This window comes from [Clostridium] symbiosum ATCC 14940, from assembly GCF_000466485.1.
Lineage (GTDB): Bacteria > Bacillota > Clostridia > Lachnospirales > Lachnospiraceae > Otoolea > Otoolea symbiosa.
The window spans coordinates 1-47,387 of record NZ_KE992872.1 but is presented as its reverse complement, the minus strand read 5'-3'; the positions used below and the strand labels follow the sequence as shown (position 1 = coordinate 47,387).

34 protein-coding genes and 1 pseudogene are annotated in these 47,387 nt (G+C 47.5%); 20 read left to right on the top strand and 15 right to left on the bottom strand.

Translation table 11 applies throughout. The features are described from left to right. The 5 genes from CLOSYM_RS07935 to CLOSYM_RS07915 form a co-directional block, all read right to left on the bottom strand. The coding region (locus CLOSYM_RS07935; RefSeq protein ID WP_044902250.1) for a type I CRISPR-associated protein Cas7 at positions 1-435 on the bottom strand (435 nt) is incomplete at its 3' end. Beyond that, on the bottom strand, positions 401-778 hold the full coding sequence (locus tag CLOSYM_RS07930; protein ID WP_021641716.1) for a helix-turn-helix domain-containing protein: 378 nt from the start codon (positions 776-778) through the stop codon (positions 401-403). The genes CLOSYM_RS07930 and CLOSYM_RS07935, both read right to left, overlap by 35 nt. Positions 779-791: 13 nt before the next feature. Continuing rightward, complete coding sequence (locus CLOSYM_RS07925) at positions 792-1,046, bottom strand: hypothetical protein (protein WP_021641715.1); 255 nt, start codon at positions 1,044-1,046, stop codon at positions 792-794. A gap of 191 nt (positions 1,047-1,237) precedes the next feature. Next, positions 1,238-1,456, bottom strand: coding sequence for a hypothetical protein (locus tag CLOSYM_RS07920; RefSeq protein WP_147296738.1), 219 nt, complete (start codon positions 1,454-1,456; stop codon positions 1,238-1,240). 46 nt (positions 1,457-1,502) lie between these two features. Further along, a complete protein-coding gene (locus tag CLOSYM_RS07915) occupies positions 1,503-1,919 on the bottom strand; it encodes a hypothetical protein (protein ID WP_021641713.1) in 417 nt (138 codons plus the stop codon). 419 nt (positions 1,920-2,338) lie between these two features. Between CLOSYM_RS07915 and CLOSYM_RS07910 the strand changes: the two genes are divergently transcribed. The 7 genes from CLOSYM_RS07910 (at position 2,339) to CLOSYM_RS07885 (ending at position 6,643) form a co-directional block, all read left to right on the top strand. Further along, complete coding sequence (locus CLOSYM_RS07910; protein ID WP_021641712.1) at positions 2,339-2,563, top strand: helix-turn-helix domain-containing protein; 225 nt, start codon at positions 2,339-2,341, stop codon at positions 2,561-2,563. Positions 2,564-2,713: 150 nt separating this feature from the next. Then, entirely contained in the window at positions 2,714-2,845 is a 132-nt protein-coding gene (locus CLOSYM_RS23630) for a hypothetical protein (protein ID WP_021641711.1), read from the top strand. A 116-nt stretch (positions 2,846-2,961) separates the two neighbouring features. After that, entirely contained in the window at positions 2,962-3,357 is a 396-nt protein-coding gene (locus tag CLOSYM_RS07905; RefSeq protein ID WP_021641710.1) for a hypothetical protein, read from the top strand. 402 nt (positions 3,358-3,759) lie between these two features. After that, positions 3,760-4,137 carry a GntR family transcriptional regulator gene (locus tag CLOSYM_RS07900; protein WP_021641709.1) on the top strand — a complete coding sequence of 126 codons (378 nt, stop codon included), beginning with the start codon at positions 3,760-3,762 and terminating at the stop codon, positions 4,135-4,137. A 1-nt stretch (position 4,138) separates the two neighbouring features. Further along, the gene (locus CLOSYM_RS07895; protein ID WP_021641708.1) at positions 4,139-5,005 is read left to right on the top strand and encodes an ABC transporter ATP-binding protein; all 867 of its coding nucleotides are present in this window, start codon (positions 4,139-4,141) and stop codon (positions 5,003-5,005) included. Continuing rightward, positions 5,002-5,652 (top strand): ABC-2 transporter permease, encoded by a 651-nt coding sequence (locus CLOSYM_RS07890; protein ID WP_003499116.1) that lies wholly within the window; start codon positions 5,002-5,004, stop codon positions 5,650-5,652. Before CLOSYM_RS07895 ends, CLOSYM_RS07890 begins: the two co-directional genes overlap by 4 nt. Positions 5,653-5,734: 82 nt before the next feature. Further along, positions 5,735-6,643 (top strand): MBL fold metallo-hydrolase, encoded by a 909-nt coding sequence (locus CLOSYM_RS07885; protein WP_024738385.1) that lies wholly within the window; start codon positions 5,735-5,737, stop codon positions 6,641-6,643. On the opposite strand, the gene ilvN is transcribed toward CLOSYM_RS07885, so the two are convergent. The 4 genes from ilvN to CLOSYM_RS07865 form a co-directional block, all read right to left on the bottom strand. Continuing rightward, positions 6,640-7,134, bottom strand: coding sequence for an acetolactate synthase small subunit (ilvN, locus tag CLOSYM_RS07880; protein WP_021641706.1), 495 nt, complete (start codon positions 7,132-7,134; stop codon positions 6,640-6,642). The genes CLOSYM_RS07885 and ilvN overlap by 4 nt on opposite strands. Continuing rightward, a complete protein-coding gene (ilvB, locus tag CLOSYM_RS07875) occupies positions 7,135-8,859 on the bottom strand; it encodes a biosynthetic-type acetolactate synthase large subunit (protein WP_021641705.1) in 1,725 nt (574 codons plus the stop codon). It lies immediately after the preceding gene. Between the two features lie 160 nt (positions 8,860-9,019). Beyond that, positions 9,020-9,601, bottom strand: a complete 582-nt coding sequence (locus tag CLOSYM_RS07870) for a TetR/AcrR family transcriptional regulator (protein WP_021641704.1) — start codon at positions 9,599-9,601, stop codon at positions 9,020-9,022. A gap of 289 nt (positions 9,602-9,890) precedes the next feature. After that, on the bottom strand, positions 9,891-10,226 hold the full coding sequence (locus CLOSYM_RS07865) for a cyclic-di-AMP receptor (protein WP_009295999.1): 336 nt from the start codon (positions 10,224-10,226) through the stop codon (positions 9,891-9,893). Positions 10,227-10,675: 449 nt separating this feature from the next. Between CLOSYM_RS07865 and CLOSYM_RS07860 the strand changes: the two genes are divergently transcribed. Continuing rightward, positions 10,676-12,061, top strand: coding sequence for a sodium-dependent transporter (locus CLOSYM_RS07860; RefSeq protein WP_009296001.1), 1,386 nt, complete (start codon positions 10,676-10,678; stop codon positions 12,059-12,061). A 49-nt stretch (positions 12,062-12,110) separates the two neighbouring features. Further along, on the top strand, positions 12,111-12,758 hold the full coding sequence (locus CLOSYM_RS07855; protein ID WP_003499101.1) for an HAD family hydrolase: 648 nt from the start codon (positions 12,111-12,113) through the stop codon (positions 12,756-12,758). Here the strand turns inward: CLOSYM_RS07855 and CLOSYM_RS07850 are convergent. The 3 genes from CLOSYM_RS07850 to CLOSYM_RS07840 all read right to left on the bottom strand — a co-directional run bounded on the left by CLOSYM_RS07850 (position 12,751) and on the right by CLOSYM_RS07840 (position 15,530). Then, complete coding sequence (locus tag CLOSYM_RS07850; RefSeq protein WP_003509058.1) at positions 12,751-13,329, bottom strand: ATP-binding cassette domain-containing protein; 579 nt, start codon at positions 13,327-13,329, stop codon at positions 12,751-12,753. The two genes, CLOSYM_RS07855 and CLOSYM_RS07850, sit on opposite strands and share 8 nt — an antisense overlap. 13 nt (positions 13,330-13,342) lie before the next feature. Continuing rightward, positions 13,343-14,170: an ABC transporter permease gene (locus tag CLOSYM_RS07845; protein ID WP_021641700.1), complete on the bottom strand. Its 828-nt coding sequence runs from the start codon at positions 14,168-14,170 to the stop codon at positions 13,343-13,345. Between the two features lie 247 nt (positions 14,171-14,417). Further along, positions 14,418-15,530, bottom strand: a complete 1,113-nt coding sequence (locus CLOSYM_RS07840; RefSeq protein ID WP_021641698.1) for an ABC transporter substrate-binding protein — start codon at positions 15,528-15,530, stop codon at positions 14,418-14,420. A 423-nt stretch (positions 15,531-15,953) separates the two neighbouring features. Between CLOSYM_RS07840 and CLOSYM_RS07830 the strand changes: the two genes are divergently transcribed. From CLOSYM_RS07830 to CLOSYM_RS07805, 6 genes and pseudogenes are all read left to right on the top strand, one after another. Next, entirely contained in the window at positions 15,954-16,226 is a 273-nt protein-coding gene (locus CLOSYM_RS07830; protein ID WP_227072648.1) for a hypothetical protein, read from the top strand. 453 nt (positions 16,227-16,679) lie between these two features. Continuing rightward, the gene (locus CLOSYM_RS07825) at positions 16,680-16,925 is read left to right on the top strand and encodes a (2Fe-2S) ferredoxin domain-containing protein (protein WP_003499090.1); all 246 of its coding nucleotides are present in this window, start codon (positions 16,680-16,682) and stop codon (positions 16,923-16,925) included. A 220-nt stretch (positions 16,926-17,145) separates the two neighbouring features. Beyond that, entirely contained in the window at positions 17,146-18,861 is a 1,716-nt protein-coding gene (locus CLOSYM_RS07820; RefSeq protein WP_003509067.1) for a [Fe-Fe] hydrogenase large subunit C-terminal domain-containing protein, read from the top strand. After that, positions 18,861-20,039, top strand: a complete 1,179-nt coding sequence (locus CLOSYM_RS07815; protein WP_003499087.1) for a SpoIIE family protein phosphatase — start codon at positions 18,861-18,863, stop codon at positions 20,037-20,039. Before CLOSYM_RS07820 ends, CLOSYM_RS07815 begins: the two co-directional genes overlap by 1 nt. 86 nt (positions 20,040-20,125) lie before the next feature. Next, complete coding sequence (locus tag CLOSYM_RS07810; RefSeq protein ID WP_003499085.1) at positions 20,126-21,580, top strand: 4Fe-4S dicluster domain-containing protein; 1,455 nt, start codon at positions 20,126-20,128, stop codon at positions 21,578-21,580. Positions 21,581-21,885: 305 nt separating this feature from the next. Then, a pseudogene (locus CLOSYM_RS07805) lies at positions 21,886-22,593 on the top strand (MATE family efflux transporter); the annotation flags it as partial. On the opposite strand, the gene CLOSYM_RS07800 reads toward CLOSYM_RS07805, so the two are convergent. From CLOSYM_RS07800 to CLOSYM_RS07790, 3 genes are read right to left on the bottom strand one after another with little or no spacing between them, the layout of a single operon-like run. Beyond that, positions 22,556-23,194 (bottom strand): ABC-2 transporter permease, encoded by a 639-nt coding sequence (locus tag CLOSYM_RS07800; RefSeq protein ID WP_021641692.1) that lies wholly within the window; start codon positions 23,192-23,194, stop codon positions 22,556-22,558. The pseudogene CLOSYM_RS07805 and the gene CLOSYM_RS07800 sit on opposite strands and share 38 nt — an antisense overlap. After that, positions 23,195-24,049 carry an ABC transporter ATP-binding protein gene (locus tag CLOSYM_RS07795; protein WP_021641691.1) on the bottom strand — a complete coding sequence of 285 codons (855 nt, stop codon included), beginning with the start codon at positions 24,047-24,049 and terminating at the stop codon, positions 23,195-23,197. 2 nt (positions 24,050-24,051) lie between these two features. After that, complete coding sequence (locus CLOSYM_RS07790; RefSeq protein WP_003499078.1) at positions 24,052-24,426, bottom strand: GntR family transcriptional regulator; 375 nt, start codon at positions 24,424-24,426, stop codon at positions 24,052-24,054. Between the two features lie 773 nt (positions 24,427-25,199). Here CLOSYM_RS07790 and CLOSYM_RS07785 point away from each other — a divergent pair. The 5 genes from CLOSYM_RS07785 to CLOSYM_RS07765 all read left to right on the top strand — a co-directional run bounded on the left by CLOSYM_RS07785 (position 25,200) and on the right by CLOSYM_RS07765 (position 47,330). Next, positions 25,200-27,215: a DUF6273 domain-containing protein gene (locus CLOSYM_RS07785; protein WP_021641689.1), complete on the top strand. Its 2,016-nt coding sequence runs from the start codon at positions 25,200-25,202 to the stop codon at positions 27,213-27,215. A gap of 124 nt (positions 27,216-27,339) precedes the next feature. Continuing rightward, positions 27,340-31,125: a hypothetical protein gene (locus tag CLOSYM_RS07780; RefSeq protein WP_021641688.1), complete on the top strand. Its 3,786-nt coding sequence runs from the start codon at positions 27,340-27,342 to the stop codon at positions 31,123-31,125. Positions 31,126-31,489: 364 nt separating this feature from the next. Next, positions 31,490-31,906 carry a hypothetical protein gene (locus tag CLOSYM_RS07775; RefSeq protein WP_003499069.1) on the top strand — a complete coding sequence of 139 codons (417 nt, stop codon included), beginning with the start codon at positions 31,490-31,492 and terminating at the stop codon, positions 31,904-31,906. Positions 31,907-32,829: 923 nt separating this feature from the next. Further along, entirely contained in the window at positions 32,830-46,434 is a 13,605-nt protein-coding gene (locus CLOSYM_RS07770) for a SpaA isopeptide-forming pilin-related protein (RefSeq protein ID WP_021641684.1), read from the top strand. Next, complete coding sequence (locus CLOSYM_RS07765; protein ID WP_021641683.1) at positions 46,431-47,330, top strand: cell wall-binding repeat protein; 900 nt, start codon at positions 46,431-46,433, stop codon at positions 47,328-47,330. The genes CLOSYM_RS07770 and CLOSYM_RS07765 overlap by 4 nt, the downstream gene beginning before the upstream one ends. Positions 47,331-47,387: the final 57 nt, after the last annotated feature.

Genomic DNA, 47,387 nt, shown 5'->3' with positions numbered 1-47,387 from the left:
TGAAACAGGTCCCCGGACACATTCGGATATACCTGCTTCTTCTTCGGCTTCTTTTGACGCTTTGGAAGATTTGAAAGCAAACACCTGTCCAAATGCCCGGACATCAATCCATTTTTCACAGGCAATTTTACGGTAAGAAATCCTGTCTTTTGATTTCGCAGCCAGAACCATGCCTGGCTCCGCCTTTACCTTTCCGTGAAGGCTTTTCTGTTCATCCAGCAGTTCTTCTTGCTTAACAACAAAAACATCATATCCATTTTCTGAAAGGCGATCTCGTATTTTTCGTTTCAAGCAGACATCGGTAATGATTCCATTTCCGTTAAAATCTTGTCGCGGGACGTTTCCATTAATCGGATCGCCATTCGGGTTACATCTTTCTGCAACAATAATGCCGCAGAAATCAATCCTGTTCTTCAATACGGCCGAGGTATCCATCGTCCCCCTCCTTTTCCCGGACAAAAATCGTAAACCGGATGAAATCCATAATATAAGGTTTTGTGTTCCGAAAATTCGATGACTTAGCTTCCCAATTTTCTATCGTCCTAAGCGAAATATGGTACATAGCTGACATTTTTGCCATGCTGACATTAAGTCTTTTGCGCAAGCCTGGAAAATCCAGGCCTGCAAGTTCGAAAATCAGGGACAAATCCTTTGTGATTTCATCGGAATCGGCAGCTTTGTTCATCCATTCCTGCCAGCCGAGGTTCATTATAAACTCTTCCGGCTCATTGTGCTTGATAGCTTCATCGCATAGTCTAATAAACGTGGTATATAACATCTCTTTTCCTCCTTTATGCCCATAACAGTGTTTCACCCTTGTAATGGCGAACATCTCCATCTTCACGAACCATGCGAAGCGGGGAATCATCAATCTCGCCATCTTCCCAAACACTTACATGTGCTTCCATAACATCCGGGTCCTCAAATGCTTTTTCCGCTGCGTCATATGCTTCGCTGTAAGACTCGTACCAGTCAGCCCTATCGGCTGTATTCCACTCGCTATCACTGTTTACTAATTCGATATTAACTGCATACTCCTTTTTCATCTTCGTATCTCCTTTTTATTAGAAATTGTTTACCTCTTGTTTATGTATTTATTATACCACCCAATGGGTTGTATGTCAAGAGAAATACCAATTAAATTTAAAAATAAAGTTACTCGGCTATATTAACAAATCACAGGGCGTCGCCACAGGATATTTATTCTCCCCTTATGACGCCGCCCTTTTTATTTTGACTATGCTTTATGATTGTACGCCGCCCTGAATTTATCCAGAACAAGCTGCAAATCTGTATACCGGATTGATGATTTTCTGTAAGGCGTTTCGCTTAATTTCTCGCTAAACGGAAGAAGATTGTAAAGTGGACTAAGCCCGTCGGTATCCATGTTATCACAAAATTCAATAAGAGCCTGGAATCTTTTGACATAGGCCATTGATTCGTCAAAGCCACTCATTATTTTTCTCTCTTTCTCCCGGCCTGATCCCGGACCGGGGCGGTTATTATTTGTATACATGGTAAACTAACTTTATCACTGCCTCTTTGCTGCTATACTTTTTTTGCCAGCGCGTGACACATTGCTGGTTGACAAATCGCCACATATTGTCAAACGTATGAAAGCTGATCTGATAGCGCTCCCCCCCTATCTTAAAGTTAAAATAGACAATAAAGACATGTGCGCCACTGTACAATGTCCGATCCGCTTTTACGTGATATCTAAATCCACTCTGCGGGTTGCGCTGTATTGCTCTGATCGCATTGATGATGCAGTGATCCTTTGCGTGATACCCTTTCTTATAATGCACTTTTGATAAAGGAACAAAGGAGGAAATGCGGTTTAATACCTCTTTGTCCTTCTTGCCTCCGTCCGAAGCAAGTTGAGCAAATATAATCTGTTTCGCAATGTATCTATCCAGCATAATCTCCCTCCTTTATCCTGCTATGACGTTGCAACCGTGCCTCTTTTAGCGCGCCAAGCCAGCAACTCTCGGGGCGGTCTTTCACCCGCCTGCTATGCAGGTTTTTGTGCCTGCGCCTTTCGCTCTCACGCATACTCCCGGAATGTGAGAACACTCGTTATTCACGAAAACGATACCGGCGAACTCTCGGGACGCGCTCGCTAACCCGCCCCCGTAATGCCGATAGGGTCAGCATGGTTCTCCCGGCGTTACCCGGCCGGGGCGGGTTAAATTTGTTGTTATCCTTGGCTTCTGATTGAAGTATACATTATTTTTTATATACTGTCAACACTTTTTTGTAAAATAATTTATATAATATCAATTATATAATTGACAAATTATAAAAAAGAATTTATTATATAAAAAAGGAGGAATATCATATGCATACAGACGTTAGAGAATATATTAATCTTTGCAGAGTGAAAAGAGGAAATATCACAGAGGCAGAACTTGCCCGCAGAACCGGGCAAACCCCGCAGAACATGAATAACAAATATAAAAGGAATACATTTAAAATATCAGAACTTGAAAAGGTTGCGGAGGCTCTTGGAGCAGAATTAAAGATATCTTTTATTGATAAAGAAACTGGAGAACCTATAATATAAAAATTATATAAAATACACTAATACATTTATATTTTATAAAAAAGAATATAAATAAATATTGACATTATATAAAAAATAGTGTATACTAAAGATAGTTAAGGAAGGCAAGTCCTTAACGAGTTACCGGGCAAGAGGAGAGAGGAGGTAAAAATGGAAGAAATGACAAGACTTGAACTTTTGACATTACTGTACTCGATACAAGCATTGATGGAAACAGGAAACGTAGATAAAGCAAAAGAGATTATTGAAAAGGTAATCAAAGAAGCTGAAAGACAGCAATAAAAAAGCCTACAGAATAAGCTTTAAGGAAAACAGAGGAGGGCGGGCTTGCCACCGCTCCCCCATCTATAAAGATAATATCAAATTAGACCCTACAAATCAAGGAGGAAGAAAAGAATATGATTAAAAAATATGCAGTATCGATAGATGAAAATTATGACAGCGATTCAACGGCTTGGTTCAACACGTACGAAGAGGCAGAAGCGTTTGCGGTACTGGAAGCAGAAAAAGCAAAAGCCACTGTATTTATAGCAGAATTTATAGACGGATGTAAAAATAACAATTACGAAGACGATGAGATAGAATGGAAGGGATACGGATATGATACTAATGGTAAATTGAAAGAACTAAAAAATTATATTTGTCTTGTATCAAATACGCGTACCAGAGAAACGTATTATAGTGAATGTGTTTATTCTTCTGTTGAAGAATTAAAAGCATATTATAATGATCCTGAAATTTTACCTAATCTTAAGCTCCTTAGGGCTTGGGAAGCAAACGAGGTTGAATTATAATAAAGAGAATAAAATGAAATGGCAGCCAAAATCGGCTGCCATTCTGTTCGCGCGCTTGTCTTTTCGTGTTGCATTTCCGTGTTGCATGGTGGTGTAAAATGCAACACGGAAGGGTATTTTATAACATAATGATGTAAAATGATATGCGCTGCATGTCCCGTGATTACAATGTTCCTTGCAGTTACAGGGTTTTGGGGTATTTGATTTAACGGGTTCAAGTCCTGTCACCCGCACTGAATTATAATTCTCAGTGCAGAGTTTAAGCGGCGGTATCGTGAATGATACCGCCGCTTTTAATTTATCTGCCCCTTTTAACATCGTCTATTTCTGATTGACTGTAGGCTGAAATGCTGATATAATGTACTTGTACATTAAGTACAATTGAAATGAGGGCAGTGGCTTATGGAAATTATTATCAGTAATAATGCCAACAAGCCGATCTATGAGCAGATTACTTCACAGATAAAGGCGATGATAATGAGCGGGGAACTGGCGGCCGGTGATGCGATTCCGTCAATGCGCGCATTGGCAAAAGCAATCCATGTCAGCGTCATTACGGTTCAAAAAGCCTATGAAGATTTGCAAAGGGACGGTTTTATCGAGACAACGGTTGGCAGAGGAAGTTTTGTATCGGCACAGAACAAGGAATTTTATCAGGAGGAGCAGCAGCGTATAGCAGAGGAACATTTACAGGCGGCAGCAGAAATCGGACGGACGAGCAATATTTCCCTTGAAAAACTGACGGAGCTGTTGGCAATGTTTTACCGGGAGGACGAATAGCATGGAGAATATATTAGAGCTGCAGCAGGTATCCAAGACTTATCCAAAGTCGGATTTTGTTCTGGATAATGTAACTTTTTCATTGCCATACGGGGCTGTTTTAGGATTTGTCGGGGAGAATGGAGCAGGCAAGACAACTACGATTAGCTGCATTCTCAATACAATTAAAAAGGACAGCGGGACAGTGAAAATATTCGGCCGGGAAATGCTGGACTCAGATACAGATATGAGAGAGCAAATCGGCGTCGTCTATGACGGCGATAATTTTCCTTCTTACTGGAATGCAAGACAATTATCCAAGGTGATGGAGGGACTTTATACGCAGTGGGATCATTCTTTGTTTCAGAGGTATTTAGAAGTCTTTCATTTACCGGACGGACAGAAAATCAAACATTATTCCAGGGGAATGACGATGAAGTTAGCTGTTGCCGTGGCTTTGTCGCACCATCCCCAATTACTGATTCTGGATGAGGCCACCAGCGGTTTAGACCCCATTATGCGTGAGGAAATGCTGGATGTATTTTTAGAGTTTGTGCAGGATGAAAGCCATTCGATTCTTCTGTCTTCCCATATCACCAGTGATTTGGAAAAGATTGCGGATTATATCACATTTATTCATAACGGAAGGCTGATCATGACCGCGTCTAAAAATGAACTGGCATATGATTTTGCTGTTATGCGCTGCAAAGAAAGCCAATTTCTCACATTGGACCCAGGCGATTTTCTTGCTTACAGGAAAAGGGATTTTCAGATTGATGTGCTTGTAGAAAACGGAAGAAAAGCACAGCAAAAATATAAAGATATTGTGATGGACCATGTCTCTGTTGATGAAATTATGCTTTTGCTGGTAAAGGGGGAACGGGTATGAGGGGGCTTCTTATAAATAATTATTATGCGGTTCGTGCCAATGCAAAAGTCTTTTCAGGCTTTATGCTCCTTTTGGGACTTTTTGCGGCTGCCGTAATCAGCCAATCGCTTCTCATCGGCTACATATTTCTCGCTGTGATTGGATTTTCAGTCAATATGAGTTCCAGCCTGCGCAAGGAGTTTATCTCAAAGTGGGGAAAATATAAATTGACGGCGCCAGTCAGGCGGGCGGATATTGTGAAGAGCCATTTTATCAGTCAGTTAATCTGGCTGTTTGTCGGAATGGCTTTTGCAGGCGCGGTGGTGGGGCTTTCATGGCTGTTACATGGTTTTCCCTTTGACCGAAATACGGATATTCTTCTTCTGTTTGCCGCAGGAGTTGGAATCAGTCTCCTGATGGTAGCAATCTTTTTCCCGCTTTTTTATTTGACAGGGGAAGAGCGGAGCGAAGTGGTATTGGGCATCAGCCTGCTTGCGGCAATCCTGATTTTTATGGGGCTTGTCAGCCTGATCAATCTGTATTTCGGCCCGGAACCGGCGGTATGGCAGGTGATTACAAGTGCGCTCATTTTACTTTTATGTTCGGCGGCAGCTTTTGCAGTATCCTATCCGCTGGCCGTCGTCATATTCAGGGAGAAAGAATATTGATGGAATACCGGACCGGATGAATAGACGGCGGACATAATAAGAATCTATGCTGGCAGTGAAAACAAAAAGGAGGAAAAGGAGCATGTACGAACTGATTCAGGCAGGAGAAAAGACATATTATATTAATTGCCCGGCGAAAATGGGGCTTTACAGACTGAATGACAGCGAGGTCTGTCTGATAGACAGCGGCAATGACAAGGATGCGGGGAAAAAGGTTCTGAAAATACTGGAGGCCGGCGGATGGAAGCTTAAGATGGTGATTAACACCCATTCCCATGCCGACCACATCGGCGGAAACAGCCTTCTGGCGCAGAGGACAGGCTGTTCCGTCTATACGGCCGGTCCTGATCTGGCATTTACACAGTATCCGGTTCTGGAACCGTCTTTTTTATATGGCGGTTATCCGTTTAAGGAGCTTCGCAACAAATTTCTGATGGCCCAGCCGAGCGGGGCGCTTCCCCTGACCCCGGAGGTACTTCCTGAGGGGCTGGAGATGATGGCTGTAAACGGCCACTCCTTTTCCATGTCGGCTATTAAGACGGACGACGGCGTGTGGTTTCTGGCAGACTGTCTGACCGGAGAAAATATCCTTGAAAAGTATCATGTATCATTTTTGTATGATGTCCAGGAGTATTTAAACAGCCTTGAAAAGCTTAAAACACTGGAAGGGAGGCTGTATATCCCGGCCCATGCGGAGCCGGTTGAGGATATTAGGCCCCTGGCTGAAGCGAACAGGAAAAAGATTCTGGAAATTGCCGGCATTATAAAGGAGATTTGCACAAAGCCCCGCGGCTTTGAGGAGATCCTGAAAGCGGTGTTCGAACACTACGGGCTTGTAATGGATTATAACCAGTATGTGCTGGTGGGAAGTACGGTACGTTCCTATCTCTCCTGGCTGCATGACAGGGGAGAGGCGGCTGCGGAAATAGCGGACAACCGGCTTGTGTGGTGCAGCGTTAATGACGGGACGAGTGATGGCGGAGCAATTTAAGTGCGGACCGACTCCACTGCGACGCTTCCGCCTCTCACAATTTCCATTCTGTTTGTAAAGCGATGTTCCAGAAGATGAGCCAGCTCATCATTTTCTTCCTCTGTCCTGACACTTTCTAACAGGACGGAGGAAGGGGAGTATCCGGCAATTTTAACCTGATATACGCCGGCAATCCTGAATAGCTCAGTCATATCCGCTTCGGTACAGTTTTGGATCTTGATAAACATGATTTCTTTTCTGTGGATGGCGGCATCGGTAAAATCTACCACCTTAATCACTTCAACACACCGGGCCAGTTGTTTTTTTACCTGCTCAAAGGTCATGTCATCGCCTGTCAGGCTGATCGTCATGCGGGATACGGTCCTATCCTCCGTTCTTCCGACCGTGAGGCTGTCCAGATTATAGGATTTGCCGGAAAACAGGCCGGAGATTCGTGCCAGGACACCGATATCATTTTCTACAAACAGGCTGATCCATCGTTTTTTCATCATTTATCCCTTCCTTTCTAATATCATATCGCTGAGCCGGTTTCCCGGAGGCACGATCGGCAGGACGTTTTCTTCCCGGCCAATAATAAATTCAATGACGGTAGGACCTTTTTTGTTCCGTTTTGCGCTGAGCAGGGCTTTGTCGATCTCCTCCTCGGCAGTTACCCGGATCCCGGCGGCGCCGTAGCTTCCGGCCAGCTTTATAAAATCCGGGATATAGTCAGGACAGTTCTCACCCGGGGAATTGCAGGGGAGGGGACAGCTTTTGCGGCGTTGGATACAGGTGGAGGAGTAATGCCGGTCAAAGAACATTTCCTGCCACTGTCTTACATTTCCAAGATAGCCGTTATTGAAAATACAGATAATGACAGGCAGTTCGTATGCCACGGCTGTAGCCATTTCCTGGACGTTCATCTGGAAGCCTCCGTCACCTGATATGACGATAACATCCATATCCGGATTTCCGGCCTTTGCGCCGATTGCGGCGGGAAAACCGTAGCCCATGGTTCCAAGCCCTCCCGACGTCAGCATCTTCCTGCCCTCCCCAAGCTCCAGAAATTGTGTGGCCCACAACTGGTTTTGTCCTACATCGGTGGCAATAATTGCGCGGTCAAAAATGCGGTTGATGGATTGGATGATGCGCTGAGGTGTCAATCCGGGCCGTTCTGCTGCGAGAGGGTGTTCGCGTTTCCAGCCGTCTATCGTCCTGAGCCATTCTTTAGTACACAGCGGGCAGGCTTTTTCAAGAAGGGCGAGGATTGCCTCTTTTGCATCTGAGACAATCGGGACATCCACGGCAATATTCCTGGAAATGGAGGCAGAATCGATATCAATATGGACAATGGAGGCATTCTTTGCAAAATCTCCGATTTTTCCTGTGATCCGGTCGTTAAATCTTGTTCCGATGGAAAACAGGAGGTCACAGCTGCTGACGGCAAAGTTGGCGGCATAACATCCATGAATTCCGAGATTTCCAACGTAGAGGGGATGGGAGGAAGGGAGGGCGCCTTTACCCATGATCGTCGTGACTACCGGAATATTCGTCATCTCTGCCAGTCTTGTCATCTCTCGTTCCGCACCTGAAATGAGGACGCCTCCTCCCACTAAAAAGACGGGCTTCTCTGACTGGTTTAACAGTCCGACCGCCTTTTTTATCTGGCCCATATGGACGGAAACGTTCGGTTTACAGCCCCTGAGTTCGATCGGCACCGGATAGATGCCGCTGCCGTTTTCCTGTTGGATATCCTTGGGAAGATCCACGACCACCACACCTGGTTTACCTGTATGAGCGATGTAGAAAGCTTTTTTGATAATACTTCCCAGTTCTTCCCTCCGCCTGACAGTGACCGCGTATTTACAGATGCTCCTTGTGATGCCTACAATATCAACTTCCTGGAATGCGTCGTTTCCGATGAGGCCCACGGGCACCTGACCGGTGAAGCATACCAGTGGGACACTGTCATAATTCGCTGTTGCAATTCCGGTGACAAGATTTGTGGCGCCCGGGCCGCTCGTCACCAGGCACACCCCGGTCTTTTTTGTGGAACGGGCATATCCGTCGGCCGCATGAACCAAGCCCTGTTCATGGCGCGGGAGAATGACATGGATACTCTTTTCTCCATACAGTGCGTCAAATAAGTCGATAGCCTGTCCTCCCGGATAAGCGAAAATGGTGTCAACGTGTTCCGCTTTTAATGCTTTAACAAATAATTCGGCTCCTGATATCATGATAGCTACCTCCTTCAAACGTCTTTATATTTGGAATGCATGTACTTGCTTGTATTAACGGGTTAGATTATGGCACTGCCGGACGGCAGTGCCTGTTCTGTCAATGGCCCCTGAAAAGCCTGCCGGTTCTGTATTTTTTCACCGGACAGGTACAAAATGTTTATTTTATCTGCGGTATTCCGCCGACAAAGGTTTCCACACTTTTTCTGACAAAATCCCTGCGCTCCGCTTTGGTCAGATTCTCTCCGAAGGAGGCCTTCAGAAATGTAAAGCCGAAAGTTGCGGAGAAGATTGTCATTGCAAGACATTCAAAATCCTGTCGGGGAAGTTTGCCGCGATGTTCCATCTCCTCGAGATAGCCGGTCAGGGAGGAGAGAAAGGCCTGGGGGATTTTCATAATCAGCGGAGCCGTTTCCTCGTATAACTGGGGCGCTCTCAGCCCTATGGACAGGTTGACGAAATCGGGGGTGATTTTCTCCATGTAGGTGTTCATGAACATTTCCAAATCCGGCTGTAATTCCCACACTACATTGGTAAATACCTCCGGTGTCAGATTCCCGAGCCATTTTTCCTGCTCCATTCCGCTGAGGGCAATCTCTTTTTTGCTCTTGAACTTTCTGAAAAGAGTACATTCATTGACTCCGGCGGCCCTGGCAATATCTTTTGTGGTAGTTGCGACATATCCTTTATCTCTGATTAATCCCATTGTCGCATCTATGATTTTTTGGCTTGTAGCATCCATCTATTCACCTCGTGCAAGTGTTCACTTTCATATGATTTTACAGGCTGGGTTTCAAAAAGTCAATCTTTTTATATTTTCCGGGTGCAAAAAAGTTGCAGTTCAGCCTTCGTCCGAACTGCAACAAACGATCCTGCACGATCCGCGCACAGGTCACCGTCATCAATTATGCACAGAAACGGCAAAAAACGCCTAGCGGAATACATCATGGCTGAACTGTTACGCAAAAAAGCCGGATATGAATCATCCGGCTTTTTTCTGTAGAGAACTGTCACACCGTAAAACGGTATGGTTAAAATTTCTGGAAATCTTCAACATTCATAACAAAGATTGTGGAACCGCCCACCTTCATATTCATCGGAACCGTCATATTGACAGTTGGGCAGCAGTTCCCGGCCATGGTTGGTGGTGTGTAAACCAGTTGTTCTCTTGTTCCTGACATCTTTTTGATAATGGTAATCGCTTCCTCAACACGGCTGTCGTCAACGCCCAGCATCAGAGTCGTACTTTTCTTCTTTAAAAAACCGCCCATGGTGGAAAGTTTAGTAACAAAGAAAGAATTCTGGTTTAATTCGTAAACTAAATCATCCGCATCCTCGCTTCCGATAATTGCCATAATCATCTTCATATTCAGCACCTCCTAACTCACTATTGTAACTATTTTACCATTAAATCGAGAAAATGGGAATAAAAAGTTCATTAAAATTTATTTTTCCAAAATAATTTTGCTATTTCACTGAATATACGGCCGGGAAAATACCGGAAAAGTGCCGGAAAATAAGGCTTTGCGGCTGGTCTTCGGGTGGACTGCGGAAAAGGAGTCCCGGGCAAGGAAAAGGCTATGTCCGTATAAATTTTACAATAGTCCGCCATATAAATACATGAAATAGCTGCAGGTTATAGCTGGAATAACTATTTCGTATATCTGGGTGACCTCCGGAAAATGGACATTTCTGTATAAATCTGCTATTATAGCAGACGTGCGTCTGCGTTTCGGGTGTTTGTCCCAGAAATACAAACACTTGGGAACAACCGCATTTACAGATGCTTAACAAATTATATTCAGGGGGAATTATCATGAATCAGAGAAGAGGCCAGTGGGCCAGCAATATGGGATTTATTCTGGCGGCGGCAGGATCTGCCGTTGGTCTGGGCAATATCTGGAAGTTTCCGGGAAAGACCGGAGCATATGGCGGCGGGGCATTTTTACTGTCTTATATTGTGATTGTGGCCTTGGTAGGCTTTCCGGTTATGCTGGCTGAACTTTCCATCGGAAGAGCTACACAAAAAAACGTTGTAGGGGCGTTTCACCAGCTCAATAAAAAATGGACGTTTGCAGGCGGAATCGGTGTATTGACACTCTTTGTCATTATGTCCTATTATAGTGTGGTAGGAGGATGGGTTCTTAAATATATTTTTGCCTACCTGGCCGAGCCGGGGTTTGGCAACGGAACCGTGTCTTACCAGGAATATTTTGTAAACTTTATCTCGGAACCGGTACAGCCGCTTGCATGGGGGTTCGTATTTCTGGTTCTTTGTATCTATGTTGTTGTGAAGGGCGTTTCTGAGGGTATCGAGAGGGTCAGCAAGATTCTGATGCCGGCTTTGTTCATCCTGTTAGTTGCCTGCGCGGTACGGGCGGTGACGCTTCCGGGTGCAGGAGAGGGGCTTTCCTACATGCTCACAATTAAACCGGGAAGCTTTAACCGGGATACGTTAGTAGGAGCGCTTGGACAGGCATTTTTCTCCCTCTCCGTCGGAATGGGAATCATGGTGACTTATGGCTCCTATGTACCGAAAAAAGACAATCTTGTAAAGAGCGCGGCCTGCATCTGCGTTCTGGATACGCTGGTGGCATTTCTGGCGGCTTTTGCAATTATTCCGGTTGTGTTTGTTACCTTGGGAGCCGAAGGCCTTGGTATGGGCGGAGGCTTTGCTTTTATGGCCCTGCCTGAGGTATTTGACGGGCTTCCGGGAGGAAGGATCTTCGGACTGTTCTTTTTCGTGCTCCTGTTTTTGGCGGCGCTCACCAGCGCAATCAGTATTCTGGAAAGCTGTGTTGCCTTCATTACGGAGGAATGGAAGGTTTCCAGGCTGAAGGCGACTGTGATTTTGTCGGTTCCGATGGCGTTTCTCAGCGCGGGATATTCCCTTTCCCAGCTGGAGTCGAGGAATATCAACCTGCCCTGGTTCGACTTTTCGAAAGGAATCCAGATGCTGCCGATGAATGCGGTGATGGAGAAGTTCACTGATAATCTGATGATCCCCGTGGGTTCACTCTGTTTCTGTATTTTTGCAGGCTGGATTTGGGGAAAAGGGAAGGCGTCGGAGGAAATCAGCTCCGGGGGCCGGTACCCGTTCCGTCTCAGAAGGGCCTGGGAGTTTATCGTGCGTTTTGTCGCGCCTGCCGTTATCGTGCTGATTTTGTATTTTACTGTTGGAAAGGGCCAGGGCCTTTCATAATTCAAATATTGCAGCGACAGCGCCTGCTGCCGGTCTTTAGGAGGAAAGAATGATTAAAAACATTGTATTTGATATGGGACGCGTCCTGCTGGACTATGATGCGGTCAGGGTCTGCTGGCAGTATACGGACAGCAGCGAGGATGTGGAGCTGATGAGCAGGGAACTGTTTTTTGCCGAAGAATGGGTGCTTCTGGATCGGGGAACCATCACGGAGGAAGAGGCATTAAGACGCGTGCAGAAGAGACTGCCGGACGAGAGAACGAGGGAGATGGCCCGATTATGTCTGGCCCACTGGCATGAGTTTAATATAGAACCGAAGCCGGGAATGAGGGAGCTTGTAATGCAGATAAAAGAAGCCGGATGTGCCGTCTATCTCTGTTCCAATGCGTCCCACAGACTGCGTGTGTTTGAAAAGGAAATACCCGGCATCGAATATTTTGACGGAGTTCTTGTCTCGGCGGAAGAGAAGATGCTGAAACCGGAGCCGGAGATATTCCGGCGTTTGTTTGAGAAGTTCTCGATACTTCCGGAGGAATCATTTTTTATCGACGATATACAGGCTAATATTGACGGGGCAGCGGCCTGCGGCATGAAAGGATACTGCTTTGCGGACGGAGATGTGGAAAAACTCAGGGAATACCTGTTTTCACAGGTGATAAATAAGCAGGTGAGGACGAGCCCTCCTCCCGTCAATTAAATTCCAATATCTTAGCCCCCAGAGCCCCGGCATCGTTCCGGTCATGGGTGGACATCAGGACAGGACGTCCGTCTGTTTTCTCAAGAAGATAGCGGATGACCCTGTCCTTTGTCTTTTCATCCAGGCCGGTAAACGGCTCATCGAAAATGAACATATCACAGGGAGCCAGCAGGGCGCGCAGCAGGGCGCAGCGCCGCTTCATCCCTCCGCTTAAAGTAGAGACCGGACGGATGATCGCTTCCTCGGGGAGAAGTCTTGCAAGCTCCCTGAAAAGCGACGGCCTGTCGGGACGGCCCGGCAGGGCCAGGGCCACATTCTCCAGCGGGGAAAACTCCGGGATCAGCCTGTCTTCCTGAAATACGGCGGAAAACCGGATTTGTTCCGGCGCAGGGCAGATTGTGCCGGAATCCGGTTTCTCCAGGCCCATAATCAGACGGAACAAGGTGGTTTTTCCGGTTCCGGACGGGGCCATCAGGCAGCAGATATCCGGGGATGCAATTTTCATGCTGACGCCTGAGAGGACCGGCAGGGAGCCATATGATTTATAAATATTGTCGAGTATCAGTTCCATGATAACCTCCGTATCAATTCTGCATATTTTCCTTTTTTTTCCGCCTGCATCCTGTCCCGGCGTGATTTTTTTTACCGAGGGAGCCTAGGAAAAACAGAAAAAGATTTTCAATTAAAAATGTGACTGCGATGATTACCAGGGTCCACGAAAAAAGGCCGGCCGTGTCGAGATAAATCTTAGCCATATAAAGCTGCTCCCCGATGGAGTGGCTGGGAACTCCGATTACCTCTGCGGCTACTCCGGATTTAAAGCTCATCCCGAGAGCCGTCCTGACGCTGGTCATCAGGTAGGGCAGTAATGCAGGAAAATAGACCGCTTTCACTTTCCGCGGGAAGGAGAAGCGGAATACGAATGCCATCTCCAGCAGTTTTTCATCAGTGCTTTTGAGGCCTGACAAAGTTGCGGTATAGCTCATCGGGAGTACAATTGTAAACGCGATAAATACCGACAGGTTCTCCGAGCCGGTCCAGATTAAAGCCAGGATAACAAAGGAGGCTACGGGGATGGATTTGGCAAGCAGCATTACCGGGGCCAGAAGCTCATCCAGGAAGGAAAAACGGAAAGCCAGGCAGCCGGTCATGATTCCGCAGAAAAAAGCGCTCAGAAATCCAATGAAGATGCGGAATGAAGACAGGCCGATGGTTTTCCAGAATTCCGGCGTGGTAATTTGTGCCGCCAGTGAAGCCAGAACATCGGCCGGCCCCACAAATATAATTGAGTTATTGATGGAGGAAGACAGAATCTGCCACAAAATCAGCCAGAACAGAAAAATCCCGGTCTTTTTTAATAGATTGCCGTTATTATGTTTTTCAGCCGTATTTAAATGCTTCAGATTATTCATATTCCTGTCTCCGGATCGAGGTCATATGCCCCGTAGTTGTTATTTGTAACGGTTCATTTGTTTAAACGGTTACCGTTATGTTACTTTTCACACCTTTGCCAAAAAGCGGCAATGCTGTGAAAAATAACACGCTTCGCGATGCGCAGAAACGGAAAAAACGTCGTTTCGCGCCGTGAAACTCGGGATTTTCGTGCAAAATACGCACGAAAACACCTTGCGGGACATTACCGTGTGAAAAGTAACACTGCTATTTCTCGATATAATAAAAATTGTCGGCCGGCAGTTTTCCGCCGACGGATTTCGGATCCTGTTCAAATAAGACATTCAGATAACCGGACAGAGCCGCTTTCATTTCCTCACCTTCGATAAAAGTAATGTTACAGTAGGGGAGCGCTTTCTGGGCTATCGGGGCCTTCTCGATAATCCCTGCCTGTACAATCTGTTCGGCTGTCGTCTTGGGATCGGAGACAGCGGCTTTTGCGGAAACTTTGTGGTCTGAGAGGAAGACTTTCACGGCTTCTTCATTATTTTTCAGGAATTCATTAGTGACGATGGTAACACCGGTTACAAGGCGGCTGCCTTCTGCTCCCTGTACCTTATCCCACTCGGCAGTCAGATCCAGTACGATTTTCAGCGTCTCGTTCTGGGCGCAGGCCACAGTCACAAAGGGCTGCGGAAGAAGTCCGATGGAATCCGGCTTCTCCTTAAGGATTGCAGCCACCTCGGCAGCTTCGGATTTATATTCCAGTTTTACGTCCTGTTCCGATAAGCCATTTGCTTTTAACAGGTATTGAATCACATAATCGGGGGTTGTACCCTTGCCGGTCAGATAGACTGTCCTGCCTTTTAAATCAGCGACTGATTTGATGGAATCATCGGCAGAAACAATGTAGAGTACACCCAGGGTGTTAATGTCTATGACGGAGATTCCTCCTTCCGTCTTGTTATACAGCACGCTTGCCACGTTCGCAGGGACCAGGGCGATATCCAGTTTGCCGGAGGCAATGGAAGCGACCAGCTCGTCGGCGGCAGTCACCATCCGGAAGTCATACTGGTTGGCGGAAGTATCGGAGTTCATCAGGGAAACAAGGCCCATGGATGTCGGCCCTTTCAGGGAACCTATACGGACAGCGCCTTCGGAGTTATTCTCAGCGCCGTCTGAAGCGTTTTCGGAAGAAACGTCTTCGGAAGCTGTTTCCTCAGCAGACGCCGAAGCGTCAGCGCTTTTCGATGATTCGGCCTGTACGGACGGTGCGCTGCCGGCGGCCGAAGTCTCTGCGGTCTTGCTGCCGGATGCACAGCCAGTAAGGGATACGGCGGTCATGGCGAATGCCATGAGAATGGGTAATAATTTTTTCATAATTGTCTCAATCCTCTCTTTTTGTGGTATTGAAAAGCAGTGATATCGCAGCCCACACCGAGGAAACGGATGAGAAACAGCCGGTAATGAGTACCGGAAATTACAGCACTCTGAAAGAGGGTGCCATAAACTCATGCTTCCTCCTCAGCATAGGAAGCCAATCCCTTGACAGACGGCCGGATGCTTCAGTGTGAGCGCGAACTAACCTTACTATACAGGATCGGCCGGAAAAAAACAAGAGGCGTCCGGTGCAAATAAAAAGTTAAAAATTGACTGAAATCTATGCGGATTTACTGTGTTTTATGTAAAAATACACCATTAGAATTTCCGTACGCCACCCCTTATAATATCGGCATAAAGGCCGCTTGTACAGACGACTGTAAAATAAGTTTGAAATGGAATCAGGAGGAAAATTATGAAAAAATGGAGCAGTATGATGGGAGCCGTGCTTGCGGCGGCAATGGCAGCGTCTCTGACGCCTGCAGCGGCATGGAGACAGGAGCAGGGCAGGAGATAAAGGGAGCGCCGGGATTTGAGGGGCTTGAACCGGTTGAGCTGATTGGAGCCGACGCCAATGATTTCTTTGATGAAGTCCTGGCTCTTGACAGTGTAAAGCAGCTTTATCAGGATATCGATCAGTCGGTGGACGGACTCGGAACCATCCTGCAGGAGAGCCTGGAAACGGCGGCAAAATAAATCAGACGTGAAAAATTACAGAAAAGGGAGTATTGTCAAATGGCCGATTAGATATCGGCTCATGGCAATACCCCTTTTTTGTCTCATATGAAAATCTTCCAATCAGATAAAAGCCCTCCTGGCCGGATTGTAAAGAAAATGTTAAATGTATTGGAAATCTGTATAAAATCGTGGAAAACCCAGGGAATGCCTTAAAAAAAATACAAGAAAACATAACGCAAAGGATTGATAATAATATCACAATATGAGATAATAAGTACAGCCGGAAGGCGGCAGAAAACGACTTTGTTCTCACTGCTGGGGAAGGGGTCACGCGCAGCCGACGGAAGAGAATCAAAAAGGGTGAAAGCCCTGGTAATAAATAGTTGCTGAACACAAAACTGCGCTTTATGCAGGGCTGTGAACCGTAACAGTAAATAGAATGGATGAGAAGAATTCAGGGAGGTTTAAGTAATGAGAGTATCGATCTGTATTGGCAGTGCCTGTCATCTGAAAGGCTCCAGAGAAGTGATTAAGAAGCTTCAGCAGCTTGTCACAGACAACAAGCTGGACGGCAAGGTGGATTTAAACGGAGATTTCTGTTCCGGCAATTGCCTGAAGGGAGTCTGCGTAACGGTGGACGGGGAACTGTATTCCGTAAAGCCGGAAACGACGGAAGAATTCTTTGAAAAAGAGATTTTAGGACGGCTTAAACAATAAGTTACTGTTCACACCATGCCAAAAAGCGGCATGATGTAAACAATAACACGCTTCGCGATGCACAGAAACTGCAAAAAACGCAGTTTCGTGCCGTGAAACTCGGGATTTTCGTGCAAAATGCGCACGAAAACACCTCGCGGAATACAACCTGTGAACAGTAACAACAATAACCTGCATGCCCCGCGCACAGGTCACCGCCATCAATAAGAGGGAGAATGCGATGCCGATAATAGATTTCAAAGCCGCGATGTGCAAGCATTGTTATAAGTGCGTCCGCGACTGTGAAGTAAAATCGATCATGATTCGTGACGGCCACGCTTATATTATGCCGAACCGCTGCATTCTGTGCGGCCAGTGCCTGATTAGCTGCCCGCAGTCTGCAAAAAAGATGTCCAGCGAGCTGGAAAAAGTAAAATCATTTATAAAAGAGGGCAGGCCGGTTATCCTGTCACTTTCCTCGGCTTATATCGGGCTGTTTCAATATAAAACGAGGGGGCAGGTGAAAGATGCCCTTTTGAAGCTGGGTTTCACGGATGTACGTGATACGGCGGAAGCGGCTGCGATGGCGACCGGCGAGTATGTGAAGCTTTTGGAAAAGGGCGATATGAAGAACATCATCACCACGGCCTGTCCGAGCATCGTGAGTCTGATAGAGATTCATTATCCGGAACTCATTGACTATCTGGCTCCGGTGCTGATCCCTTCCGGAATCCATGCCAGGATGCTGGGGGAGGAGTACGGGGAGGAGGCGAGAATTGTCTTCGCCGGGCCCTGTATCGCCGAGAAAGAGAAAATGAGGGCGGTCAGCCCCGACGCGGTCCTGACGTTTGAAGAGCTGAAAGGATGGCTTGAGGAAGAAGAAATTAAAATAGACGAATGCGAAGACGCGGATTTTGACGAGCGCCATCTCGGCGCGAACCTGCGGTATCCGGTCAGCGGAGGGCTGCTGACTTCGGTGGAGACGACAAAGACAAAGCCGGACAGGTACCGTAAATTTTATGTCAGCGGCGTCAAGGACTGCCTGGACGTCTGTGAGGCTATGATGACCGGCGAAGTGAAGGGCTGTTTTATTGAGATGAACGCCTGCCACGGAGGCTGCATCAACGGCCCTGCTACCGCGGCTACGGTATCCAGTTTTAAGGTTAAGCTGGATTTGGAGGCGACGCTTCCCAGAGAACCTGCGGAGCTGTCGGCTCTGAGCGAGAAGGCCAGGGCTGTTTCCATCGGCCGTACCTTTAAAAACCGTGCCCGGAAAGAGATTATGCCTACGGAGGAAGAGATCCGTGAGATTTTAATAAAAACGGGCAAAACCAGGCCGGAACAGGAATTAAACTGCGGAGCCTGCGGCTATCCGACCTGCCGCGAAAAAGCGATTGCCGTCTGCCAGAAGAAGGCGGAGCTTAATATGTGCATCCCCTACCTTTTTGACAGGGCAAGATCGATGTCCCATCTGGTTATGGAGACCTCGCCGAATATCATTATGGTGATTGACGAAGATTTGAAGATCCTGGAATGCTCCGCGGCCACGGAAAAATATTTTGGTATAAAACGCAAGGAGATGAAGGGACGCCTGCTGGGAGAATTCATCGATACGGAAGATGTAAAAGAGGTATTCAGGACGCATACCAATATCCACAGCAGAAAAGTGCTTTATCCGGACCTGAAGCTTGCCACCCTGCAGAATATTGCCTATATTTCCAAAGGTAATCTGGTAATCGCCACGCTTATCGATGTGACGAGGGAGGAGAAGCTGGAACAGCAGGAGTATGAAAAGAGAAAAGCCACAATTGAACTTGCCCAGAAAGTAATTTTTAAGCAGATGATGGTGGCCCAGGAAATAGCGGGGCTTCTGGGAGAGACAACAGCAGAAACAAAAACGACACTTACAAAACTTTGTTCTTTGATTGATGACGGGAACGAAAGTGAGGTCCGATAATGGGAATTACCGTAGATGTCACTTATAAGAGTCTGAATAAATATTCCGAAATCCTCTGCGGAGATACGGTGGAGCTTTTAAAAACGGAGGATTCCGATGTAATGATCCTGGCGGACGGAATGGGGAGCGGGGTAAAAGCCAACATCCTCTCCACCCTGACTGCCAAAATTCTCGGTACGATGTTTTTAAACGGCGCCACTTTGGAAGAGTGCGTCGAAACCATCATGCAGACGCTGCCCATCTGTCAGATCCGGCAGGTGGCCTACGCCACATTTTCCATCCTCCAGGTATTTAATAACGGAGAGGCTTACCTGGTGGAATATGATAATCCCCGCTGTATTTTTATCCGGGACGGGGAAGTAATCAAGATCCCCAGGAACACAAGGGTAGTTCAGGATAAAGAGATTAATGAGTTCCGTTTTACCGTAAAAAAGGGAGATGCGCTGATTCTTCTTAGCGACGGCACGATCCACGCCGGTGTGGGCAAATCCATGACCTTTGGATGGCCCTGGAAGGATATTGCGGAATTTGTGGTAAGACAAAGGGAGCATGCCATCTCTTCGATTCGTCTCGCGGCGGCTGTCTGCGAAGAATGCGATAAGCTCTATGAGGGAAAACCGGGAGATGACACGACGGTAGCCGTGATGCAGATTATTGACAGAAGACCGGTGCATCTGATGACGGGGCCGCCCGTGGACCGGGATGACGATGAGAGGATTATCTCGGAGTTTATGAAAGATGAGACGGCTTCCCGCATCGTCTCCGGAGGAACCAGTGCAACGATTCTTTCTAGAGAGCTGGGAAGGCCGCTGAAGGTATCAATGGATTATACGGACCCGGAGATCCCGCCCATCGCTTATATGGATGGAATTGAGCTGGTAACGGAGGGAGTCCTGACTCTCAGCCGTGTTGTTGACATACTGAACCGGTTTGTAGAAAAAAAAGATTTGAGCTACGACTTTTTCAAAGAGCTGGACAAAAATAACGGAGCGTCCATGCTTGCGAAAATTCTGATAGAGGACTGTACGGAGCTGAACCTGTATGTGGGGAAAGCCATTAACAGCGCTTACCAGAATCCGGGACTCCCCTTTGATCTGGGAATCCGGCAGAATCTGGTGAGGCAGCTTAAGACGGCAGTCGAAAAAATGGGAAAACGAGTTACGGTTACGTACTATTAGGGCGGGATACTACCTGTGAACAGTAACAGGAGCGGTAACATCCCGCGGAATAAACCTACTTAACAGTTACAAGGAGGATATATAAAATGGTAACAAATGACGCAACAATACTGAAGTTAAAGCATGATGTACTTTACGAGGTAGCGAAGCTGGCATGGGAGGATCAGCTGGTGGATGATAAAAGGGACGAACTTCCGGGCAAAATGATTCCCGGACCGCAGGCCCATTACCGCTGCTGTATTTATAAAGAGAGAGAAGTAATCAGACAGAGGGTCCGTCTTGCGGAAGGCAAGTGCCCTACGGGAAGAAACACGAATAATGTGGTCCAGGTTATCAATGCGGCCTGTGAGGAGTGCCCGATTGCCTCCTATACGGTTACGGACAACTGCCGTAAATGTATGGGCAAGGCGTGCCAGAGCTCCTGTCCCTTCGGAGCCATTACGATGGGCAATAATAAGGCGTTTATTGACCCGGACAAATGCCGTGAATGCGGTAAATGTGCGACAGCCTGCCCGTACAATGCCATCGCTCATCTGGAACGACCCTGTAAAAAGGTGTGTCCGGTGGACGCCATCACTTACGACGAGTACGGTATCTGCGTGATAGACGAGAAGAAATGCATCCAGTGCGGTGCGTGTATCCACAGCTGTCCGTTTGGAGCAATCGGTTCCAAGACCTTCATGGTAGATGTAATCCGCCTGATTAATGCGGGAAAGAAAGTAGTAGCCATGCTGGCCCCGGCCACAGAAGGCCAGTTCGGGCCGGATATTACCTTTGACAGCTGGAGAACCGCCCTCAAGAAGGTTGGGTTTGCCGATATGGTGGAGGTTGGCCTGGGCGGAGATATGACGGCGGCCGCGGAGGCTGAGGAGTGGGCGGAGGCCTATAAAGAGGGTAAGAAGATGACCACTTCCTGCTGTCCGGCATTCGTCAATATGATTAAACAGCATTATCCGGAGCTGATCGACAATATGTCCACCACCGTATCCCCGATGTGCGGCGTCTCAAGGATGCTGAAAGCGGAGGATCCTGAGATCGTCACCGTATTCATCGGCCCGTGTATTGCCAAGAAGAGTGAGACTTTGGATCTGAATATCCAGGGAAATGCCGACTATGCAATGACCTACGGTGAAATACGCGCCATGCTCCGTGCCAAAGGCGTAGTTCTGGAGCCGGAGGAGAATAAAAACCAGCAGGCCAGCGTATTTGGAAAGCGCTTTGCCAACGGCGGAGGCGTAACGGCCGCTGTTCTGGAATGCCTGAAAGAGACGAATGAAAATGCCGATATCAAGGTGGTGAAATGTAATGGAGCCGCAGAGTGCAAGAAAGCGCTGCTGCTTCTGAAGATGGGCAGACTTCCGGAGGACTTCGTGGAGGGAATGGCCTGTGTCGGAGGCTGTGTCGGCGGCCCGAGCAGCCATAAGAGTGAGATGGAGGCGAAGAAATCAAGGGATAAGCTGATTGCCGAGGCCGATGCCAGACAGGTGCATGAGAATCTGAAACAGTATAAGATGGATTCCTTCTCAATGCACAGACATTAATCGCAGCCGGATTTGGAACACGGCGCCTGCGGTACCTGGCGCGGACGGCTGAGAAAGAAAAGAACAGATAGGGAAAGAAAAATAAAGGAGCGCCTGTCTTGGTTTAGCCAATCACGACAGGCGCTTTTTGCGTCGGGTAAAGCATGGAAAACAAAGCCTTCTCTTTTTACTTGACACATACTATAAATTACAGTATTATGGGTAATGACACTGACGATGCTATAAAATATAGTGATATATACTATAGCATATAATTCGAATGAAAGAAAGGAGTGTTATCATGAATGAGGGTAACAGAAGAATGGAGCTTCCGCGTTCAAGACTGCTGTTTTACTGGGAAAATCATATCGGAAATTATGAAAGTCGGCATTCCCACCCTGGTATTCCAGCTTCTGACAGGTCTGTCCATAACACTCATCAATTTGCAGGCTAAAGAATATGGTGATTCAGTCATTGCCGGACTGGGAGCCGTAACAAGAATCACCGCTATGGGCAGTCTGATGGTATTTGGATTTATCAAAGGATTTCAGCCAATTGCCGGATTTAATTACGGCGCTGAAAAATATGACAGGCTGTGTGAAGCGGTCAGAACCGCGATTATATGGTCGACCGTATTCTGCGCGGTCTATGGACTGACCTTAGCCCTGTTTTCAACAGCCATTATATCAGGCTTTACGAAAGGAGACGGGGAAATGATCCGCGCCGGCCGGAAAGCCCTGGCGGCAAACGGCTGTACTTTCCTGCTCTTTGGCTTTTATACCGTCTATTCCTCCCTTTTTCTTGCGCTTGGCAAAGCAAGTGAAGGCTTTATCCTGGGAGCGTGCAGACAGGGAATCTGCTTTGTGCCAGTGATTTGGCTTCTGCCGTCATTTATCGGGATGGATGGGATTCTTTTCGCCCAGCCTGTTTCCGACGTTATCTCTGCCGCTGCTGCCGTTATTATGGCGGTCCGCCTGCACAGAGAGCTTGCCCATATTAAAATTCCTTGTTCTTGTAGATCCGCAGCGAGATAAAATAGGAAATCAACAAAAGCAGCGGTGAAACAGATAAAGCTGCCGCTCCGGCAAGGCCGGATCGCAGGTTAATCCCTGCGGTCCACGGAGCGAGTAATACTGCGACAATCAGCATGAAAATCCCGGCAAAAAAGGCGGATATCAGGATTATCAATTCATTTTTTTCTGTGCCGATTTTCAGCATGACAGGAAACATTATCGCGGCCACTGTAATGGATTGTGTCAGACCGTACTGATACCCCCAAATCAACGAAGTTGTGTTCAATGACGGTACAGTTACAACCGTAATCAGACCGGTAAGGAGGCTGACGGCAAATCCGAAAAATATCAGGATACAGAATGAAATATATTTTGCCAGAATCACTGATTTAACGTTCACCGGCAGCGTCAGTTCAAAGCGGTTCCAGTTTGAGATTTCATCGGCCTGGAGCGACGTGCCCACATTAGCGATAAAGATAAATATCTGAACGGCCGTAATCATGGATAAAACGACGGGTTCCCTGGTTATCAGCGGAGTCAATATTAAAAAGCCGGCCATCAAAAAAGCGAGTTTGATATTATTTTCCATTGAGTAAAACGTATTCCTGATAAGCCCTTTCATCTATGTCTCTCCTTTCACATAAAGCAGCATTATTTCGTCTATTGTTACAGGGACGATCATGGCTTTGGGGTACTTTTTCTCGGCTTTCTTTCTGTCACCGACCAGAATCTGCCATTCATAGTCCATTTTCCGGTAAGCGATAATATCCTGCTTTTCAATCTGGCCAAATTGGGCCAGGCCGCATTTTATAATTCCATAGTCTGCGAATAATTCATCCTTTGATTTAAAAAAGACGAGTTTTCCGGCATGAATAAAAATAATATAGTCGGCTATTTTTTCCAGATCGCTTGTAATGTGGGAGGAGAGCAGAATGGAGTTTTCTTCCTCCTGGACAAAAGTTAAAAATAAATCCAGGATGTCGTCCCTTGTAACCGGGTCAAGTCCGCTTGTGGCCTCATCTAATATTAAAAGCCGGGGATGATGGGAAACGGCGGCAATAATGGACAGCTTCATCTTCATGCCTCTGGAAAAGGTCTTGATTTTCTTATCACGCGGTAAATTCATTTTCTCGAGAAGCGAAAAATACAGAGCTTCATCCCATGTATAATAAATATCTTTTAAAACCTTATGAAGCATTTTCGGTGAAAGCTCCCCGGAAAAATTGCTGTTGTCAAACACTACGCCAATCAGTTCACGGTCAGCGGCCGTCATCTCGTAATCATGCCTGCCTAATATCGATATATCACCGGAATCCTTTTTTATAAGCCCCAACACCGCATTGATGGTTGTACTCTTACCGGCGCCGTTTTCACCGACTAATCCTACGATTGTGCCCTTTGGAACCTGAAAGGAAATGTTCTGTAAAGTAAAGCTGCTGTAGGTTTTACTTAATCCTTTGACAGTTAAAGCATCCATGGTCAGTCCTCCTCGTATAAAAGCGTTAAAAGTCTCGTTAATTTATCCAGCTTGATACCGCTGCAACGGGCGATTTCGATGGCTTCGGAAAAGTGTTCCTCGATTTTCTTCTGCTGTTCTTCCAGATAAAAGTCTTGATTCTGTGCCGAAACAAAACAGCCTTTTCCGGCCGTTGTCTCAATAAATCCGTCTGTCTGGAGAGAATCGTATGCTTTCTGTACTGTCAGAACGCTGATATGAAGCGATTTTGCCATTGAACGGATTGACGGAATGGCATCTCCCGGTTTTAGTTCTCCGTTTATGATTAAGGCTTTTATCTGATCGGAAATCTGTTCATAGATGGGTTTGCTTGCATGATTATTAATAAATAGTTCCACAAAAAACCTCCGCTGTACTATACTGTATTATTGTCACAAGTACACTATAATACATATAGAGAACAGTGTCAATAGAAAAATTAAGCAGGCGAGGATGCCGCCGGTACGGTGAGGTGGTTTCATGAGTCTTTCGTCCCGGGGAAGATTGTCGTGGGTTGGAGCTGCGCAGACTATATATTCCCCTCCGCCCCAAGGATAGGTTTTCTGCGGGACGAAAGATTCAGCCACTCCCCTCACCACACCGGACATGGCCCGTTCCGGACGCGTCCTCCCAATCTCAGTTAAATCTAAAAACAGATCTTGCAAAAGAGAAGGATTTGTGTTAGATTAAAATCATCCTCAAATCGGAGGAGACTTACAGATATCAATTTCGTTATCGGTTTTATTCTTTTATCTGTTCTAAGGCGGGCCAAGGCCTTCCATGAATCAATCGATGCCGAATTTCCGGCAGTATTTCATTTAATATTCAATTTTGCAATTTATTATTATCTTTTTGCTTTTGTGCTTAATTTGTACTATTTTTTTTCATATTCTGAATTTCTGTTTGTTAGTCATGCTTAGTGTCTAAATCCGCTACATCTAAACCCGAATCCGCAGAGTTTCAAAACATTAGTAACAGTTCAGACTGCATGAACTGTTACTAATATTAATCATGCCGTATCATACCAGTGTGATTTTGTTTGCCAAAAAATAAAAACAGGAGGAAATTATGACAAAACCTAAAACAATGAAATGGAAAAAAGGAAGATTAGGGAAGTCAAAGGAGGGAAGTCGTGAAGCGTTTTAATACAGGACTTTTACTTGCCGCCGCCGTGCTGATAATCTGCCACGGCTTCCCTTCCTATGGCAAAGAAGAAAAGGAGGGATTTATTGAATATACGGTATCTTTTGTAGATGCCGCAGACCATGATAACAGGATTTTTAATTCGCAGCAGGGGCAGGCTCCGGAAGGAACTGCAATCCATGTTTCTTTTCCGGAGCAGATTATTGGGGCCGACGAACATATCTGGAGGGCGGAGGCAGACAGTCCCCAGGAATTTCTCCTCTATCAGGCAGGCCGCCATAAGTACTACGTCGAATACCGGCAGGGTGAGAAGATAGCGGCGCCGGAAGATCCGGATCGGGAAGGCCGGGAAAGGCTCGCCCGGTGGCTTGAGCGGGCGTGGAAGGCAGACTGCCTTATTACGGGACAGGGAGAGGAGGAAGGCAGCGGCGTTCATTTGATGGTAGAGAATGAATCACGCAATAACGAACGGATTAAAAATCTTGTTTCCATGATTCAGGATGCCCGGTGGCACAGTTTTTATATGATTGGAAAAAATTACGTGCCGCAGACGCTGGTAATCGGCACAAGCTTTGATGCAGAGTATTCTTCCGTCACGGAAGACAGATTTAAGGTTGGGAAGGATAGCTGCACCGTACTCCGGATTTCCGTTCGCCGTAACTGGAATGCGGAAAACTGCACCCATAACTGGGAGCTTATCATTGCAGGGGAGAATGACTGTCTGAAAAATGGACAGGAGACCTACTGCTGTAAGAAATGCAGAACGGAGGAGACAGTAATCCTCCCCGCATCAGGCCATTATGATTCGGACGGAGATTCTCTCTGTGACCGCTGCAAAAAACGGGCGTTCCCCGCACAGATTGGAGACAGAATCAGAACTGTCCTCCAAACGGAGAGTGGGGAAAAAGAGCTTGTCTTCCGCTGTCTTGATTTGAATTACAGAGGGTCCGGAAACATGCTCTATCTGTCGGAGGAAACGCTGGGGGAGGATATAACGGGCATTTGTTTTACGGAGTCTGACTATAACGGTTCGCCTCTCCGGGAATATTTTAATCTCGCATTTGCCAACAACATTTCTGCCGCGTCTGCCCTCCAGCCGATTGAACGGCCGGACGCAGACGTAAGGAACGATTATGCGGCACTGCTTTCAACGGATGAGTATGAAGCGTATGCAGAAATGATAGAAGCAGGGAATGCCTGCCTTCTTCGGACCGTGTCAGGAGGCGCTGTTTACGCCGTGGATCCGGAGGGAGGTCTGTGCCTTGTTCCGGCAGCGGAAAGCAGGGCGTATGGTGTCCGCCCGTTCATATTGTTGAAATGTCCGGAGACAGGGGAGAAAGCTGAGCCGTCAAACTGGAAAACGGGGGATATCCAGATGCGGCAGATAGGGCAGAAGCTGTACCGTTTCCGCTGTGTGGATGAAGATTACAGTGATAATCTGGATGGCCGCCGAAGCGCCGCCCTGTTTCTCTGTGACAGTGTGATCCGTGCCGATACCTGCAGCAGCATGGCATTAAAAGAGATTTCTTTCGGGCCTGATAATAATTATAAGTCCTCCCGGATACGGGAATGGCTGGCGCAAAACAGCGTGAACAGCAGCTTTAATTTAGAACCGGTTTTGATTGGAATTAATACGGCCTATACAGGAGGGACGGCGGCAGGAACCATGGAGCAGCTGGACGGCAGCCTGCTGGCGCCGCATGATATCGGTTTTCAGTTGATGCAGGATCGTTTGTTCTGCCTTTCTGTGGAGGAAGCGCTCCGGTACAGGAAGGAACTGTGGCGGTTCGGTTCACAGCAGAATAATCCGGCAGTTCAGATAAGCCCCTATTCACAGGGATATTATCTTCGGACGCCCTATTACGCAGAGGATCATGAAGGGAGATTTTATTACTCCGATCATGTATACGCCGTCGATTTAGTCAACGGAAATATTCATCCGGTACCGGCAGGGAGCCAGACATACGGACTCCGTCCCGCCTTTGCGGTGCCGCAGGCAGAATAGGGAGTACCGTGTTTCTATTCGCAGAACCGTAATATATAGAGACAGCGGGGACGAGAAATGAAGGAAGACAACAAGGGCGGCTCTTAAAAAAAGCTCTTTTGAGAATGAAAGCGAGGAGGATACGATGAAGAAAAGAAATCAGGGCATACTCAGGCAGGGGAAAGGGCTGACATCGGCAGTCCTGATAACCATCATGCTTTTAACCGGTTCTCTCCATGGGTTGGCAGCGACAAATGGGTTTACCTTTGAAGACTGGGATACCGTGTACAGCCGGGAATTTGATGGAAGGCGCAAGGAGAACCGCATGACAACTCCGGGAGAGGCAGAGCCGGAAAGGCTAGCAGCGGCATCCGGAAGTGAGATCCCTGCAACAAGTTCCATGGCGCTGTCGGCGGTGGGAAAAAGTTCGCTGGGAGATATCTGGGATAACTGGAACGGGGATTTTTCATTTTTAGACGGAACAGCCGGGGACGGTTCGGAAAAAAAACCGTATCAGATTAAAAATAAAAATCAGCTAATGGGTCTTGCCCAGCTTGCCGCAATGGGAATGCGGGTACAGCCGGGGGAGGGAAACGAAGAAATTATCGGCTCTTATGACGGTAAGCATTTCAGGTTGATGAGCAATATTGATTTGGGAGGAATGGAGTGGAATCCGATTGGATATTTCAGGGATTCCTCTGAGTTTTCCGGCGAGATTACAAATAAATTTTTCGGCAGTTTTGATGGAAACGGCAAAACTATTTCCAATTTCAGACTAAACCGAACTTCCTGGAACAAGGTTGGGTTCTTTGGGGCAATTGAAGATGCTGCGGTTAAAAATCTGACCCTGAAGCCCGGAAAGACAGTATGCGGCCAAAAAGAGGTTGCCATTCTGGCCGGCAGCGCAGTAAATTCAAAAATCACAGGCTGTACCGTATCCGGCAGCGTATCGGCATCCGGAACATCCGGCGGAATTACGGCTGTAATTGAGGGGAGCGGTCCGTCCCTGTCGGTAATCGAAAACTGCATATCCAACGTAACAATCGATGTCAACGGAGGAATCGATACATATGTCGGCGGGATTGCCGGGAAGGCGGCTGGCAGCAGTATTGTGGACTGCCGGGTTGAGACGGGGGATAACAGTACCTCCCGGATACAGGGCCGTAATGCAACGGTTGGAGGAATTGCCGGATTCCAGAATGCCTCTGATATTTATAACAGCTATGTATCCGGTACGATTGGCGGAAGCGGCTCCGGTATTGTCGGAGGAATTACGGGAAAGTATGCGTCAGGACGAATGAAGGTGGCACGCTTTGAGGGAATAATCGGCCAGTCGGGAACCGGAGCGGCCGGGCACAGGGGAACCTTTATAGGACATAGGGAGGCGGGGGATTATTTCCGCTATGGCGCGGATGTTGGATTTTTGTTTGCCGACATGGAGAGCAAAATTGCTTTTAACATATGTGGAAGCGGAATTCCGGATGACAATGAATATACGTATTCTGCAAATATTGGGTATTCCCATCCGGGCGATCCTTTCTATACCCTCGTACAGGGCGGAGTATCGAAAAATATATCGGATCAGTACTATTATGAGGTTCTGGAAAAAGGAATTTTATCGATTATTGATGAAGATCACGGCGGTGCCGGTGCAGATGAAGCCGGGTATTCAATCGACCATTTTGCCCCCAACGATGCAGGCCGCCCGACCAGAGGGTATTTAATTACGATTCCCCAGATAGATACAATATCATCAGGAACCTATTATTACGATGTGGCGATGCTGGAGGCGCGCGGAGACGGAAGTTATTACCGTGCGGTTAATAAGGGAAAAAGGGGGGCTGTTGCGCCGGGAAAGAGTGTCACGGTAACGACATCACCGAATAATACGGAAGAAGCTAAATTTCAGATGGACGGGGTTCCGACCTATACGGCAGTAGGAGGGGAGAAAGAGACAACTTATAGAAACGGCGGCGAATACACCTTCACCATGCCGGAGGAAAACACGGAGGTGAAAGCCGTGTATAAAAAAGTTGCGGCAAGGGTATCGGTTGTTCCTTCAAATTTTAATATCAGCGTTATACAGGAACGCACAGGCAATAGGAAAAATCCTGTGAAGACGACAAAGGTTCTGGATCACAACGGAAAGCTGATTGCCTCCTACATCAACGGAGCGCTTCAGCAGGGAACACAAATTCAGCCTGTCTTCATTCAGGCTGTTGTTGATACAAACAATGATGTGGCGGACAATTCTGTCAAATGGTCCGTGGATGATCCGGACCTGATTATACTTGCGGCAAATGACGATGAAGACAGGGAAGGGTTCACGAAAAAAAGTGCTTCTGTCTGTGTCAATCTGAATGCGTCCTTCTTTGATGATACAATCCGGAAACTGGAAAAAGAGCAGGCGGACAATGCTTACCGGTACCCGATTCCTGACACCATTTTCGGAGCCGGGCATCAGAACGGAGGCGTGGCCGTTCTGACGGCATCAACCAGACCGGCCGCCAGCTTTGAAGGAAAACCCTGTACCGGTAACTGCCGGATTAATGTCACCTTTCAGATAAAAGATAAAACTTATGTGGCAAATGAGGGGGCGGTCATTGATCAAGAGGAACTCCGGTTTACGGTGACAAGAAGACTAACGGGCGGCCGGAAGAAGCCCGAAGAAAGGATACTGGTAACACCGCCTCAAAACTTGACTGCCTCATTTTTCCCGGACTTTTTTGACAGGAAAGACATCACCTGGTCAGTGGACGATCCTGCCGTTGCTACCGTGGATGGAGAGAACCGGTCCGCCGGTGTCAGTGTCAGGAAAGATGCAAAATGGATTCAGGATATCATGGAGGCAGATGACGGCATCCGGACGAATGAGCCTTATGCAGTCCTTGAAGGCTCCGGCAGCAGGGAGGCGAAGGTAACGGTTACAGCGGACGATATGCTGGGAAACCGTCAGACAGCGAATTGCAATATTGTGATCAATTTTGTGACGGAGGATCAGACGGAGGTTTATGCGGAGGGAGTAATTACAGAGCCGCAAACCATGAATTTCGAACTGGAATGTACGAAAAGCGGTAAAAGAAGCAGCCCGGTAATTTCATGGACAGGTGACGGGGAAAAAAAGATAAAAGCAGTTGTGCTTCCGGAAATGGCCTTTAATAAGGCATGCCGTTTTGAGGTCAGCGACGATTCCCTGAAGCTGGACGGCGACGGAACGGTGACGGTTAACAGAAACGCAAAATGGATTCAGGATACGGATAAGACATATCCTTACACAGCCGTTCACACTGCGATTATTACAGCTACAACAGAGGATGGAGGATTCAAGGCAATCTGCAATGCCACAATCCGATATAAACTGTCTGATCTGACATATGGAGGCTCCGGCGGCAAGGGCGGCTCCTCCGGCGGTGGAAGCGGCTCCTCCTCAGGCGTAAGCCCGGGCGGAGACATCGGCCCTGCCGGAAATGGCCCGGCTGCAGGCACCTCGGCTCCGACCGGCAGCGTTGTCGGAACCTGGGTTAATACGGCAGACGGTTTATGGGCGTTTACAGCACACGGAAGAACGTATCACAACGAATGGGCCTATGTCCATAATCCATATGCAGGCAGAGAACAAAGCAGCACAGATTGGTTCCGCTTTGATGAAACCGGACATATGGTGAGCGGCTGGTATCCGGATACAGACGGAAATCTGTATTATCTGTGGCCGAAGTCCGATGGAACACAGGGACATATGGTGACAGGCTGGCAGTGGATTGCCGGAGCAGACGGTCTGGAACGCAGATACTATTTTAATCCGGAGCCGGATGGAACGAGAGGTGCGCTCTTGAAGAACACGACGTTACCGGATGGGAACCAGGTGAATGATAAGGGGGAATGGACGGTGGAAGGAGTGATTCAAGTCAGAGTTCCTGGTATTTCGGTATAAATAAGAATCAGGGAAAATTCTCAAAATAGAGAAGCTGCAGAGCAGTGTGGGTGTAACTCCCACTTTCCCATTTATCAACGCAGCAAAATCGATGCACATTGACAACTGAATAGAGATTACACGGTTGAATGATAGCAACAAATGATGGGCGGCTAATGGCACGGCGGCCGCCCCTAAAAACTATGGAGGAAACGATAAGGAAAATTTAAGATGAACCAGAGCGTTAAATGAAAGGCAGATAAAGTAAAAAGGAAAACATAATTGATTGTCATAGATGATAAAGCATGATAAAATAACCGTGTGTAAAAGCAAAGAAGACAGAGGATAGATTCCGATGCTCCTTCGGAAATGTACGAAGGAGGAAATGACCATCGCCCGAGAATCGAGTGCTGACGGAAATCCTCGTCCGGTTGTCCGTTGTGTGGATGCATATTACGAAGACTGCACATTTTATGTTGTTACATATGGAAAATCAAACAAAATGTTACAAATAGAGCAAAATGCGGAGGTTTCAGTTGCTCTCTCCTCGGAGATGTTTACTGCTATCGGAGTAGGTAAAAACCTTGGTTGGGTACTTGAGCCCCAAAACACTGAAATAAGAAAAAAACTTCGTTCAGCTTTTGCGGACTGGTATGATATGGCGAACAACGAAAATGATGAAAATTGCTGTATTTTAGCAATTTATCTTACAAAGGGGACCTTGAATATTAACCATTGGGAAAAATTATATCACCTGGACTTTGTGAAGAAGACGGATATGAAAGATGGGGGAATTTTCTAACAAGACTCTGAATTTCAGAAATTAATAATTAAATTTTAAGGTCATTTAGCATAATTCGCCTTATTAATATACAATGGGACTTTTAAGCGTTTTTTTTGCTTTCAGTCAACAAAAAAGCGTGTTGATTATAAATGAGAAGGAAAAAATAATATGATAAATAACAAATACAAAAAAATTGTTTCAATGTTTACCCCAACAATCATATCAGCAGAAAGGGTGTATGCGGAGATTTCTCTGAAGAGTTCCAATACTTAGCTAAATTCGTAGGCTTAGAATGTGAAGTATACACACCTTCATATTTACATCAGGCTTGTTTATTAAAAATTAATGGTCAATGGTTTGCAACCGACCCGACCGGTACAGATCCTTTTCTATCTAACGGGAAAGCATATCCAGTGGATTATGAAACAGAAAAGAATCGGTATGCATTGGAATCGGATGCTAAACGATGAAAAGCAAATGTGTGAGATTTTAAAGTCAATGTGGTAAAATAGCTGTAGAAAAATGTCAAGACATATGATAAATTATTAAAGGGAATAACCGTGTTACAGGGTGGTTGGCCTTCATCTTACATAGGATGGAGGTGATGCAGATGAAATTTGACTTCAAGGATTTGATGACATTTGGACTTTTCATCTTGGCATTGCTAACGTTCGTTTTTACGTTCGCTAGATAAATGCTTTAAACCATAGAAAAACCACCCTCTAAACTTTGGCGAGTTAGGGTGGATTTTCTACTCAAATATCTGGCCAACCACTTTGTGGGCGGTTATTCCTTTTGTATGTATATTATAACTCAATTGATGTTATGATTCAAGAATAAGTTTTTATTATAGAATAATTTTTAATGCCTTCAACCGGCGCTCTGAAAAGAACGTGGGTTGAAGGCATTTTTTGTTTGAGGTAATTAGGAGAAGAAAAAAGATGAAAAAAGTTAGTATGTGGAAAGAGAGAGGAAAGAGAGCAACGTCATTGTTTTTGTCAGTCATGTTGTGCCTTATGACATTTTTTCCCTACCTGTCGTCATTACAGGTGCAGGCCGCGGAAAAGGATACAGTAACATTAACCACCGCGCATGGCGATTTTGGTGGCACTCATAAGCTTTATTGTATCGACAAAGGAGGGCTTGCCATTTGGGGAATTGCTGATGATGGAGATGTATACAAGAAGCATAGGCCGTCAGAAGCAGAAGTACCTTTGTCGAAAAAAGAACAAGAGTACATATTTTGGGGAATTCTAACTCTTCAAGCATCATTAGGGGTTAAGAAAGCAAATAGTATCATTAACATAATTAATTCTAATGCTCCAGCGCAAGGAAAAATTCAAATAAGAAAGTATGTAACAGAGGAAGATTTAAAGGCGTTGATTTATAGCTTTAGCGTCCGAGATAAGTATTCATGGCTGGAATATGTTGCTGCTCATACCGAGGAGTATTTGAAGATGGGAGGACTCCTTGGTGGCAGTGGTGGTTCCACTCAAAGCGGGAAAAAAGTTCCTGATATAATTGCCGACAGCACCTCTCTTACAACCGCCTATCAAATCAACCGTTCTGATTTTACTATACACTTTGATGCGGGTGGAGCTGATGCAGATTTTATTCAAAAGGTTCCAATTGTATTCTCAAATGACAATGGTGCAACATATAAACCAGAGCCGACAGATGGATGGAGCTATACAAAGACATCAAACAGCATTACCTTTTCAAATCCAAACCCTCAACCTCCCAAAGCATTAATTAAATTTGAAGTAGAAGGAACGGAGTATGCCAGCACGGGCGGTGCTTATGTATCAGAAGAAGCTCTATTTGATGAGTGTCTACAAATATGGGAATGTATTACCTGTTCGGGAAGACATGGTGGGGGAACTCCTCCATCCACTCCACCTTGGCAACATCAACGAATGGTTTGGCTGGAAATTGATACTGTACCAATAGTGTTTTACGCTGCCCTTGCTGGCGAACCGGCTGTTAGTGCGGCTGGAGGAGGAATCACTTTCCAGGTTTTTCGCCATGAGGAAGAGTTTAAATCCACGTATAACACACAGCTTTATAAATATGATTATGAAACCGGACAGCCGCTGGAAAATGCGAGATTTGTCCTATTTGAGCGGTTTGATGATAGAGGAGAAATTGACACCGAAAAAGATGGCCCGGTACATATTTACGAAGGAGGAGAACCGTACGCCAGCTATCACAAGGATAACCCTGTCATTTGGTCCGGCTTTCGGAATGTTGGTTCTGTGGTGACAGATGCAAACGGACATGCAGCACAGACAATAAACCACGGCTATCACTATGACAAGACATTCTGTGATGGTCATCCGGCTCCCACCTTTGTTCCGGTACCCGAACCAGAAATCGAGGAAGAGGAGGAGGTAACGGCTTTTGCGGAGGATGATGACGGGGGCGGCGGGATTTTAAACGCAGAGGAAATTGAAGCAGCCAAAACAGTGAACCGGGAATTAGCCCAGGCATGGCTTGACTGTGTGTCAGACTGTGAAGAACAGGCCTCCGGGGCTTTTGAGGGAGTACATTTCCATTGGCTGATGTCCGATGTAGACCAGGGGGAAATTACAAACATTGCAAGTTCAGGCGGAGACGAGGGCAGCACTCCGGACGGTGGAAATACAACAGAGCCGGATTCCGACACAGCATATGAAGAATCAGGCTGCTATCAGGACATGCAAGAAACATATGAGAAGTTTATATCCTTGAAATACAGTTACGCCTATACGGAGTTTCAGGCAAGGGATGGTTATATCCGGCACGATCTTCATGCTGACGATCTCCCGGTGGAAATTATTACAACCGATTCATCGGAGGCCGGTGCAAATGCATTTTTTGCCGGCGGGTACAGTAAAAAAGAAACGCTGGAAAGCGGAGCAGCCGGCTATTCTAATCGAACTGCTGTAACAGAGAAAACGGAAGAAAAGAAAGAGGTCGAACCGATTCGTAAGAATGTGGCGAAGCAGCTTTTTCAGGAAGCTGCAACGACTGTCCAGGACATTGTGACGTATCTTACGCCTGAAGCTATAACAGATGAAAACGAAATTGAGTCAGCAGAAGAGCAGGAGAAAAAAACTTCCAATAGAAAATTTGCACCGTCTAACCCCGTATTTCAGTTTATTGATGAAGATGAGAAAAATGATATACAGGCAGCTACACCATCACAGGCAGCTACACCATCACAGGCAGCTACACCATCGGAGGCAGCCACCCCTTCAGAAGCAGTCACCCCTTCAGAAGCAGCATTTCAATGGTACCATGCGGCATCTTCATTCAGAAATCCCAACGTCAGGGAAATGGAGACAATGAGGCGGGATCTGTTTTGGCCGGCTTATGAGGAGGCACTGGCCGCAGAGAGCAGTGGAGCCGGCACGGATTATGGGCCGGATGGTAATTACAGTCACTGCAATAATGCAGATAGGGAAGGAAATGCCTGGAGGATTTACGATCACCGGACAGAAGGGGAATTTCATATTAACAAAAAGGATATTGATTTGGCTTCCGGTGAATCATCTAATTACAGCGCATATGGGGATGCTCAGGGGGACGGAACGCTGGAAGGAGCGGTCTACGGTTTGTTTGCAGCGGAAGATATTTCCCATCCGGACGGAAAGACGGGAGTGGTTTACCGGGCAAACAACCTGGTTGCGATCGCAGCAACGGATAAAAACGGAGATGCCTCTTTTCTTGCCATCACGGAAGCGCCGGGTCGGGCCTATGATTATCAAATGGGAGCTGTCGTTGACACCGGCGACGGGTGGAGGGAGAAAGCGCCAAAGAATCTCTACCGGTCGGAGCGCTCTTATGATGATTATTCAGAGGACGGCCAGTACCGGAGACAATATACAGACAATGAAGCGAATAATGGAAATTGCTGGATCGGCCGGCCCCTTCTGATGGGGGACTATTATGTCAAAGAGCTGTCCCGTTCCGAAGGATATGAGCTGTCAATCGGAAACCGGGCCAATGATATAACAAATTTCGGACAGGATTTAGAGGTAAAGGCCCCGGAAGAATCGAAAGGGCATGCAGTGGTTACACAGCAGCTGTTTGCCGATGAGCAGACATCCGATGATGGAACCGGAGCCAGGCCGAATGACTTGTACTTTGCGGCCCGTTCAAAAGATACGAAGGAGCAGAAATATGATATTGTCCTGTCCGGCCTTCCGAAAGGCGCTGAGTTCTATCGCAGAGAGGAAGGAACCAGACAGATTGAGGTACAGGTGGGAACCGGAACGTATGAAAAAGTCCTGTTGACCAATCCGGATGGAAGTCCCCGGTATATCCGCGCAGAAAACGATCACCAATATTTGAAATATAATCCGGATGGAAGTCCAATGATGAAAGAGGTGCCAATAAATTATGTGGCCGAACGGTTCCGGCAGGTTACGGTCCGGCCACTGGACAAAGCTCTTATACAGGCCGTTCTAAATAAGGCCGATGGGGGAATGACGGAAGACGAAAATCAGTCGATGCTAGTTGAAACATTTACTTCCGGAAATCTTTTATTTGTGAAAGGGAAAGTGGAAAAGGCACTGAGAAAAAACGGGAAGTCAACGCCGGGAAGACCCCTGCCGGGCGGAGGCTATCGTTATTCCACGATCGATACCGGTGAGTTTGATACCGGGGTGCGGCAAGGAGAGGAGGATCGGTACGGATTGTCTGGAGTGACTCCGGGGAGCCAGGCTGCATATACGGTTTACGGTTCCCCTGTGCGGCGGGTCGCCATTGCAGGCCAAAGGCCGGATGGAACCGCCCTTACCGTGGGTGATGCCATACTTTCAATCCTGAACTATTACGACAACAATCCGTTTTACAGCTATGGAGGAATCGATGCAGTTGAGGCGTCTGGCTTTGATTACATATTCACCGTGTATGCCGGTGTCGTTGGAAAGCCGGAAAACTTTATGGTTTTAGGAAATGATCCGGTGGCGGACAGTATTATTTATCATGCAGTGCCCCATATTCCGGGTGACAGTTCACTGCCGCCGAGATACATTTATGCGGCATATTCCAATAATCCGGATTACGCAGCGTTTGGTACGTATGAAGATTACCGGGAGGGGGCCGGCGGTTCTGCGGCCCTTGGAAGCGCCACTCTGATAACCGATGCCGTTGCGGATCGAGACGGGAACCTACAATCAAAAACAGTAAAAGAAAATGTCTATTATCAGAGCGGGGAATTAGTGCGGGACAGCAGCGGAGCATTGATCCGGGCGTTTGAGTACCGGGAAGTCACAAGCACAAAGCTGCAGGAGGTACAAGATGTTAAGTGGCAAAAGGTACCGGCAGAGCGGATGGCGGATGGAACGTATGTCCTTCCGGTAAATGCAGCTTATACCGATTCCTACGGGACTGCACATACGAACGCCGGTCATGACCAGACAATAGAATTCAAGGCTGTTCTGAAGGAAAAAGAGGTAATTTTATCAGCGGCAGACGTTTCCGTTTTAGGAGCCGGTTTTGTTGCCGGACGTCCGATGAACAGCGCAAGCTACTATGTGCATGTAAAGCAAGCCAGAGCAAAAGCATACCTGGATTATCAAAATATGAACCTGGTGGGAGATAACACCTACGTGCTTCTTACAAGTCTGGCCTATCCCGGACAAGAAAAGCTTTATCAGGATGGCGGAACAAGGGAGCAGCCGGCCCAGGTATTTGAACGGGCAATCCGCCAGAAGATTAAAATTGTGAAAGATATTCAGACAACGCCGGAAGGAACTTATGCGCACAATACCAATGCCGATGCAGGCCATCAGGACCGTTTCACAGACGGGCCGGGAGGAAGGGCGGAAAACGCATCAAAACTTCCGAATTTCCGTTTTAAACTATATCTAAAATCAAATCTGGAAAGACTGTACCGGGATGAAGCTGGAGGAATAGTGTGGCTCGATCGGAATGGAAACGAGGCAGATATAACAAATTACCGAAAAGCTTATCCGGTAAAAGAACCGTATGCCGGTGTGCAAAAATTCTACACGAAAGTGCCGCACAAGGAAAATTCCCTGACCGCGGGTTCTATCAATAACAATGTATGGAAAGAAGCCGTCACCGTGAATGAAAGCCTGTATCCTTATGAGGAGAACAAAATGATCGGGGAAAATCAGAACCCGGGTTATACCAGACTGCTTGAAACGACAACCAGGACAATGGAGGATGGGGACGGTCAAACGAGAGAGGTGGAAAATTACAATTATGATAAGTTTTTTGATGCTCTCCAGACTGCCAATCATGATAAATGGGACAGGAAGGATAACGCAAGCACCTCCCATAAGCCATTTGCCTTCATCCGGGAATTAATATTCGGGACAGCCGGCGGGGAAAAAGCATACCCGGCAGTTCACAATAATTCAGAGACGGAGAACCGGGTGAATACATCTGAACCGGCCAGGGAGAATGCAAAGCGCTCTGATGCGGTCCGCCAGTTCGCCATTACATGGTATCTGGATGGTGAAGTGAAAAAGATAACGGAGGATAACGGAGGCGGAGAGAGCCAGGCGGCCGGAGCCGGTGAAACCTATCAGGAGGAAATTTATGATAAGGCGCTGCTGCAGGCCATTTTGAAAGCAGAAAATTACCTGAAGCCGTTTTTTACTTATGATTTGGACGAAATCTATTCGATTGCCTGGGACAGCGAGACAGATGGGGGAAGCGACAAAGATCGGACCACCCTGGCGGCCGATACACTCCGGAAAACAGCCGGAAACGGCCTTGAAACATCGAAGGACGGATATTTCTATGGTGTGTCGAAATATCTGCCATATGGGGCGTATATTGCGGTGGAGCAGCAGCCGTACAGCGCCGGACTGGGAGACTTTTACAATAAACATTATAAGACAGATAAACCGAAGGAAATCGTTCTTCCGGCTCTCTATGAAGACGGCGGCAATGTGGTATCACCGGAAAAACTTTGTGATATATATCAATACACCGGTACGGATACGCCGGAAAATTTACAAAAGAAATACCTAATCAGGATGAACGAAGAGTGGTCGGCTGCGCATACAGGCGATTTGAGAGACTATGTGATACGGGCACACAATCGTGACGGAGATTTTGAAGTATATAAATATGGGCTGGCTGCAGATAAGCTGACGGGAAAAATAGCCTATCCGGGCGGCGATTACAGTTATCAGGGATTTACAGTCACTCAGGAAGCATTCGATCCATACAAGGATGTTTACGAATGTGAGAACATAGCCAGTGATTACCGGAGCAATCAGAAAGTAGAAAAATATTATCACTACGCATCGCTTTCTGAACAGGCTGGAACAGCCGATGATGTATTCTTTCTGCATGGTCCGGCCGATGATGACAACAATCCGTCCGGTTTTTATTTCAAGGATGGAGTAAAAACCATCACCGGCGTACGAACCGGATATGACGGCCTTTATTTTGCTGCGCTGGTTCCATGGTCAGTGACAGAGCCGGCAGATGCCGAAGAGTACAGTGCGGCCGCATTTTCCGGTTACGCAGATGGAAAATACCGCAATACGTTCTATACTTCCCGGCTCAGGATAGAAAAACTGGATTCCGAGACAGGGGAAAATATTCTGCATGACAGTGCAATATTTGCCCTTTACAGTGCAGACCGTGAAGATGCCGGAAACAGCAACGGCCGGGTGAAATTCTATGAACAGGATACGGTAATTTCCGGGAGTAAAGAATTTTTGGAGGCGATGGGAGCGAATAATATCACACCTTTTGCCAGACCTTCGCTTCCCTGGCAGGTTCCCTATAACGGAAAATATTATGGGACCGTCCCCGCCGGCACGCCAGTCTGTAAGGAATCGGAGATGATTATTATGACCGATGCGTCAGGTGAAAAGACAGGGCAATTTAAGGCTTATACCACCACGAAAGACAGAGGAAAAGCAAACGGCAGCCAAAATGTAGGATATCTGGAGACACCGCAGCCTTTAGGAGCCGGCTGCTATGTGCTTTGTGAGATTAAAGCGCCGGCCGGTTACGTCCGGAGCAAGCCGGCTGCAATTGAAATTTACTCCGACGAAGTTAATTATTACTTAGACGGGGAACGGGATAACCGGGTGGCAGCGGCGCTTTATGAGGAAGCAGTTACCGGAACACTCGATACCGGAGATGTGGCGAGGCTGTATCTGAACAATACTCCGATCCGCCTGGAAATGACGAAAGCGAAACCGGATGAGGATAAGGTGAAATATGAATTGAACGGCCGCCTGGAGGGCAGTATTACGGAGCTGAAGGGCCGGTATGGTTTGGAGAACCTGGAATTGGCCTGCAACAGTTCCGGGTCGTATCTGGGTTATGGCTGGAAGAAGGGGTTTCTGGATGCGCTGAAGGCAAAACAGGCCGCCGGTGAGAAAATTGAGATTTTATATGAAGATGGCGTTTTCACCGGGAAAGCATGGCTGGAAAAGCAGTTGAATACGGCCGGTGACATGAACCGATATCTTCCGGGTGCGGTGATGACGCTCTATGATGCCATTGAGGTGAAAGTAAACGGAGACAGTGAAGATTTCCAGTTTGACGGTGTGAATGTAGAGCGGGATCGGTATGGAAATGTGATGAATATGTATGTGCAAAAAGGGTTCGCCGGGACACAGATTAAATTCGTGCTTGATAAGACAGAGCCGGGCAGTGACGGACTCACGGATTTTGAGCATTACACCTATAACGATCAGGAGGATGACAAGGGAGAGGGCACCTGGAGCTATAAAACCGTAGAACGGGAAAATACGGATATTCTTTACTATGATCTGGGCGGCCTGGAGGTGTTGACGGAGGAAAAAGGCATTCAGTACGGTTATGACAAAAATGCGCGGAAGATACAGGCTAAAAATGGCGAACCAATCTATGGATTAAAAAACGGAACACCGTTTTTAGAGATTATCTGCCCCAATTATGAGGAACTAAAATATAACGAAAAGGATCACGTTTTTGAAAAGGTTCCGGCGGGGACAGAAATGTTTCACCTGGATGCAGACAAGAACCGGGACAGCCGGACTGCGCCGTACACAGGGATGGCATATGTGGAGGCGGATGACGGGAGGATTATGGTGTGGCCGGTCAGGATTTCAAAAGATGAATACGGCAATGTCATTGCCAGAGAAAAGATTACGACCAGCCGTATTGCCACCATAAACGCCGATACAAAAGACGAGTTTACAATCGGAACCTATAAGGACGGCGCGTTCCGTAAAGTGATGAATCCAGTGTTGAATGGTCACGGACAGCCCGATTACTATCAGAAGTCGGAAGAGCTGTACTCAAAGGGCAGTCCCGTCTATGACCGCGACGGGGATTATGTCCGGTACCGGTATGACGATAAATTGAAAGCCTACAATGACAATGCCTGGAGGATTGAAACAAACCGGGATTTACTGGATATCGGCGCAGAACCGGAACAGGCGGGGGACGACCGGCCGCTGAACCGCCGCCAGGGAGAGAGTTATATTATTCCCAATACCTGGACAACAGGGGAAGCGGCCCCGGACGATCCGTTCCGAAGTGATATGACAGACGGACAGGTGGATGTACTCAAACGCGTACCGGCGGGGCTCTACATTCTGGAGGAATTGAAAGCTCCCAAAGGCTATGTAAAGGCAATGCCTAAAGGACTGGCGGTTGAGGACGGTTCTGAAATCCAGAAGGTGAAGATGACCGACCGGCCTGTCAGCGGATACTTTGAAAAGCTGGATGCCCCGGAGTCTTTCCGTGTCAGGGTCATTGACAAGGATCAGGTCCTGGAAGAAACGCAGTTCAGGACAGAAGGAAAAGCCGGTTTTTCATACGGCTGCGTGGCAGGGGCCGGACTGGCCCTGTACCGTGCCAGACGGACCGGGCCTGAAGGCATTGGCAATCAGTCTTCCGGATACCGTCTGGAAAAGGCGGAAGAAACGCCTGCAAGCTGGACGGCACTCGATGAACAGAACCGGGAACAGACGTTTACAGCCCAATGGGTGACAGGCGCGGCGCCCCTATATCTGGAGGCCATCCCGAAAGGCTTATATATCCTGGAGGAGACGGATACTCCGTCCGGTTATGTCGCTTCGTCGATGGGAATTGAGATCCGGGAGAATGAGGGGCTGCAATACTTTGTACTTCCGAACGATCATACGAAATTGGAAATTTACAAGTACTTAGAGACGGACGGCGGCAGACTTCCGGTTGCCAACAGCAATCCCGCAGAATTTGCCCTTTACGATGCGGAAAATAACCTGGCAGACGAGTGGACAACCGATGACTGCCGCGAATATACTTCGGTTGTCGACACATCAGGATACAGGAAGACGGGGATTTCCGATACAATCAGAAAATTCTTTAACCCGGGCAGGCAATTGTCGCCCAGCGGTTTTACCTATAATTATGAGAAAATGTTCAGCCGATATGGAACCGGATTTGACAGCCTGTCGTGGGAGACGGAGCGTCTGGCAGTGAGAGCTTCCGCTTCGGACAGAGTGTTCCGGACATCGGACGGTTTTAAGATCATTTTGGAGGAGGACACTCTGATTTTCCAGGAGGGCATGGAACCGCTGGACAGGGAGGGCTTTATCAGTAGCTATTCAAATGATGAGAATGCCCTGACGGTTAGATGGCTGGCACAGAGATCGGCAAAGCGTATATCCTCCGAGAATACGCAGAAGAACGAATCAGTGCGGCAGATATGGGAGACAGATACAGGAAAACAGATTTTGATATGCGCAGGGAAGAACATGACACCGGAGGGAACGGGAGGATATGTTTATGATTATAAGTTTAACTATAAAAAGCTGGAATCCGGACATTTTCCCAATGCGGTGAGCTATGACACCCCTTCGGGAAACCACCGGTTCGACTATATACCGCGCGGCCGCTACAGGTTGGCGGAACAGAAGGCTCCGGACGGATTTGAGAAGGCGGAGGACAGAATCCTTGACGTGGAAGAGACAGCGGACATCCAGCTATACTCCGTAAAGAACAAGCCACTCTATCTTTATATTGATAAGGTTTCTGAAGACGGAAAAAGTCTGGCGGGAGCAGAACTGGCCCTGTATCGTTCGGACAGCAGCGGGAATTTCATAAAGGAAAACCAATACCTGGAAGATACCTGGATTTCGGGGGAAGAGGGCTTCTATACGATGAAGGATTACTACGATGGAACGATACCGGATGGGTTTCTGGCCGGGGAGATGAAGCCGCGCCGGATTGGTTTCCTTACGGAGGGGATTTACTATTTAGCAGAGCATAGAGCGCCGGAAGGCTTTGCACGGATGGAACCGCAGAGAATAGAAATCCCCGGAGACAGGACGGAGAATGGAATCCTGCGCGTTACCGCCAGGAACCGCCTGAAGAAAGGGAAAATAAGGATAGAGAAAGAGGCATCGGACAGTGGAAAAGAACTTCCGGGAGCAAAGTTTGAAGTGAAAAACTGTAATACGGGAGAGATTTATTCCATTGTAACCGACGAAAAAGGATGCGCAGAACTGACCGGGCTGAGGACAGGGGAAGTAAGAGACGGAAAATGGATTCCGGATAAATACACCATAAGGGAGCTGGCTGCTCCGGAGAAATATGCTCTGTCACCGACGATACAAACCTTCTATTTCGACGGCAAGGAAGACGGGGAGACACTCGCTTTCAATTGGCAGGTGAAAAATGAGCCGACTGACATCGGCATATCCAAGTCGGATTTTTATACCGGCGAATTTGTTGCAGGAGCGAGGCTGGCTATTTACCAGGCGGCCGAAGAGGACGGAAAATACATTCCGTTTGGCGAACCATGCGAAGAGTGGGTTTCCGACGGGACGAGACACAGAGTCAGAGGAAAATTGACGGCCGGAGGCGTTTACTTCCTGAAAGAGCTTAAAAGCCCTGCCGGGTATCTGAAGGCGGAGCCTGTTCTGTTTGTTCTCTCGGACGACGGCAGGAAAATCAGCAGTATCCATGAACAGGAGCGTTCGGTAAACCTTAAGACGGCCGAGCTTTTTCAGGATGCGGTGGAGGAAGTATCTATTCAGGGAAGAAAAGCGGTGAAGACAGAGGTCTGGCTTACCCGGATTGGGACAGAGAAAACGATAGTGGTCCCCTCTTATCAGACTGCGCCCCTGACGGCAGCCGACGGCATTGAGCAGGATGCCCTGTATGAGGAAAAAGAAATTACTTTCTTTACCGATCAGAATTCCAGAATCACCCGGCGTCTGGTATTCAGAATGAATCTGGATGCAGCTGGGGAATACAGGCCAAGTCTTAGGACGGCAGAAAAGACGGTCCTGAAGGCTGAGACATCAAGCGGAGGGCTGCTTGAGGAATGGGAGGTTGAAAACAGAGAGGGATTCGGGTACCGGCACATCATCTGCAACCCTGAATACGAAGAAAAGAACAATATCAAAACCGTGGGTGATAACGGAAAATATGGAGCGGCAGTCATGCCGGATACGGTTATTAAATACGAAATTACCTGCAAAAATACGAAGAAAGAGAAAAGGGACATCAAAGTTACGGCATGTTTGGATCCCCAGACTGAGTTTATGCCCGCTAATTCTGAACCGGAGTGGAGGGAAGATGAGCAAAGCGCCGTCGGGATGACATTAAAGGGAGTTCTTCCAGGAGAAGAAAGAAAAATCATTCTGACCGCAGCGGTGAAAAAGGAGGCAAAAGAGAAAATCGTTTGCAGGGCACAGATAGACAATGCCGCATTCTTACAGGAAAACCCGGTTGCGGGGGAAGGAAGCCTTTCTGTGGTGAGCTGTCTGTCGGGAACTGCGGCCGGGCAGCTTGAAGGCCGGGAATGGCAGTACAGGCTGGAGTTGTGTGATGAGACGGGTATGCAGTTAAAAGGCAGCTTTCCTTATACCGGCGACAGAGAGGGGGTATTCAAAAGCGGCGGAGTTCTCACGCTGGGAGGCGGTGAACACGTGGTGCTCACCGGCATCCCATGGAATACAAGATACCATGTGGAAGAAATTACGGAGGCGGAACCAGACGGCAGAGCCGAATTTAACACAGAAGGAACAACCGGGCGGAAAGCGGTAAGCGCGGTATTCCTGTATAAAATGAATGATGGCTCTGTCAGAGAGCTGTTAAAAAAGGGAGACGCCTTCCATTTGACAGAGGTAACCTGTTATTCGGACGGAGAAGAGCTTGTCACAGGAAAGACAACATTTCTGCTGGATGAATCCGCCTCGGCAGACGGGCTGGATATGAAAGATCAGCCGGTCCGTGTTCTCTTTGGCAAAACGGAGGTGAATGGTGTGGACGAGCTTCCCGGCGCCCATTTTCAATTGAAGAATGAGAGCGGGACAATCCTTGATGAGTGGATATCCGACGGACAGCTGCATGAGACATCGGCTTTACTGGAACCGGGAAAGACCTACTGCCTGACTGAAATAAGTCCGCCGAAGGGATATTTAAGGGCAGAGGATCTCTTTTTTACGGTTTCTGAAGACGGCGCCGATACATTAATCAGAGTGAGTGACAGGCCCACCAGGGTGGATGTCTCTAAAATCAGCGCAGAGACAAAAGAAGGGCTGTCAGGAGCAGAGCTGGAAATTACCGATGAAAGCGGCATCCGGATAGAAAAGTGGGTGTCGGATGGAACCGCCCATGTGCTGAAAGGGAAACTGGAGGCCGGTAAAACCTATATTCTGCGGGAAATTACCGCGCCTGCCGGGTACAGAACGGCGGAACCGGTGACCTTCACAGTGTCAGAAGACGGCAGCATGGATCAGGTCGTAATGATGGACGTTCCCACCAGTGTTTTAATAGAAAAGATTGGCCTGGAGGCGGATGGAACGACGGAGACGGGCTTTCTGGGAGGCGCGTTAATACGGATTGAGGATAGGAGAGGACGAGAAGTATACCGGTTCCTCAGCCGGGATGACGCTGCGCATGAGGTCACGGGGATCCTGAAGGAGGGAGAGACTTACACGGCTATAGAGGAGGAAGCGCCATATGGCTATGAGAGGGCGGAGCCTGTGAAATTTACGGTTTCTGCCGGAGAAGAGAAGATTACGGTCAGGATGAAAGACAGAAAGAAGCCTGAAAATCCGCCGGATAAAACCGGTAAGGACAGTGATTTGACTGTAATCCTCCATAAATACGACGGGGTCACGATGAAAGGCCTGCCCGGAGCCGAATTTGCCATCTATCACGGGGACGGCCGTTTCTTAAAAAATGTATCCACAGGAGACGGAGGACGTGTGCGGCTCGAACTGCCCGGGCCGGGAACCTATATTGCGATGGAAATAAAAGCACCACAGGGATACGGCCCTTCCCCGGACGAATATCAATTTACCGTAACAGGAAACGAGGGCACAGTAAAAGAAATTCAGATTCCGAATTACCCGCTGTCAGAAAAGGCTGGTTTAATTACGGTTCATTATGACAGAAATCTGAAAGGGACAGGAAATATATTCCTTAAGAGGAAACGGCTTTCTCCGCTGGCTCCGGCCGGAGACAGCGGCGGACGGGCCGGGGAGCTGATTCTGGCAGTTCTCCTTTTATGCGGAACAATTATGCTGTGGTCAAGGAGAAACAAAAGAAGCAGGGAGGATAAAAAAGAATGAGAAAAAGGACAGGTAAAAAGATATTTTCTGCAATAGCAGCCTGTCTGCTTGCCGTGACGGGGAATTTCCCCGCCATGGCGGCAGAGATAAAAAAGGTCAGGCTCAGGCTTACGGCCGAAGACTTCGATGAAAGCGGAAGGCCGGAGGCAGAGTTTCAGACAGACAGTGAGGCTTACGAAGTCAGCGGCATTGAAAAAAATGAGGAGGATATTTATGAGGTGGAACTGACGGCACTAGAGGGAAATGAATTTGCGGTTATGACCCAGTCGGATATCAGGCTGACCGGCATCAGGGCGTCGTGCAGCAAGGCAGTCAGAAAGAACGGAAGAGGGACGCTGAGCCTGTCCGTCAAAGCGGAAGGACTCTGCGATGTAACCGGAGAAATCGGGAATGCCCGGTTTCGGGAAACAATGGCAGAATGGGACAAAGCAGACAATGCATATGCCTATATGGTTCTTCTTTACAGAAATTCAAAACGGATAGGCCATCCCCATAAAACCCAGGGAACCACCTATGATTTTTCACCGCTGATGCGGGAACGCGGAATTTATCATTATAAGGTTTATCCCCTTTCCATCAATGATAAAAAGGGGATTCCGGTGGAATCGGAATGGCTGTCCCTGGACGAAGACAAGGCCGGTAAGAACCGTATGGAATACGCAGACAGGGATGAGAACCAAAGCGGCTGGGAGCTTTGTGAGGAGGGATGGAGATACTGGCTGAAGGATGGGACATTTCCTCAGGATAACTGGATGTATCTGGATGAAAACTGGTATTATTTTGACGCAGACGGTTATATGGCGGCAGACAGAACAGCTATGAAAGAGGGACGGCTTTGCTGGCTGGATTCCTCCGGACTGCTCAGTGAGGGGGAGGAGGTCCCAGACGAGTCATAAGGCTATTGGTCACAGGAACATGGGGATTTAACTGAGGTTTGGAGGACGCGTCCGGAA

Excerpts from the sequence above, each read along its gene's own strand:
- CLOSYM_RS07860 (WP_009296001.1), top strand. The coding sequence starts at position 10,676 with ATGAATCAGAGAAGAGGCCAGTGGGCCAGCAATATGGGATTTATTCTG.
- CLOSYM_RS07910 (WP_021641712.1), top strand. The coding sequence starts at position 2,339 with ATGCATACAGACGTTAGAGAATATATTAATCTTTGCAGAGTGAAAAGA.
- CLOSYM_RS07830 (WP_227072648.1), top strand. The coding sequence starts at position 15,954 with ATGGAGCAGTATGATGGGAGCCGTGCTTGCGGCGGCAATGGCAGCGTC.
- CLOSYM_RS07795 (WP_021641691.1), bottom strand. The coding sequence starts at position 24,049 with ATGGATGCTTTAACTGTCAAAGGATTAAGTAAAACCTACAGCAGCTTT.
- CLOSYM_RS07845 (WP_021641700.1), bottom strand. The coding sequence starts at position 14,170 with ATGAATAATCTGAAGCATTTAAATACGGCTGAAAAACATAATAACGGC.
- CLOSYM_RS07765 (WP_021641683.1), top strand. The coding sequence starts at position 46,431 with ATGAGAAAAAGGACAGGTAAAAAGATATTTTCTGCAATAGCAGCCTGT.
- CLOSYM_RS07885 (WP_024738385.1), top strand. The coding sequence starts at position 5,735 with ATGTACGAACTGATTCAGGCAGGAGAAAAGACATATTATATTAATTGC.
- CLOSYM_RS07840 (WP_021641698.1), bottom strand. The coding sequence starts at position 15,530 with ATGAAAAAATTATTACCCATTCTCATGGCATTCGCCATGACCGCCGTA.
- CLOSYM_RS07925 (WP_021641715.1), bottom strand. The coding sequence starts at position 1,046 with ATGAAAAAGGAGTATGCAGTTAATATCGAATTAGTAAACAGTGATAGC.
- CLOSYM_RS07850 (WP_003509058.1), bottom strand. The coding sequence starts at position 13,329 with ATGGAACTGATACTCGACAATATTTATAAATCATATGGCTCCCTGCCG.
- CLOSYM_RS07800 (WP_021641692.1), bottom strand. The coding sequence starts at position 23,194 with ATGAAAGGGCTTATCAGGAATACGTTTTACTCAATGGAAAATAATATC.
- CLOSYM_RS07855 (WP_003499101.1), top strand. The coding sequence starts at position 12,111 with ATGATTAAAAACATTGTATTTGATATGGGACGCGTCCTGCTGGACTAT.
- CLOSYM_RS07815 (WP_003499087.1), top strand. The coding sequence starts at position 18,861 with ATGGGAATTACCGTAGATGTCACTTATAAGAGTCTGAATAAATATTCC.
- CLOSYM_RS07905 (WP_021641710.1), top strand. The coding sequence starts at position 2,962 with ATGATTAAAAAATATGCAGTATCGATAGATGAAAATTATGACAGCGAT.
- CLOSYM_RS07780 (WP_021641688.1), top strand. The coding sequence starts at position 27,340 with ATGAAGAAAAGAAATCAGGGCATACTCAGGCAGGGGAAAGGGCTGACA.
- CLOSYM_RS07915 (WP_021641713.1), bottom strand. The coding sequence starts at position 1,919 with ATGCTGGATAGATACATTGCGAAACAGATTATATTTGCTCAACTTGCT.
- CLOSYM_RS07890 (WP_003499116.1), top strand. The coding sequence starts at position 5,002 with ATGAGGGGGCTTCTTATAAATAATTATTATGCGGTTCGTGCCAATGCA.
- CLOSYM_RS07825 (WP_003499090.1), top strand. The coding sequence starts at position 16,680 with ATGAGAGTATCGATCTGTATTGGCAGTGCCTGTCATCTGAAAGGCTCC.
- CLOSYM_RS07770 (WP_021641684.1), top strand. The coding sequence starts at position 32,830 with ATGAAAAAAGTTAGTATGTGGAAAGAGAGAGGAAAGAGAGCAACGTCA.
- CLOSYM_RS07865 (WP_009295999.1), bottom strand. The coding sequence starts at position 10,226 with ATGAAGATGATTATGGCAATTATCGGAAGCGAGGATGCGGATGATTTA.
- CLOSYM_RS07810 (WP_003499085.1), top strand. The coding sequence starts at position 20,126 with ATGGTAACAAATGACGCAACAATACTGAAGTTAAAGCATGATGTACTT.
- CLOSYM_RS23630 (WP_021641711.1), top strand. The coding sequence starts at position 2,714 with ATGGAAGAAATGACAAGACTTGAACTTTTGACATTACTGTACTCGATA.
- ilvB (WP_021641705.1), bottom strand. The coding sequence starts at position 8,859 with ATGATATCAGGAGCCGAATTATTTGTTAAAGCATTAAAAGCGGAACAC.
- CLOSYM_RS07900 (WP_021641709.1), top strand. The coding sequence starts at position 3,760 with ATGGAAATTATTATCAGTAATAATGCCAACAAGCCGATCTATGAGCAG.
- CLOSYM_RS07775 (WP_003499069.1), top strand. The coding sequence starts at position 31,490 with ATGACCATCGCCCGAGAATCGAGTGCTGACGGAAATCCTCGTCCGGTT.
- CLOSYM_RS07895 (WP_021641708.1), top strand. The coding sequence starts at position 4,139 with ATGGAGAATATATTAGAGCTGCAGCAGGTATCCAAGACTTATCCAAAG.
- CLOSYM_RS07930 (WP_021641716.1), bottom strand. The coding sequence starts at position 778 with ATGTTATATACCACGTTTATTAGACTATGCGATGAAGCTATCAAGCAC.
- CLOSYM_RS07870 (WP_021641704.1), bottom strand. The coding sequence starts at position 9,601 with ATGGATGCTACAAGCCAAAAAATCATAGATGCGACAATGGGATTAATC.
- CLOSYM_RS07820 (WP_003509067.1), top strand. The coding sequence starts at position 17,146 with ATGCCGATAATAGATTTCAAAGCCGCGATGTGCAAGCATTGTTATAAG.
- CLOSYM_RS07920 (WP_147296738.1), bottom strand. The coding sequence starts at position 1,456 with ATGAGTGGCTTTGACGAATCAATGGCCTATGTCAAAAGATTCCAGGCT.
- ilvN (WP_021641706.1), bottom strand. The coding sequence starts at position 7,134 with ATGATGAAAAAACGATGGATCAGCCTGTTTGTAGAAAATGATATCGGT.